Source organism: Staphylococcus simiae (assembly GCF_002902085.1).
Taxonomy (GTDB): domain Bacteria; phylum Bacillota; class Bacilli; order Staphylococcales; family Staphylococcaceae; genus Staphylococcus; species Staphylococcus simiae.
Map to the genome: position 1 here is coordinate 1 of NZ_PPQR01000086.1, position 43,875 is coordinate 43,875.

Consider the following 43,875-nt stretch of genomic DNA (forward strand, 5'->3'; position numbering starts at 1 on the left):
AGATGTGTATAAGAGACAGCTGTTAGATGGTGATGGTTCCAAAGTTCAAACAACCAACTCTAAAGGAGGTAATCAATTAGATAAAGAAAGTGATAAATATGGTTCAGTGCACGACATGATTAAAAATGTATCACCTGCCATAGTAGGTGTAATTAATATGCAAAAGTCATCTAGCATTGATGACTTATTAAAAGGCAAATCATCAAAGCCTGAAGAAGCTGGTGTCGGTTCCGGTGTTATTTATCAAATCAATGGTAACTCTGCTTACATTGTGACAAATAACCACGTTATAGATGGCGCAAATGAAATTAAAGTCCAACTTCATAACTCTAAACAAGTAAAAGCAAAATTAATTGGTAAAGATGCAGTAACTGATATTGCAGTATTAAAAATAAATAATACTAAAGGTATCAAAGCAATTAAATTTGCTAACTCATCTAAGGTACAAACTGGTGACAGTGTATTTGCAATGGGTAATCCACTTGGTTTAGAATTTGCCAATTCTGTAACATCAGGAATTATTTCAGCTAATGAGCGTACAATTGGAGCTGATACTACTGGTGGCGATACAAAAGTTAGTGTCTTACAAACTGATGCTGCTATCAACCCAGGAAACTCTGGTGGTGCTCTTGTCGATATTAATGGTAATTTAGTTGGTATTAATTCTATGAAAATTGCAGCAGCCCAAGTTGAAGGTATTGGTTTTGCTATTCCAAGTAATGAAGTCAAGGTGACAATAGAACAACTCGTTAAACATGGTAAAATAGAACGCCCTTCTATTGGTATCAGTCTCATTAACTTGTCTGATATCCCAGATTTAGATCGTCAAGAATTAGATACAAATAGAGATAGTGGCGTTTATATAGCTAAAGCCCCTAAAGATAGTGATCTAAAAAAAGGTGATATCATTACTAAAATAGATAATACAGAGGTTAAAGATGATGTTGATCTTAGAAGTTATTTATATGAACATAAAAAGCCTGGTGAATTAGTAACGTTATCTATTATCCGAGATGGTAAGAAAAAAGATGTTAAAGTAACTTTAAAAGAACAAAAAAATGTAGCGTCAAAACATCATGACCAAAAGCAACAACTACCAAATGACAATGATAGTGATTTTATTAGATAATTAACTTTAAATCAAAAATTAATAGTTCTCTTCCAAATTCGACTGATATACAATTATTTATTTTTTGTTTATTAGCCTAACATTTAGAGAACCTAAATTAATCCCCACATACGACATTATTAAGTCCTATGTGGGGATAATTTTAATTTAGCGCCTTATTGTTATGTGACGTTAACATGAGTGCAGGAATAATAATTAATAATATTGCTATAACTGCAACTAAGAACCCTGCATGATAAGCAGTTAATGTATGCGAAACCGTTGTATGTGTAGCCGGCATTATAATTGCTATAACTGTAGCAATTATTGCAGTGCCCACACTTGAACCAACATTTTCAATTATATTGATCCCTATACCTGCTTCAGCAAGATTTGATTCAGCAACACCTAAATATGCATCGGTAGTTAATCCTAAATTAATTCCACCAACACTGCATCCTCTGATAAATAAAATAAGTGAAATAATCCAAATACTCGTATGATCCGTTATAAATAACAATGGGATTGAACCAAACATAGCAATAATAATACTGTATATGATAACAGACTTAGCCCCAATTTGATCAATCATTTTACCGATATATGGTCTTGTTAAAAGCATTCCTACACCTTGTGGAATTAATGCAATTGCAGTTTCAATCGTTGAATAGCCTTTAAACACTTGGAAATATAATGGAATAATTAACATAGGTCCCATAATTCCAATATTTGCCAATAATAATCCAATCGATGCTGCACTATAACTCTTACTTTTAAATAGTGTTATAGGTAATATTGTATTGTAATTCATCCTGATATTATAAAGAATATATATTCCAGCAAAAATGATAGCTAAACTTATAAGTACAAGTGACATCATATCAATGGCGTGTGTAGCATTTGATAAACGTGTCACTCCTAAAATAAGCAATGTACTAATTAAGCCAAGTAATACAATACCAATAGCATCTAATTTGCTATTACTGTTAAAAGGTTCAAATTGTGGAATGTATTTCATCATCAATGGAATTGCAATAATTAAAATAATAATATTAATGAAAAATATCCATCTCCAGCTAAGTAAATGAATAATAACACCACCTAATACTGGTCCAAGTATAGGACCAAATATCATTGGTGTACTAACTATAGCCATGACTTTACCAGTATGTTCACGACCAGCAATTTTTACAATTAATGTAAACATCAGTGTTGTGATTAATCCTGCACTAAATCCTTGGGCAACTCTAAATATAATCAATGCTGTCATATTCCAACTGAGACCAGCTAAAAGTGACGTTATACCGAAAAGTAACATAGCATTAATGAATACTTTCTTACCATTGAAGTGATTGATTAACCAGCCGGCTATTGGTACAGCAATTGCTAAAGCTAATACATAACCAGTGATGGTCCACTGAGTTACTTCTATTTGTGAATGAAATGTTTCATTTAATTGTTTTATAGCAATATTAATCATTGTTGCATCAAGCATTGGTGCAATTGCACCTAATGTAATTGCCCATGCTGCAATCATAATATGTTTGGGTACTTTATTCTGTTGACGTTGTGACATAATGCGCTCCTTTTTGTTTCTTTAGAAACAAAATATACACCTTTTATTGTTTCCTTGTCAACAAAAATTTCAAAAAATAAAAAATATCCTGTGCCAAAACATTTCACACTTCAATTCAAGCATTTGGCAGTAATTGTTTGGTTTGTAAAATATTGATAAATCAACGTTTACAAACTTAGTCAGTCTCGCCGGAATGGGATTACGACATAAATTTTATTAAAATTCATTTCTGCATCACTCACTTAATATCTTTTTCAATCCAAGTTAACAATGCTTTTTTACTTTTTGATGTTTTCTTTTTCGATAATTTCTTTGTCTAGATGGTGATTATATTTTTCAATAAATGTCATCATATGTCGATATTCATCCTCTGTCATTTGGTTGAATACGTCACGATCACGTTCTTCAAATTCTTGATGTAACTGTTCGTGTAATTGATAAACATCTTTACCCGCCGGAGTTAATTTAAAGTAAATTTCTTTCTTATTATCTTGAGATTGATAAGTTTCAATTAAACCTTTAGCTATCAAACGCTTCGTTAATTTACTGATTGCGCCTCTAGTCATATATAATGCTCTCGTTAATTTAGTGACATTAGGTGCTTCTATTTCTTCTATTGCCTCTAGACAATGAATTTCACTCGACTTATAACCTTTTAAAGCTTCTTCCATACGGTCTTTATTTAAATAAGCAATTTTATTAAAAATTTCACGTAATTGTGACATTAATTGTTGCTCTTTATTCATCGCTAGACCTCCTGAACCTTTTAAAAAACTTATTAACTATATATAAAGAGGTTGAGACATCAAAAAGCCTCGACCTCTTTGTAAGTAAATCTTCTTATTTATAATTTACCATGAAATATTTTTTCTTACCACGACGAATAATAGTAAATTCATTATCAATTTTATCTTCTGGTGATAATTCATAATTTACATCTTGCTGTCTTTCACCATTAATATAAATAGCACCATTATTGACGTCTTCTCTTGCTTGTCTTTTTGAGGAAGAAATTCCTGTTTCAACTATAACGTCAATGATATTTGATGTTGCATTAGCAACTTCAACTTGAGGTACATCTTTAAATCCTTCTTTTAGCTCTTTAGCAGATAATGATTTTAAATCACCACTAAACAATGCTTGGGAAATACGAATAGCATCATTCAATGCGTCCTCGCCATGAATTAATTTTGTAACATTTTCAGCAAGTGCTTTTTGAGCTTCTCTTAAGTGTGGTGCTTCATTTTTAGATTGCTCTAATTTTTCAATGTCATCTTTATCTAAGAAAGTGAAATATTTTAGGAATTTAATAACATCTTCGTCTGATTGGTTGATCCAGAATTGATAAAATTCATACGGACTTGTCTTGTCGGCATCTAACCATACTGCACCAGATTCTGATTTACCAAATTTCTTACCATCAGATTTAGTAACTAATGGAATCGTTAAACCGTAAGCATCCGTTTGACCATACATACGACGCATTAATTCAATACCACTAGTAATATTACCCCATTGATCAGATCCACCTACTTGAATTTTACAATTAAGCTCTTTGTTTAAATGACCAAAATCAATTGCTTGTAAAATAGTATACGTAAATTCAGTATAAGAAATACCATGTTCTAAACGTGACTGGATAGAATCTTTCCCTAACATATAATTGACGCCAACATGCTTACCATAATCACGTAAAAAACTGATTAATGATATTTGACCTAACCAGTCTTTATTGTTAACTAATATTGCCCCTCTATCATTACCAAATTCAAAGATTTTATGCATTTGTTTACTAATTCCTTGAACATTGTGTTCTACTTGTTCTTCTGTTTGTAGCACTCTTTCTTCAGATTTACCTGATGGGTCTCCAATCATACCAGTTCCTCCACCGATTAATACAATTGGACGATGTCCATGTTGTTGGAAACGTCTTAACGTTAAAAATGGTAGTAAATGTCCAATATGTAAACTATCTGCAGTCGGATCTGCGCCACAATATAATGTCACTTGTTCTTTATTTAGTAATTCTTCAATTCCTTGTTCATCAGTTTGTTGATAAATTAAACCTCTCCATTGTAAATCTTCTAATAGTTGATTTGTCATTATGGTTCCTCCTATAAAATTAAAATATGTAAGTTATATTATAAAGTTGGTTGATAATTATCATAAAAAATAAAAATACACCCTCACAAATAATGTAAGGGTGCATTGCGCACGTTACCACCAAACTCAAACATAACATTAATGTATGTTCACTCTATTAATGATACGTTCATTAATTAAACGTAGGATATCTTATTATGAGAGGTGTATTCGTATGACAAACATTACTAGTTTGCAGCGACCACTAGCTCTCTTTAAATGCAAATCATATTACTTGTCCTCATACCCTATTTCATTATACATTTTCTCTAATTATAATTAAGGCAAATTTAAAAGTCAACTTGTCTGATGTGGTATACTATACCTAATTTAGGAGGTTAAAGATGGTAAAGTCAGATAACAATCATCAATTGAATCATCGTTTATATCGCTTTGAAAAAATATATAAATCAATTAAACATACTTTGGTTATAATTAGTATGATATTAATCGCATTGATATCTATTTTGTTGATTATCATGTCTATTTATTTTCATCATTTAACTAAAATGTCTGATTCATTGTCAGATCATTCTCTCATTAAACAAGTTACCCATTTACCAGGTGATGAAATGATAAATCATCACAATAAAAATATTTTATATGAATACAATCATTCGCAAAACTCATTAATCATTGGTCCTAAAACTTTAAATCATAGTGCTATAAAAGCATTAACTTCATCAGAAGATACTTTATTTTATAAGCATGATGGTATTTTACCTAAAGCTATTTTTAGAGCAATGTTTCAAGATATATTGAATAGTCATCAAAGTTCTGGTGGTAGTACGATTACACAGCAACTCGTAAAAAATCAAGTGTTATCAAATGAAAAAACATATAGTAGAAAAGCGAATGAACTTAGATTAGCCATTCGCTTAGAACATTTAATGTCTAAAGATGAAATTATTTATACTTATTTAAACATTGTCCCTTTCGGAAGAGATTATAACGGTAACAACATTTCAGGAATAGCTTCAGCATCTTATAGTTTGTTTGGTATAGCACCTCAAGATTTAAATATCGCACAATCTGCATACTTAATCGGTTTATTACAAAGTCCTTATGGTTACACACCATACAACGAAGACGGTAGCTTAAAAGCAAACGATGATATTCAGCATAGTATTCATCGACAACATTATGTATTAAAAAGGATGTTAGTAGAACAACAAATTTCACAAAACGAATATAACAGTGCATTAAAGTATGACATAAAGAGTCATTTATTAAGTAAACCGACTAAATAATTATTATGTTAGCTGACTTTGTATTTATGTAAATTACCCATTTTAATCTACTTATAGAGAGATATGAACGTTACCTTTGGTCTAAAATTAAATGCTCTTTTTCTCATTAAATATCATTGCAAAAATAAGAGTGGGACAGATATAAATTTTATTTAAAATTTATGTCGTAATCCCACCCCGGCAAGACTGACTAGGTTTGTAAAACTTTGACTTATCAACATTTCACAAACCAGATGCATACAGTCAATTGCTTGAATTGATTTGTGAAATGTTGTTGTCCATGCTTCACTTTATTTATAACTAAATTTAATATTTACTGTATTATCGTATTTTTTAGAATAAACCAATCGCATGACCATCATCGGTAACATCCATATTTAAAGCTGCTGGTTTTTTCGGTAATCCCGGCATTGTCATTATTGCACCTGTTAATGCAACAATAAATCCTGCACCTGTTTTAGCTTCAAGTTCACGGATTGTGATTTCAAAATCACTTGGTGCACCAAGTAATGTTTGATCATCTGAGAATGAATATTGTGTTTTAGCCATACATATTGGATAATTATCCCAGCCATTATCTTTAAATTGTTTTAATTGCTTTTGAGCTTTACTACTGAATGTAACTTTAGATCCACCATAAATGTCTTTAACAATTGTTTCTATTTTTTCTTCTAACGGTAGTTCTAAATCGTATAATGGTTTAAATGAATTAGGTTGAGCTATAACTTCTAATACTTCTTTAGCTAAATCAACGCCACCTTTACCACCTTTTTCCCATACTTCAGTTAAAGCAATACGTACATTATTTTCTTTAGCCCACTGTTTTACATATTCTACTTCAGCATCAGTATCATGGATGAAAGCATTAATCGCAACGATAGGTTCTACACCAAATTTTTTAATATTTTTTACATGGCGCTCTAGATTAACAATACCAGCTTTAACGGCATCAACATTTTCTTCTTTAAGATTATCTTTAGCAACGCCACCATGCATTTTCAAAGCACGAATCGTAGCTACAACGACTACAGCAGATGGATCAAATCCCGCTTCTCTAGCTTTAATATCCATGAATTTTTCCGCTCCTAAGTCAGAACCAAAACCAGCTTCTGTAACAACGATATCCGCTAACTCACGTGCTGTTTCAGTAGCTAAAATAGAGTTACAACCATGTGCAATATTAGCAAATGGACCACCATGTACTAATGCAGGTGTACCTTCAATTGATTGAACTAAGTTAGGTTTAATAGCATCTTTAAGAATCATTGCCAGAGCACCTTGTACTTTTAAATCTGCAACTGTCACAGGTTTACGATCTCTAGTATAACCAATTGTAATGCGACTAATTTTATCTTTAAGATCACTAATATTACGACTTAAACATAAAATAGCCATTATTTCTGAAGCCACTGTAATATTAAAGCCATCTTCACGAGGAACACCATTTGTCGGTCCACCTAAACCTACATTAACATGACGCAAAGCGCGATCGTTCATATCAAGAACGCGTTTCCATTCAATTCGACGCTGATCAATACCTAATTCATTACCTTGATGGATATGATTATCTATAAATGCAGATAAAGCGTTATTGGCTGTTGTAATCGCATGAAAATCTCCATTAAAGTGTAAATTGATATCTTCCATAGGTAGTACTTGCGCATAGCCACCACCAGTTGCGCCACCTTTAATACCAAATGTAGGTCCCAATGCTGGTTCACGTAAAGCTACCATGACACTTTCACCTAATTCATGAAAGGCATCTGCTAAACCAACTGTTACTGTTGATTTCCCTTCTCCTGCAGGTGTTGGACTCATAGCAGTAACTAAGACAACTTTACCTTTATTATCCTTTTTGTCGATTTTATTAATGTCTATTTTGGCTTTATAATGTCCATATGGTTCCAATGCATCTTCTGAAATACCAACTGTTGCTGCAATATCCTTGATTGGTTGTAATGTAGCTTGATTTGCAATTTCTAAATCTGATAAGTGAGTCAACGTTATTCGCCCCTTTTTGTTTATTAAAATTACTGCAAATAAAATATGTAAGTTGAAACTAAGAAAACTTACCTTATATTCATATAATAACGAACTGTTATCCAGTTGTCGACTATATAGAGTTAGCGCTTTCATTTTTTCAAATATTTATTTTTATTAACTATTGTTATATCAAATAGCTATTAAAGTTGAACTTTTTTACTATTATACAATGATAAAAACAGAAACCGACGAACGATTTCTGCTGTCCTAGAGTTCAATTATTGTAGCTAACTCTATGATATTATCTATATTATTCCATAGTACTTAAATCACCTGCATCTAAATCTAATTCCCAAGCTTTTAATACGCGTCTCATAATTTTACCTGAACGTGTTTTTGGTAATTTATCTTTAAACTCAATTTCTCTTGGTGCTGCATGAGCAGACAAGCCTTCTTTAACAAATTTTCTAATATCTTCTTTCAATTCATCAGTTGGCTCATAACCTTGTCTTAAAGCAACAAAAGCTTTAATAATTTCGCCTCTTACAGGATCTGGTTTGCCAATAATGCCCGCTTCAGCAACAGCTTCATGTTCTACTAATTTTGACTCTACCTCAAATGGACCAACGCGTTCACCTGCTGTCATAATGACATCATCTACACGCCCTTGGAACCAATAGTAGCCGTCTTCATCTTTATAAGCAGAATCACCAGACACATACCAATCACCAATGAAGTAAGATTGATATTTGTCAGGATTATTCCAAATTTCATACATCATTGATGGCCATCCTTTTTTAATAGCTAAATTACCCATACGATTTGCTGGTAATTCATTACCTTCATCATCAATAATAGCTGCTTCTATACCTGGTAGTGGTTTCCCCATTGATCCTAATTTAACATCCATAGCGGGATAATTCACTATCATATGGCCACCAGTTTCAGTCATCCACCAAGTATCTAATACAGTTAAACCGTATACTTGTTTAGCCCATTTAATTACTTCAGGATTGAGTGGCTCACCTACAGATAAAATTGAGCGTAATGAAGATAAATCATATTTTTCAACTATATCGTCACCAGCACTCATTAACATACGTAAGGCAGTTGGTGCTGTATACCAAATCGTTACATCAAATGTTTCGATCATACTATACCATTGTTCTGGTGAAAATCTACCACCTGCAATACAATTTGTGACACCATTTAACCAAGGTGCAAAAATACCATATGACGTTCCAGTCACCCAACCTGGGTCTGCCGTACACCAGTAAATATCATCTTCTTTTAAATCAAGAACATATTTTCCTGAAATATAATGGACTAACATTGCTTGTTGAATATGAAGCACACCTTTAGGTTGTCCAGTTGATCCAGAAGTATAATGTAAAATAAGACCATCATCTGGTTTCAACCATTCGATATCAAAGTCTTCACTAGCTTCTTGTAGGCGTGCATTAAAATCAATAAACTCTTCATCTACCTTATCATCTACAATCACAATTTTTTCAAGATGTGGTAATTTATCTATTGGCACACGTGGTAATAATGCTTTATTTGTAATTAATACTTTAGCTTCACTATTTAGTAAGCGATCTGAAACTGCTTTTTCCATAAATGCTTCAAATAGAGGTCCGACAATTGCACCAATTTTTAAGACACCCATTAATGCAAAATATAGTTCAGGCGTTCTGGACATAAAAATAAATACGCGATCCCCTTTTCGTACATGCGCTTCATTTTTTAGAATATTGGCTGCTTTATTGGAATATTTTTGCATATCACGATAAGTATAAGATTCTTGACGTTTTTCATCTTTATAGTTAAGCGCAATTTTATCTCCTAAACCATTATCAACATGACGATCAATACATTCGTATGCCATATTCATTTTTTCAGAATTATACCAAGAAAACGCTTTTTCTACATCTTTCCAATCAAAGTTGTCGTAAGTAGTGTCATAATCCTTTAAATTATAATCCCCTTGCAGACTTTTATATACTTCAACTTTCATATGTAACTCCCCCTTGACTTGTATGAAATCGCTTTCTTGTTTCTTATTATACATATAATTTCAAATTATTCAAAATTTTTACAATTATCATTATTTGTATATTCATAAATGTAATTTTTCTATATAATGTAACTAATACATTTATTGCGTCATCTAAGGAGCTGAAGATATGAATCATGTTAAGACGTATAAAAAAGAAATTTATGACGTTAATGATCAGCAATTTATTATTGAGGGGCCAGTTTCTAAGACTTATTTAAAATCATTCAATTTTGATTCTAATTTAACTGCTTTCAGAAATGCAGATGATCAATTTGAAGCACTATTAGACATCACGACTTTATCTGAAGGTCGAATCTATATCATTCATATTGATAACTTAATTATTGGCTATGTAACATATCATTACCCTGATGATATTGAACGTTGGTCAACAGGTCATCTCCCATACTTAATTGAGCTAGGTGCAATTGAAGTAAGTATTAATTTTAGACAACGACAACTTGCTGAAAAATTAATCATGCTTAGTTTATCTGCACCAGAATTTGAAGATTATATCGTCATAACAACAGAATATTATTGGCATTGGGATTTGAAAAATTCTAACTTGGACGTATTCGAATATAAAAAAATTATGCAACGTTTAATGGCTACAGGTGGTTTAGAAATATTTGCTACTGACGATCCAGAAATTACTAGTCACCCTGCAAATTGCTTAATGGCAAGAATTGGACAAAACATTACACTAGACCAACAACAAGCGTTTGATGATATACGCTATATGAATAGATTTTTCTTTTGATGACTAGTGGGAAAATGAAGGTGATGATATGACAAATACTAAGCATTTAACAACTGGTTATGTTTATTCTGATAAATTATTAAATTATCGTTTTCATGATAAGCATCCATTTAATCAGATGAGGTTAAAATTGACCACTGAATTGTTATTAGATACAGGTTTATTATTACCCGAACAAATTATTAAACCTAGATTGGCAACCGATGATGAATTACTACTTGTTCATCAATTTGACTATATTCAAGCAATTAAGCATGCGTCTCATGGAATTATCAGTGAAGAAGAGGCTGAAAAATATGGATTAAATCAAGAGGATAATCGTCAATTTAGACATATGCATCAACATAGTGCCAGAATCGTTGGTGGCGCCTTAACATTAGCTGATAAAATAATGTCTGGTGAACTGATTAATGGTTGTCATCTTGGTGGTGGCCTACATCATGCTCAACCTGGGCGCGCTAGTGGCTTTTGTATTTATAACGACATTGCCGTAACTGCACAATACTTAGTCACTAAATATCATCAACGTGTCCTTGTTATTGATACCGATGCCCATCATGGTGACGGCACACAGTGGAGTTTTTATACTGACGAACATGTCTTCACTTATTCTATACATGAAACTGGTAAATTTTTATTCCCCGGTTCTGGTCATTATACTGAACGAGGCGAAAATATTGGATATGGACATACTGTTAATGTACCATTAGAACCATTTACCGAAGATGAGGCATTTATTAAGACATTTAATAAGACAGTAGTACCAGTGGTAAAGGCATTTAAACCAGATATTATTTTAAGTGTTAACGGTGTAGATATTCATTATCGAGATCCGCTAACTCATATGAATTGTACGCTACAATCTCTCTATCAAATTCCATATATTGTTAAATCTTTAGCTGATACATATACAAATGGTAAGTTAATGATGTTTGGTGGAGGTGGGTATAATATTTGGCGCGTGGTACCTAGAGCGTGGAGCCATGTTTACTTTAGTTTAATCGACCAACCGATTCAAAGTGGTTATTTACCTTTACATTGGGTTAATAAATGGAAAAATTATGCGCCAGTTCAGTTACCAAAACGCTGGGAAGATAAACTGAATGATTATACTTATGTTGCGAGAACTAAAGAAATTACTGCTAAAAATTATAAACTAGCACAGTTAATTACTAGTTGGTATGATAATAGAGAAAATTAATAGACACATTATAGCACATTAAACTAACAATTTAAGGTTCTCTATTTTTAGGACTGATAAATAAAAAAAAGAATAATTTAAAACGCAAATTATTTTGAAGCCGAGACTCCTGAGGTAGGGACCCAACATAGAGAAACTGTGCAACAGTTTCAACAAGAAATGCAGGTTGGGCAACAGAGCTAGTCGAAGACCGGGGACCCAACAGAGAGAAACTGATTTAATCAGTTTCTACAAGTATTGCCAGTTGGGGTAGGCTGAGACAGCACCCTAGGAAGGGACCCAACACAGAAAAACTGGTTATCCAGAAATAGGTTTACAGTTTATTAATTCATAATAAACTGCATAAGATTTTCTAGCTATAAAGATAGCAGAAATTCTAACAAGCAATGCAGGGACCCGTCATAGAAAAATTTTATAACTAAAATTTTTACTTTAATGTGCAAGCTGAGGTGCGAGGCTAAAAAAATAATTATGTATCAACCCAATTTAACTTGCGAGTCTCTTACATCGAATAATAAAAAAATGGACTTATGCTCGTTATAAAAAACGTGCATAAGCCCATACTGTTATGAAGAAATATTATCTTTCTTAACATTTACCTTACTTCATTTAATTCATTAAAGGATACAAAGTAAAGTTGATGTTTATTTAGTAGTACCTCTATACTCAATTCTGTGAGGAAGAATAACATTTGGCTCTTCAATTGGTTCATCATTCATATATTTAGTTAATAAACGCATACCTACTGCACCAATATCATAAAGAGGCTGAATTACGCTTGATAATTGTGGTCTAACCATTTCAACTAATCGTGTATTATTAAAGCTAATAATTTGTAGCTGTTCTGGTACTTTTATGCCGGCATCCATAGCACTGTGCATAATTCCAATCGCTTCTTCATCACTAATACATAATACTGCATCAGGTAAATTATCTTTCATCATTTCGAAAGCTTTAACACCTTCTTTATAACTTTCGGTACCAGTTGCATTAAGTGCATCATCTAATTCTAAATTATGTTTATTAAGTACTTTTGTTAATCCACTTAAAACATCTTCTTGAGCTTTTCTAGAATAATGTCCACCAACAAGTGCAAATGATTTAGCTCCATTTTCAATAAGGTGTTGCGTAATTTCTTCTGCCGCTGCTGTGAAATCAATATTAACAGAAGCGATATCTACATCTTTACCATTTGTACCTGATACAACGACAGGAACAGAAGATTGATTAATCATTTCTTTCATGTCATCAGAAATTGTTCCACCTAAGAAGATAATACCATCAACTTGCTTACTTAATAAATTATTGAAAATTTCTTTTTCTTTATTTGGATCATTATCAGAATTGGAAATGATTGAATGATATTTATACATTGTTGCTATATCCTCAAGTCCTCTAGCTAATTGAGAATAATAAATGTTTGAAATATCTGGAATAATTACACCAACAGTTGTTGTTTTCTTACTAGCTAAACCACGTGCCACTGCATTGGGACGATAATTCAAACGTTTGATTACTTCATTTACTTTATTTTTTGTTTCAGCTTTAACATTTTGGTTACCATTTACAACGCGTGATACAGTAGCCATTGAGACTCTTGCTTCTCTAGCTACATCATATATAGTTACAGTCATTATTGTCCTCCTTGTAAACGCTTTATTTATTATAATAACATGTTTTCATATCATTTTCATAGTTTACCACAATTTATAAATCAGTAAAATTAATTTGTTTGGGTTTTTGACTACTTTTCATTAATAAACAATAACGTTTATTTTGTATTGCTTTGTTATTAAAGTTTTATACATATTAATTTTATAATTTTCAGAAAGCCTTTTCAATTAATTTTTGGATTGTGTTGAAAAACAGTCACAAATTTACATTTATATTGTTATTAATTTAGGTTCTTTAACAACTGGCACTGATATGCAATCTTTACTAGCTATAGTCAAATAGGTCCATCTTGCATATTTAGAGCTAAGTAGATTTACAATCTTTACCCGCTTTGTCCATCTTGCACATTTAGAGCTAAGTAGATTTACAATCTTTAGTAGCTTTTGCCCAACCTTGCCCTTCTGGCACATTTAAAGCTACTTAGACTTTAATCTTTACTAGCTCTTGCCCAACCAGCATTGTTTTTTGTAGAAACTGTAAGTACAGTTTCTCTGTGTTGGGTCCCTATGCAGTTGTACGATTAGTGTCAACTGTAATCCTTAAATTTTTCTATGACGGGTCCCTTGCCCAACTTGCATGGCATGAAAAAACTGGATAACCAGTTTTTCTATGTTGGGTCCCTAAATCACTGTTTTGTTTTTAATGTATTTCTATTATTTTTGTTTTCATTCACTTAGTCATTCTATAAAAATAAATGACTTTAATTTGGCGATTATAAACACAATAAACGACAATTCCTATTATTGTTAATAAGAATTGTCGTTATTTAATTCTTTGATACTTTATTTTAAAACAATTGATTACAGTTTATTTTGATTATATAAATCTGCTAATGGTTTGATTTCATCATAGAATGCTTGGAATTCATTTAAATCCATTTGTTGTCCTGCATCACTTAAAGCAACAGAAGGATCTGGATGTACTTCTGCCATTACACCATCTGCTCCAACAGCTAAAGCTGCTTTGGCTGTTGGTAACATGATGTCTTTACGACCTGTACTATGAGTTACATCTACCATTACTGGTAAGTGTGTACCTTGTTTCAAAATAGGTACAGCAGAAATATCTAAAGTATTACGTGTTGCTTTTTCATATGTACGGATTCCACGTTCACATAATATAATATTTTGATTTCCTTGAGCTGCAATATATTCAGCAGCAAAAACAAATTCTTCAATAGTTGCAGATAGTCCTCGTTTTAATAAAATAGGTTTGTTTGTTCTTCCAGCTTCTTTTAATAATTCAAAGTTTTGCATGTTACGTGCACCAATTTGGAACACATCTAAATACTCGTCTGCAATTTCAAAGTCCTTAGGATTAACTATTTCACTAACTACATTTAGATTATATTTATCTTTAACATTTTTTAAAATTTTAAGACCTTCTACACCTAAACCTTGGAAATCATATGGTGATGTACGTGGTTTAAATGCACCACCTCTAATAAACTTCTCACCTTTTGCTTGTAAATTTGCAGCCACAGCATCAACTTGTTCTTGTGATTCTACAGAACATGGACCAAAAACAAATGATTTATTACCATCACCAATAATGCCACCATTATCAAATTTAACAATTGTATCTTCTGGTTTTAATTTACGAGAAACATATAAATGTTTTTCGTTCTCAGATTTTTGTAAATCTGTAGAGGCTTTAAATATTTCTTTAAATAATTGCTTAATAGTATTGTCATTAAATGGACCTTGATTTTTATCAATCAAATCATTTAGCATTTCTTTTTCACGCTGCGGGTCATAAATACGCGTACCTTGTTTCAATTTTTCTTCACCAATTTTTTGAGCTAATTCACCACGTTTAGATAATAAATCTAAAATTTGATGATTTAGCTTAACGACTTCATCTCTGTATCCTTCTAATTTACTAGTCATCCTATTCACCTCTACGAATTATTACTGTTACTTGTACTTTAACGCAATAAAATAATATGTTAAAAAATATTCTAACAATTCTAATACTATTGTTCAACCCTGAATTGACAGAAAATACAAAATCTTCGTACTACTATATTGATTTTAACGTTATCAAACAATTATAAATTATGTAATATTAATCAAATAAGTAAACCATATTATGTTAATAATAAAAATATTTAAAACTTTAGGACAAAATCATTCTATAATTAATATGATGGTATTTGACCATAATCATTTGCATTTTAAATTATTTATTGTTTGTTTATCCGTCCTAAAATATAGAGAACTACAATTAAATAATATATCATAACCAAACATCGTTAAGACTCATCTTTATACTCTTTTAAAACAAATTTAGTATAGAAATATCTAATCTAACAGACATTTCTATACTAAATTCTAAAAACTCACATATGATATTTATTTACATAGTTGCTTTTTTAAATATGATTATTAATCATTAAACGTACGTTTTTCTATTTTACTTTTAGCTGTCTCTACTTTTGTTGAGTCATCTTTGTTTTGTTTTGTTGATGATGTTGTTGCTTTATTATTTGTTTGCTTAGTTTTTTTAGGCTTAGCACTTGCTTTAGTTGTTTTTTCTGTTTCAGCTTTTTTAGAATTTGCTACTTTTGTTGTTTTAGGTTTAGTATTAGTAGACGTTTTTTTAGTTGTTGTCGACTTTTTAGTTGTTGATTTTTGCTTAGTCGTTGATTTCTTGTTAGTCGTATTTTGATTATTTGTTTGTGTTTGCTTTGTTGTTGTAGTATCAGTTGTTACTACACCATTGTCAAATGTTGTTTCTTTTTGTTGTACTTTTTTTTGTGCTTTTGGTGATATAGTTGTTTGCTTACTATTTTTTGATACATTCTTTTTAGTTACTAAATTTGGTACTTCTTTCATTTGTGACTTAGCAACTGGTTGTTCTTTTAATAGTTTGTCAGTTAATTGACTTTCTTTTGAACCTTTCGTTAATTTAGCACGTTTATTTTTTGCTGCATTAGCTAATTTTTCTGCTGAAGAAACTTCAGTTATAGGTTGTTCTTGGTTATTATATTGCTTTTCTTGTGCTTTTTTTGAAGTATCGCTCAAGTTATTTGCTGTTACTTCTTCTTTGATTGCTCGTTGTTGTGCTGCTGTTTCGTCTGTTGTTACTTCTTTTGATGTTGCTTCTTTTTTCGCTTGTTGGATTTCTTGTGCTTGTTCTGAAGTATCGCTCAAGTTATTAGTTGCTACTTCTTCTTTGATTGCTCGTTGTTGTGCTGCTGTTTCGTCTGCAGTTTTATCCTCTTTTGATGTTGCTTCTTTTTTCGCTTGTTGGATTTCTTGTGCTTGTTCTGAAGTGTCGCTCAAGTTATTAGTTGCTACTTCTTCTTTAATTGCTCGTTGTTGTGCTGTCAATTCAGCTTGTTCATTTTGTTTTTTATGTAGAATAGTTTCAAACTTATCTTTTGCAGATTCTACACTACTTTCAAATTGTGTTTTTGTTTCTTTAACTTTTTTTGCAATTTCTTGTTCTTTTGCAATAAGTTCATCTGTTTTTTGATAAACTTTATTTTTATAAAATAAACCTAATGCCGAACCTATAATTGCACCGGTGATAAAGCTTACTACAAAATCTTTTCGATTTGGTAACTGTATATTTTGATAGCCATGTTTATTTTTTAATACTCTGTTATTATACTTCTCTTCAGCCATAATATATCCTCCTACAACAAATGCACTTAAATAAGTAACAACCTTATTTAAGTGCATTTGTTTAATTATTAATTATTTATCTACACGAGTAGTGTAACTATGATCAGCGTCACTAGCTACATTATTTGCTTTGTAGTTTGCACTTCCACGACGGTAGTGTCTGTTTTGCCATTTGTCAGCAATTTCCATTGCTACATTTGACCATTGAACAACTTGTGATATTTTTTCTTCATTTTGAGAGATATTATGTGTAATTGAATTAGTTACACGATCAACTGAGCTGTTTAATGTTTGAACTGAATCACCGATACCTTTAACAGCATCTACAACTGAGTTCAAACGATCAAGTTTACCTTGGATATCTTCAGTTAAACGATTGACTTTATGTAATAAGTCAGTAGTTTCACGAGTAATACCTTGTACTTGTCCTTCAACACCATCAAGTGTTTTTGCAACATAATCTAAGTTTTTCTTAACAGAAATCAATACAACTACGATACCGATACATAAAATTAAGAATGCTATCGCAGCGATAATTCCAGCAATTGGTAAAATCCAATCCATTAAAAACGCCTCCTAATTAACATATAATGAATGTCATTAATTATAAATACCCATGCAAATCTATTATAAACATATTAAAACTCATTTTTCATACCTAATTTATCTAAATATGCTTTTAGTAATTTTTGAATATCACCAGCACCCATAAATAAAATAACGGCATTATCAAATTGTTCTAATACATCAATAGTATTTTCATCAATTAATGAAGATCCTTCAATCTTATTAATTAAATCTTGTATTGTTAAATCACCTGTATTTTCTCTAATTGAACCAAAAATTTCACATAAAAAGACTTGATCTGCTTTACTTAAACTTGAAGCAAATTCATCTAAAAATGCTTGAGTTCTAGAAAAAGTATGAGGTTGGAAAACAGCCACAACTTCTTTTTGTGGATATTTTTTTCTTGCGCTTTCTATTGTAGCACTAATTTCTCTAGGATGGTGTGCATAATCATCAACAATAACTTGATTTAATATTTTTGTTTCATTAAAACGACGTTTAACACCACCAAATGTTTCTAAAGCTTCTTTAATATTTTTAACATCTAATTTTTCAAGATAGCTTATAGCAATTACAGCTAAAGTATTTAAAATTGTATGATCACCAAATTGTGGTGATAAGAAATGATCATAATATTCACCATTAATATACACATCAAATGATGTACCTTTTTCTGTGATTTCTATATTATCAGCATAAATATCATCAGATTTATTAAAGCCGTAATAATAAATTGGAACATCCGCTTGTATTTTTCTTAAATACGCATCATCACCCCAAGCAATAATGCCTTTTTTCACATTATGTGCCATTTCTTGGAAAGCTTCAAAAACATCGTCAATATCTTTGAAATAATCAGGATGATCAAAATCAATATTAGTCATAATCGCATAGTCTGGTTTATAACTTAGGAAATGTCTACGGTATTCACATGCTTCAAATGCAAAATAATCGCTTTCTGGTAAGCCCATTCCAGTACCATCACCGATTAAAAATGATGTTTTTTTGTCTCCATTCATAACATGAGAAAGTAAACCTGTTGTAGATGTTTTACCATGAGCTCCTGTTACTGCAACAGATGTATATTGATCAATAATATGTCCTAAAAAGTCGTTATAGCTAATCACATCTAGTTTTAGTTGATGTGCACGCACTACTTCTTCATGATTATTTGGGAATGCATTCCCTTGGATAACAACCATATCTTCTTTTATATTATCAGCATCAAATGGTAGTATTTTAATCCCTTTATTTTTAAGAGCCACTTCTGTAAAAACATAATTTTCAATGTCTGATCCCTGAACATCGTGCCCTAAATCATGCATAATTTGTGCTAATGAACTCATGCCAGAACCTTTAATTCCGACAAAATGATAATGTGTCATTATATAAAACTCCTTACTAAAATTATTCGTTATTTAAATCTGCTTCTGTAATATAAACATCTCTAGGTTTTGATCCATTAGCGCCTGAAACATAACCAAGCTGTTCTAATTGGTCTATGATTCTTGCTGCTCTGTTATAGCCTATTTGGAAATGTCTTTGAATTAACGATGTTGAAATATGTCCTTCTCTAACTATAAACTCACAAACATCATCAAATAACTCATCTTGTGCTTGTGTTTCTGTTTTTTTCAATAATTCTTTTTCTTCAAATAAATAATCTGGTTCTCTTTGTTGTTTAATAAAGTCAACCACATCATCAATTTCGTCATCAGAAACAAACGTTCCCTGAACTCTAATTGGTTTATTCATACCGCTTCCAAGATATAACATATCACCATATCCTAACAAGCGTTCTGCTCCGCCACTATCTAAAATAGTCCTTGAGTCTACACTAGATGATACCATAAATGCAATTCTAGTAGGAATATTGGCTTTTATCAATCCAGTAATTACATTTACAGATGGTCTTTGTGTTGCAACTAACATATGAATACCACAAGCACGTGCTTTTTGAGCAATTCTTGCAATAGATTGTTCAACTTCTTGTGGTGCCATCATCATTAAATCAGCTAACTCATCAATAACTATAACAATTTTTGGCATTCTTTCATCATATGGCGCTTTCTTATTAAAAGCAGTGATGTTTCTCACATGATAATGTGCAAATAATTTATAACGTCTTTCCATTTCTTCAACTGCCCATTTTAAACTTTGAGTTGCCGCTTTGACATCTGTTATAACTGGAGATACCAAATGAGGCAAACCATTATACGGAGCTAATTCTACCATTTTAGGATCAATCAATAATAAACGTAATTCTTCAGGATGATTTTTATATAATAATGACATCAAAATACTATTTATACACACAGATTTACCTGATCCAGTCGCACCAGCAATGAGTGCATGTGGTGTTTTAGCAATATCCATCAACAATGGCTCATTATTAATTCTATAGCCCATTGCAACTGTCAATTTAGATTCTGCATTTTTAAAACTAGGCGTTTCAATTATTGAACGTAAATTAACTTTAGTTGGATTTTGGTTTGGAACTTCTATACCTACTCTACTTGTACCTGGAATGGGTGCTTCAATACGTATATCTTTAGCAGCTAATGCCATTTTTATATCATCTTGCAATGCTGTAATTCTAGATACTTTCACACCTTTTTCAACTGATAATTCGAAACGCGTAACACTTGGCCCTTCAGTAACTTCTTGTACTTCTGCAGGAACATTAAAATAGTATAAGGCGTCATTTAACTCTTGTTTTTTTTCATCTATCCATGCTTCATTAGGTTCTAATACTTTTGGTTCTTCAAGTAAATCTACACTCGGTAATTTAATATTAGGACCTTTTCGAATCGTTACTTTGTGATCACTTTGATTTGTTTGTTGTGCTGTATTTTGTTGTGATATTGACTGAGTATTAGTATTATTTACTGTCGCGTTGTCAGTAATATTGTCTTCTGTTGTATTATTGTCATCATGTGTTGATGGTGGTCTTTGACTCTCATCATTCATTTTATCGTCACTAGTATGTTGAGTATCAGTAACATTTTCTTGATGCTGTTTTGCCTCCTGTTGTGGATTTACTGACTCTACGTCAGAATGTTCATCTATGTTGTTTTTTTCTAACTCATCGCTTGAATTAGATGTTGTATTAGCTAAAGATTCACTACTATTATTGTCATAAGTCGTTATTGTCATATTACTATCAGCTTGATATTTATCAGTCGATATATCAGCTGACTGTTTATTATTAGAGCGTTGTACCGGCTTTAGTTCTGGTACGCTAACTTGGCTATGTTTCTTTTTATCCATCATACGTTTTTTGTCTGATGGCGTCATAACAACATTAAAAGGTCTTTTAGTCGTTGTGTCTGTTGTTTTTTTAGCATCCTGAGTTGTTTCTTCAGCTAATTGTGATTGATGACCTTCGTTTTGTTGATCACCAATAGTTCGAGATTCACTACTTTCAGATGACACGCTTTGCTGCTTGTTGTTAAATTCAGTAGCCGTGTCTTGCGCAGTGTTACTATTGTCATTAAGCTCATTTGAAGCTGGTTGTTTATGACGTTTAGCGAATTCAATTTCATTATCAATCGTTTTATCAATATTATTGATATTGTCGTGATTATTTAGTTGTTTCGTTGAATGTTCATCTTTGCTATTGCTTTCAACTTTGTTAGTAGTCTTTCTACCTTGATCATGTTGTGTCTCTGTTAGCTGTTCGCCATCAAGTTGTTGATCATTTAATTCATAATAATCTGCATCATCAACATCTTCAGTGTCATGCTCTTCATTGTCGTCTATGACTTTAGAATTATTTTCAGATGTAGTTAAAATGTCATTATGCTTATTAATTTCTGTACTTTGTTGTTCGGTATTCTTTTTAGACGTTGTATCAATATCTTTGACAGTCACATCTTCGTCATTAAGTTGCTGTTTATTATTAAGATCTATATCAGCTAATGAAACTTCTTCATAATCATAATTTGGATTTTCATCTATTTGTTCATTATTATGTTCTATATCGCTATTTGTAGCTAATGCTGTTACTTCATCCGAAGTTTGTTGACTATCATTATCGATAGAAACATCGGTATCTAAAGAGCTTTCTCCAATATATTGTTCAGCTTGTCTTGCATACATCTCATCAATAGCTTTTTGGATGCTATCTTGTTCATCGTCATTATGCTGTTCTCTTTTTTGTTGTAAAGCCTTTTTGAAACGACGCTTTTGTAAAATTTTACGTTCTCTTTCGCGTCTAATTTCTTCTACTATTTGTGATGCATAGATATTTTCAATATTGATAGTGTTATCAACTTTCGAATAATTAGGTGTCTCTTTAGTCGAATTTTCTTTTTTTGGTTGCTCAATGTCAACTTTAAATTTAGCAGCATCGTTACCAAGACTATTATCACTACTTTGATTAGATGACTCCGTTGTCTTTTGTGCTGTTATACTTCGCGCTGCTTTATCTTCTACGTTTGCTGTTTCATTGCTTTGATCTTGATTTTTTGATGTTGGAATTCGACCATTTTCTAACTTTTTAGGTTTCATTGTCCCAAAAATAGCTGATGGCACTTCTGATGTTCTAAAACTTTCTTTATGATAATTTCCAACAGTTGAATCATTCGCTTTCGTAGTCGCTTTAGCGTCATTTTGCTTTTTATTTTCAGAAGTTACACCATCGATAGCTGAAATGTATGTACCTATCTTATTGACAAAATAATAGTCATTATCATGATTTTTTGAATGTTGTTTACTAGTAGACTGTGAATGAGATGTATTTCTATTAACTTCTTTTTTACTACCTTCTCTTCCTTCTCTTAACTGACTTCTTCTTCGACGATGTCTTTTATGATTTTGTGCTACGTCATTATAAAGTTGGTTGTCATTTCGATAATCAGATATACCTTCAGAAATAGTAGTTTCATCATTGTCTTGTTGTTCAAAGTTTGAGTTAACATTCATAGGGAATCTAAACTTCCCTCTTGGACGATTATATATATCGTTATTTTGAGGAAGTAATGAGTCATGATGATTGTCTTTTTGAAGAGATGATTGTCTTTTCTTTTTTCTATGGATTAGATCATCACTTGAATCATTATCTTCACCGAATAACTTATCAAACCAACTCATATTTCCACTACCTTCCTAATTTATTCAAAAAATGGTTGACCAATATCATAACTATCATTAAGTACCATAATGCCTTTTTCTGCTGGTGCATTTGGTAAATCTAGTTCCTTCATTGAACAAATCATACCACTTGATGCTACGCCGCGTAATTCAGCATCTTTGATAACCATACCACTTGGCATTACTGCTCCTACTTTAGCTACTACTACTTTTTGTCCAGCTTCTACATTAGGTGCACCACAAACAATTTGTAACGTATCGTTACCAACATTAACATTTAAAACACTCAACTTATCTGCGTCTGGATGTTTATCTTTTGTTTCTACATATCCAACTACAAATTTAGGAGACAAATCAGCATCTAATGTATAGTCAAAACCAGCTTGATTAATACTTTGTTGTAAAGCTTCAAGTAAACTTTTATCTAATTTAATATGTCCATTACCATTAATTGTTGTTACAGTTGAAATATCAAATATATTGTAACCAACGACTTTATTGTCATTAGTAATTTCTACTACATTTCCTTTTTTGTTATATGCTAATTCTCCGTCTACTGGTTCAATTTGTAAAAATGCAACGTCTCCGACAAATTGTGGATTATAAAATAAATTCATAATGTCTGTACTCCTTATTTAATCTTGTTTGTTATTATTATTAAATTTTTGTCTATTTGCTTCTAATCTTTGTATAACATTAGGATCTCTTTTTTGTTTATTATTCTTACCAAGTATAAATATTGGTTCAAGATGGCCTTGTTGATAGCCAAATGATAACGATGTTATTGGTACTAAACCTTTAGTAAAAAATTCCATAGTTAAATGGGCCATAACATCATAACCTGTTTTATTACGTATATCTGCTACAATTAAGACATCTTGATGTGGGACGGCAACAAGCATTTCACCTTGGCATTGTTCTTCAAAATCATTTAAAAATGTTGTATTTAAAATTCTACTAGCATCATAACCATCATTTGAATTAATGAAATAGAAAAGATTACCTTTAACTTCATCAGTTGAATAGTTATTTGGTAACTTTCTAACATTAAATAATGAAATTTCTTTAACTTGTTGAGCAGTTAAATTTAATTCGTCCAACATACTCTCATCTATTAAACGGTAAGACTTACCTAAATCCACAGCATAATAGATGTTAGTTTCTGCCGTATGTTCATCATAAACGAATGGGTTGCCGTCTTTTGTTTCTTTATCAAAACTTGTCGCTCTGATAACTGGCATAATTTTTGAAGAATCAATTCCCGATAATTGTTGATCTTGCATCTGTGCTATAGCTTCTTCAACATAATAGACAATTTCATCTACAATTTTTTCTTTTTGAACTTCATATTTTGCCACAATAGCATTTAATTTAACTGTAATTCCTTTATTATTGTCAACTCTATAAATACGTAAAGTTTCTTCTTCACGATTAAATTTAAATTCAACATCTAAGTGCTTTAAACGTTGTTTTATTTTATCTCTCATTTGAAAGGTATTCATGTATAACACTCCTAATTTCGCACCTTTTAATAGTTTACAATAAAATAAGTCACAGTAACAGAGAAAAACGAGATTGCTCTCGTTTCTCAACTGTATAATTTATACATATTGTGCTAAAAAGTCATCAATTTGTTCTATGGATTTTCGTTCTTTTCCAATGTAACTACCAACTAATTGTCCATTTTTAAATACTAAGAAACTTGGAATACCCATAATTCCATTATCTATACATATATCCATGAATTGATCTCTATCGACAGCAACAAAATCAAACATAGGATATTTTTGTTCTAATTTAGGTAAATCTGGTTCTATTACTTTACAATCTGGGCACCATCCTGCTGTAAACTCAAATACTGTTGCACCTTGTTTTAACTCTTCAAATTGTTTTTCAGATTCTAATTGTTTCATAGTTAACCTACTCCTCTTATCAATTATATTATTAATATTTATTTATATTGTAATGTATAAATTTGGTCATCATCTAAATTTAAAAGCGCTTGTTGCAATAGTTCACGTGCTGAATAGTAATCTCTGATATCAAAAACTGCATCTGTACTATGGATATATCTTGCACAAACACCAATAACAGCAGTTGGTATACCAATGTTAGCTTTATGAATTTCTCCTCCATCAGTACCACCCGGAGAAATATAATATTGATAATTAATATGATGATGGTCTGCTAACTGTAATAAATAGTCTCTAAATGTCGGTTTCAAAATCATAGTGCCATCTTTGATGCGAATTAACGTACCTTGACCTAGTTGTCCAGCAAATGATTGTGTAGATTTAACATCATTTGCTGGTGAACAATCTACAACAAATGCAATATCAGGATTGATTAATTCAGCTGAAGCTTTTGCACCTCTTAAGCCAACTTCCTCTTGAACATTTGCTCCTACATATAAATCAAAATCTAATTCTTTATCATGTAATAATTCTAGTATTTCAATTGCAATGACACAACCGTAACGATTATCCCAAGCTTTAGCACTGTAACGATTTTCAGACAGTTGTGTGAATGTTGTGTTAGGTACTATGGTATCTCCAATTTCTATTCCCCTATCTCTCACATCTTCCTCTGATTCTGCACCAATATCGAGCGTTAAATCATGTATTTGTGGTGCACCTTCATTACCTGTTCTAAAATGTTTAGGAATGTTAGAAACTACACCTATAATTTGTTCTCCGTGACGATTCTTGACCGCTAATCGTTGTCCTTGCCAAATATCATTAGCAACGCCACCTAAATTAGTAAATTGCAACATACCATTGACGGTTATATTTGTAACCATAAATGCTATTTCGTCCATATGTGCAGCAATCATAACTCGTTTAGCATTTGGATTCTTAGATTTCTTCACTCCAAAAAATCCACCCATACGATTTTCCACAAACTCATCTATATAAGGTTCCATTTGTTGTTTCATATATTCTTTGACATCATTTTCAAAAGCTGGAGCCCCATGCATTTCTGTTAATGACTTAATTCTATCTAGTGTTGTATTTTTATCTATGTTCATAAAACTCACTCCTTAAAAGTTATTATATCATCTTCAATATGGTAAACTAAAAATATGAATTTTTAATTAAGGGAGCATAAGTGATGACAAAAGCAAAATACATAATTCCAACAATAATTACACTATTAGTCGTAATTATTTCAACTGTCTCAATTATACAATTAATCAACCGCAAACGTTATAATCCCGTTAAAGTACTAAACGAAGTGAAATCTTATTTTATGAATGTAACTGGCTCTTATATTGTTTATGAACCATTCGTTCATCCAGAAACTGATAAATATCGTTTAGTGTATCAAGGCGGTATTACAACTATTAAACATGGTAATCCTATTCATTATGATTTTTATGCAGATGCTTATACTGGAGAAGTTATTAATATCGTTGAATGTTAATATTTAATGTTGATGTGTTTAAAGTGTTAAGTTCAACTAAAGAGAAGAAGAATATTTAAAAAGTGTATTTTCAAACCATTCAACAAACGATGACATAAGCTCACAATGATGAAGATAATTATGTAAGATAGTGCTTAATAGGCGTACAATGCTAGGTTTATTTTTATGGTCAATGATGTTCGAAAGTGTAAATTGATTGTCCTTGTCCATTACTTAGTTCATCATGAATGATAAAATATATCTTCTTAAAAAAACTCAAAATTTAAACCGAAGTTTTCACAATCATGTGAAAGCCTCGGTTTTTTAATTTTAATATTTCAAAACTTGTACGCTAAATACTATTTAAATTGGTTCTCTTGTTATATATGATTCAATTGTCTTACCGTCTTGTTCATATTTTACAGCAAAATACTGTTCATCATGATAAAACAAGAACCAATATTGTTGATAAATAAAATATGGCAAAAGTCTTTCTTTTTCACGAATTGATTGCATTGGATAATCATCATATGATGTTACCCATAACGGATTAAGATGCGCATGAGTTGGGAAGATGTCACCCATATGTACTGCTTTTTCTCCCTTACTTTCAATCAAAATAATACTATGACCAAAACTATGACCACCAGTATGTTGTAATTTAATACCTGGTATAGGTTCAAATGTTTTATCAAATAAGATTAAATTATCATCGTAGTCACCAATATTTTTAGGCCAATACGTAGATTTGCTACGTAAATTAGGTGCTAAAAATTCATGCCATTCGTCTTGTTGAATGACATGTTTAGCATTTTTAAAAACAGCTTTACCTTCAGTATCAGTAAGACCTGTGGCATGATCAAAATGCATATGTGTCATCAAAACAAAATCAATATCATCCGTAGTTAAATGATACGACTCTAAATCTTTTTCTATATCACTTTCATAATCAACACCGAAGTTTCTAAGTTCTTTATCTGTTAGTTTATGTTGTCCAATACCAGCATCAATAATAATATTATGCTGTTCAGTCTGAATTAAAATCGGATGCGTAGGTAAATGAATTTGATTACGTTCATTTACTTGATACTTTTTAGACCATAGTGGCTTAGGTACTGGACCAAACATGGCTCCACCGTCTATTTTAGTATTTCCCCCATTTAAATAATGAATTGTAAAATCCCCTATTTTCATCGCATTCACCTAATTTCTATTTTTAGTCGGTATTTATAAAATTGAGAGATATTCGTACATATATAAGTGTAACTTTATAATTAATAACCTATTTCAAATTTTATCTGTAGTTACCTTATTATAAATGAAGTTTCTTATTAAAGTACAATTATACGAGTTATTAGAGCTAGTTAGATTTTTAATCTTTACTAGCTCTTGCCCAGCTTGCACATTATGTAAAAATCCTGTTGATAGAATTTTTCTTTGCTGGGTCCCTTGCCCAACTTGTGTGTTTGAAAAAACTGGCTAACCAGTTTTTCTCTGTTGGATCCCTACTTCAAGATTCTCGGATTTAGAATAATTTTTATTTTAAATTACTCATTTTTTATGTATCAGTCCTAAAAATTAGAGAACTTAAAAAAGCATCTCTATATCATTCATCAATAGAGACACTTTTTCAAATTATTATATTTTATTTTAACTATCATTGATGATGGAATTTAGCTTCCATACGATAAATTCTAGATCCTTTTTGAGAAAACTTTTGCTCATACTCAGTCAAAATATTACTGCCATCGTCTTCTTCATGAAGATTTAAATTTATTTTAGTAAAATACATTCCAAATTGAGACATACTTTCTAAACTGTAAGCGAACAATCCTCTGTTATCTGTTTTGAAATGTATTGCTCCATCTTCTGCTAATATTTGCTTATATAATGCTAAAAATGTTTGATAAGTTAATCGTCTTTTAGTATGACGTTTTTTAGGCCAAGGATCTGAAAAATTTAAGTAAATACGGCAAACTTCTTCGGGTTTAAAGTATTCATTAAGTTCTATTGCATCATTACAAATCATTTTCAAATTTGTTAACTGTAATTCTTTCACTTTATCTAATACTTTATACATGACACTTTTTTCACGTTCAATAGAAACATAATTTATATTTGGATTTTGTTGGGCTAAAGTCGTTATAAATTGTCCCATACCTGAGCCAATTTCAATATGAATGGGTTGTACTTTGTCAAACCAATCAGACATTTTTCCTGCATGTTGACCATCTAAATCTACTAAATCAGGATGATCTTTTAAATAATCTTCGGCCCATGGTTTGTATCGAACTCGCATTGTTAATTCTCCTTAAATAAACATGTTACTTGTCATTACTTCATTTAAGAATTTCAGCCAAGTATTCATATCTTTATATCTCTTCTGCTCTTCATACCATTGAACAAGACCTATTGATTGTATAACCGTATACCATTTCATACGTTTATTCAAATTCAAACTTTCTTCCACACCATAAGTTTCAAACCATGATGACCATTGCTGTTCGGGAACGTAGTTGTATAGCAGCATACCTATATCAATTGCTGGATCTGCAATCATTGCGCCTTCCCAATCTACTAAAAATAATTCATCTCTGTCAGATAATAACCAATTATTATGATTAACATCACCATGAACTACAGTGAAAAATCGTGGATCTAGACTTGGCATATGGTCTTCTAAATATGTTAACGCTTTTCTAACAGTATGATGCGTTAGTACTTCTCTAGACAATGATGCATTAATTTTATTAAGCATAATTTCTGGTGTTATAGGTTCCATTTCCATACGTTTTAACATATTCAATAATGGTCTAGAACTATGAATTTTCTTTAATAAATGTGCCACTCTAGCTTGTTTCATTTCATTTAAGTTTAATTCACGACCATTTTTCCAATGTTGTGCCGTTACAACTTCACCTGTTTCAATACGTTTTGTCCAAACTAATTTTGGGACAATACCTTCAGCAGATAAAGCAGCAATAAATGGATTTGAATTTCGTTTTAGAAATAACTTTTGACCATCTTGTTCAGCCATATACGCTTCACCAGATGCACCACCCGCAGAATCAAGTGTCCATCCTAATTGATAAAACTGCTCCAACTCGTTCACCTCACTTTCAATTAGAAAATGGCTCCAGAAATATGTTTTCAAGAGCCATATATTCTAATTTATAACGCAGTATAACTACTTGTTATACTAGTATTTAGATTTATTTTAGATAAACCTTAACGTTCTTTGTAAAATATGATTAATGGTTACCATATTTATAACTCATAGAAAATTTTATAATTTTTACGTTGATATTTCAACTGAAAATGAGAAACAAAATGTCACTTTTTACTAATAACCATTGGTTAATAAACGTTTTTTAGATTCGATATAAATTATAACATAATTAACTTACGATAGTTGATAAATTTATGAATTTAAGTTGAAAATTTTAATGATTACTAAATTAAATACTACGAGTTGCGATTGCTTTATCAAAACCTTGTTGTAATTTTCGTGTGATAGGTCCAACTTGACCATCATTTACAACTTCTCCATCTAATTTAATAACTGGTGTGACTTCTGCTGACGTACTAGATACAATAATTTCATCTGCATTTTTTAAGAAATCAACAGTAAAAGCCTCTTCTTTAAAAGGAATTTCGTAATCATCAGCAATATCTTTAATTACTCTACGCGTAATACCATTAAGTATAAAATTATTAACTGGATGAGTATAAATTACACCATCTTTAATAGCATAAGCGTTACTAGATGAACCTTCAGTTACAGTTTCACCACGATGTTGAATTGCTTCAACAGCATTATATTTCACTGCATATTCTTTTGCTAAAACATTACCTAGTAAATTTAAACTTTTAATATCACAACGTAACCATCTGATGTCTTCTACAGTTACTGCATTAACTCCATTTTCTAAGTGATCAAATGGACGGTCATAGCTTTTAGTATATGCTACGATAGCTGCATCAACTGCTGGTGTTGGGAAATTATGATTTCTTTCAGCTACACCTCGTGTTGCTTGGATATAAATGGCACCATTGTTAATGTTATTGATGTCGACTAATTTTCTTGATAATTCAATAAGTTGGTCAATATCATAATTTAAATCTAAACCAATTTCTCCAGCACTACGTAAAAATCTTTCATAATGTTCAGTTACAGTGAATAATTTCCCATTATAAACTCTAATATATTCATATATACCATCACCAAACACGTAACCTCTATCGTTGTATGATACTTTTGCATCATCTGCAGCTACAAATTCACCATTAAAAAATACTTTTTCCATATATCATTCCTCCACGCATAAAGCATATATAGCTTCTAAATAAATACTTGTTGCATTAAATAATTGTTTCTTAGTGATATATTCATTTTTCTGATGCATTAAGTCTTCAGAATCACTAAACATGGCACCAAAAGCTACCCCTTTATCTAAATTTCTAGCATATGTACCGCCACCTATAGTATATGGTTCAGTCATATCGTTTGTTTGATTTCTATATGTTTGCACCAATGTTTGAACAAATGGATCATTTTTATCAACATAATGAGGAACTTGAACTTTGCCAATTTCAATTTTGAAACCATCATGATCAATTTCTGATTTAAATCTTTCCATAGCTTTGTCAAAGTCAAATCCTTCAGGATATCTTAAATTAACTCCAAAACGTCCACCTTGTTCGTTATCGTAATTGATAATACCGATGTTTGTTGTAACGTCACCCATGACGTCAGTATGGAATTTCATACCCATCTTTTCACCAAAATTAGAATCATATAAATAACGATTACTGAATGCGACAAATGATTGGGCATTATTATCTAAATTAAGAGAAGATAAGAATTTTAGTAAATGTAAACCAGCATTAACACCAATAGAAGGATCCATACCATGAACAGCTTTTCCTTCAACAGTTAATACTAAAATGCCACTATCTACTAAACTTTCACCTTGTAGTTGATTTTGTTCTAAGAAATATTCGAAATCTTGAATAACATCAGTCATATTTTCTTTAACCAATACTCTTGCTTCAGCATGGTCTGGAACCATATTGTATCTTTCTCCTGATGTAAATGATTGAAGTTCATAATCTGGTTCATCTTTATCATCAACTATTGAATGTTGCACTAAATCAAACGTTGTAATACCTTTTTCACCATGGATTACTGGAAATTCTGCATCAGGAGCAAAACCTAATGCTGGCATTTCTTCAGTTTGGAAATAACGTTCAGTACATTTCCAATCAGATTCTTCATCTGTACCAATAATAATATGTATACGTTTTTTCCAATCAACTTTCATATCTTCTAAAATTTTAATAGCATAATATGCAGCAATCGTTGGCCCTTTGTCATCTAATGTTCCTCTAGCAATAATGGCATTATCAGTTTCAACTGGTTCAAATGGATCACTATCCCAACCTTCGCCTGCTGGCACAACATCGACATGACAAAGAATACCTAATACATCTTCACCTTTACCTGCCTCAATTCTTCCCGCAATATGGTCAACATCATAAGTTGCAAAACCATCTCTTTGTGCAATTTCATACATATAATCTAATGCTTCACGAGGTCCAGGTCCGACTGGTGTTTCTGTTGATGCTTTAGAGTCATCTCTCACACTTTCAATTGATAACAACCCTTTTAAGTCATTAATAATTTGGTCTTCATACTGTTGAACCTTTTCTTTCCACATTCGAAATCGACTTCCTTTATCTATAAGTTAAATACTATTTTACCTGAATTAAGATAAAAACTACAATAAGATGTCAGAAAATAATAAAAATATCTCGCATTTATCGCTAAGCTTAATTAAACATTGTTAAATTTTTAAAATACATACTATTGGTTAGTAAACGTATAACATATATATTTTCATTTAAAATATGAACTATTAATCCTATTGAGAATAGCAAACAGGAATACAAGTTAGTATAAGCTGAAGTGTTAGGTAATTAAAACTGACAGTCCATTTTGCTATCTAATCAAAATAAAAAAGCTAACAAGTAGTATCACTACTCGCCAGCTATAATCTTAAAATATTATTTATTATTCGGTGTTGCGTTTTTATTGTTTTTTAAATCTTCTTCAGTAACAACTCTTAAGTTGTTGTTTGCAGTCGCGCCACCTTCATCATCAAATTTACCTTCTTCAACTCGATCCGCTTCTGGGTTATCTAAATTAGTAAATTTTGATTTTTCTTCTTCTAAAAATGCTTTTGGATCATTTTTTAATCGCTCTGCGTAATCTTTAGGATTATTTTTTACTTCTTTAAGTGTTTCATTAGCAATTGATCCTAATTGACTAGCTTTATCTTTAGCATTATTTTTATATGATTCAGGATTTTGCTTATATTTATTATATTCAGCTTTTAGTTTTTCACGACTATCTTTACGTGATAATAATACTGCAACAGTTGCAGCTCCAATACCTAATACTGCTCTACATAAATTTCCTTTTGCCATAGTAAAATCTCCCTTTTTATAAATTTAACTGTTCAAAATCTGTTTTAGTTAAGAGACGATATTGCCCTAATTCTAAATTACTATCTAATTCTAAGTTAGCAATTTTGATTCTTCTAAGTTCTAATACCTCATTTTCTATACTATGAAACATCCTTTTAACTTGATGATATTTCCCTTCGTATATAGTTACTTTAGACGTAACATCATCAATAATCTCTAATATTGCTGGTTTAACTCGGCCATCAGATAATTCTACACCTTGTTCAAATTTAACAATATCAGAAGACTTTATAGGTTTATCGGAGATTACTTCATATGTCTTAGGTACGTGCTTTTGTGGACTCATTAATTTATGATTAAATTCCCCATCATTCGTTATTAATAAAAGTCCTTCTGTATCTTTGTCTAATCTACCTACTGGAAAAATATTCAGATGTTGATACTCTGGAACTAAGTCAATCACCGTTCTATGCACAGAATCTTCAGTTGCTGAAACATAGTTTTTAGGTTTATTGAGCATAATATAAACATTAGCCACATAGTCGATGACTTGACCATTAACTTTAACTGTATCTTCTTCTGGAATGATATGTGCTTTAGGTAATTTAATTACTTGATCGTTGACCGTTACGTTACCTTTTTTCAATAATTGCTTAACTTCGTTCCTCGTTCCATAGCCCATATTCGCTAAAAATTTATCTATTCTCATCGTAAAAATTTAATCTTTCTTCTTAATTTTTCAGGAATTTCACCTAAAAACTCATCAGCAAAACGTGTCTTGATGGTAATCGTTCCATAAATGATAACACCAACAAACACACCTAGAATAATGATGATTAAATAATTTAATTTAGATGGTTGTAAGAATAAGTTTAAAATATAGAATACTGCTTCTACACCTATCATCATAATAAATGAATATAAGAAAATTTTAGCAAATTGTATCCAACTTTCGGTAAATTTGAATTTCGCATATTTTTTAAGGATGATAAAATTACAACCAATTGCAAATATTAAAGCGATGCTTGTACTTAATACTGCACCTGGTGTGTGGAATAACATAATTAATGGATAGTTTAACGCTAATTTAATTACGACTGACGCTAAAATAACATAAACTGTTAATTTTTGTTTGTCTATGCCTTGTAACATTGATGCTGTAACACTTAATAAAGAAATTAAAATTGCTACAGGAGCGTAGAAGAATAACAAACGACTGCCATCATGGTTAGGATCATGACCTAAGACAATTGGATCATATCCATAGAAAACAGTGAATAGTGGTTGCGCTAACGCCATAATTCCAATACTAGCTGGTACAGTAATAAACATTAAAACACCAATAGACGTTCTAATTTGTCTATGCATTTCATCTAAACGACCTTCTTCATATGTCTTAGTAATAAATGGTATTAAGCTAACTGCAAAACCAGCACTTAATGATGTTGGAATCATAACAATTTTATTTGTTGACATATTTAGCATATTAAAGAAGATATCTTGTAATTGAGATGGCACGCCTACTAACGACAAAGCACCATTATGGGTAAATTGGTCTACTAAATTAAATAATGGATAATTTAAACTAACAATAACAAATGGAATGCTATATGCAATAATCTCTTTATACATTTTGCCATAAGAAACATCTATATCAGTTACATCTGATTTAACCATTCTATCAATGTTGTGTTTCCTCTTTCTCCAGTAATACCATAGAGTAAAAATTCCTCCTATCGCACCGACTGCTGCAGCAAATGTTGCTATACCATTGGCTAATAATATTGAACCATCAAAAACATTTAATACTAGATAACTACCGATAAGTATAAATAGTACACGTGCGATTTGTTCTGTAACTTCAGAAACTGCTGTCGGTCCCATTGATTTATAACCTTGGAATATACCACGCCAAGTTGCTAAGACCGGAATAAATATTACAACCATACTTATAATACGAATAATCCAAGTAATATCTTGTACTGACCAACCATTTTTATCATGAACACTTCTTGATAAAGTTAATTCTGAAATAAATGGCGCTAAAAAGTACAATACTAAAAATCCGAGTACACCTGTAATACTCATCACAATAAAACTTGATTTATAAAATTTCTGACTGACTTTATAAGCTCCAATTGCATTATATTTTGCGACATATTTAGAAGCAGCTAATGGAACTCCCGCTGTAGCTATAGCAATAGCGATATTATATGGCGCATAAGCGTATGTGAAAGGAGCCATATTTTCTTGTCCACCGATTAAATAGTTAAACGGTATAATAAATAGAACTCCTAAGACCTTAGTAATTAATATACTAATCGTAATTAAAAAGGTCCCACGTACCATTTCTTTACTTTCACTCATTACGTATCTCCCTATCTCATATTTATTCAAATTTTATGATAAAATATCTAAATCTTTGTTGTCAGTTGTTTTATTATGGACGAATCATAAAATTTTATATACTTACTCATTATTCAATGCTATATCATAACAATTTCTTTGCTATCTGTCATTGAATTATAAAGTGATCACTTTAATTTAAGCATACTTTTAATGCTATTATACTATTAAAGAATATAATTGTATGCTTTAATCTTATTACTTGAATGAAAAATATTATTATTTTAAAAATGTACTTCATATATTAAGGTATCATTATAGAGATATTGTAATCCTTTGGCATCATTTTAAACAACCAAAGTCATAATAAATTTTAGACAAACACCAAGTCTTTCAAATTCTGGAGGGAATTAATTATGTATCAAACAATCATTATTGGTGGTGGACCTAGTGGGTTAATGGCTGCAGTGGCCGCTAGTAACTCTACTGACAAAGTCTTATTACTTGAAAAGAAAAAAGGTTTAGGGAGAAAACTTAAAATCTCTGGCGGTGGTCGTTGTAATGTTACCAATCGTTTGCCCTATGCTGAAATCATTCAAAACATTCCTGGCAATGGCAAATTTTTATATAGTCCATTTTCAGTTTTTGATAATGAGTCAATTATAAATTTTTTCGAATCAAAAGGTGTCAAATTGAAAGAAGAAGATCATGGTCGTATGTTTCCTGTTTCAAACAAAGCTCAAGACGTCGTTGATACTTTAGTTGAAACAATTAAAAACCAACATGTAACAATCAAAGAAGAAGAAGCTGTTACACAAATCGAAGTCACTCCAAGTCATACTTTTAAAGTTCAAACGCAAAATAATACATATGAATCTCAAAGTTTAGTTATAGCGACTGGTGGTGCAAGTGTGCCACAAACTGGCTCAACAGGTGATGGTTATCAATTTGCTGAATCTTTAGGACATTCTGTTACTGAATTATTCCCTACGGAAGTTCCTATTACTTCTAATGAACCTTTTATAAAATCTAAGGAATTAAAAGGGTTGAGTTTAAAAGATGTCGAGCTATCTGTCTTAAAAAAGAACGGTAAAAAAAGAATTAGTCATCAAATGGATATGATTTTTACTCATTTTGGTATAAGTGGACCTGCAGCTTTAAGATGTAGTCAATTTGTCTACAAAGAACAAAAAAACCAAAAGAAAACGCATATCAAAATGGCAATTGATACATTCCCTGACTATAATCACGAGCAATTAAAACAAACGATACGACAACTACTCACTAAGCAACCAGATAAAGCAATTAAAAATAGTTTACATGGTTTAATTGAAGAACGATATTTACTATTTATGCTTAAACAATCACACATTGATGTCAACATAACGTCACATCATTTATCCAACCAGCAATTAAATACATTAGTAGATAATTTCAAAGGATTTACATTTGAAGTTAACGGCACTTTACCTTTAGATAAAGCATTTGTCACTGGTGGAGGTGTATCTTTAAAAGAACTGCACCCTAAAACAATGATGTCTAAATTAGTTCCAGGATTATTTTTATGTGGTGAAGTATTAGATATACATGGTTATACAGGTGGTTATAATATTACAAGTGCTTTAGTTACTGGTCATGTTGCAGGATTAAATGCTGGAAATTTCGTTTTTCAAACACAATAAATTATCTAAATATAAGTTTGCTAATTAGACTGACAAAATAATATGTTATTAAAAATCTTGGGATAACATATATTTAACACTTAATATGATGCAATGATCAGTAAATGTCTGAACGATAAATTGTTGGTGACTGTTTTACAATCTTAGTCAAGATTTACCATGTTTAGATATTATGCGTCATATGAAAGTTACCTATGATTTTTACATTAATATGCAAGATATAAATTTTCGCAATCAATGGTTAGAAAAGATTTATTTCAACCGTAAACCTTGTCTTTTATTGTTAACTAAAATGTGTAAGCTTACTATACTCTGAAGTATAGCATTCAAGTGTCTACTCAGTTAGTTTACAAATTAAAAAGCTACCTACAAAGTTTCAGTTATTGTTGTTGCTGTTACTTTGTAGGTAGCTTTTTTCTAGTTAGTATTTATTAAAACTAGTTATTGCCTTTTTGCTTTTTAGTTAATTGTCTCGCTATTAAAGCTAAACCGGCCACTAATGACATTTCCATAAATGGTAAGTGAAAATCTTGTCCACCTGTTTTTGGCAATACTTTTGTACTACATTGTGGTGTATCCTTTTTAATCACTTTTGGAGTCTGTGGTGTCACTTTTTTACGTGGCATTATTACTTCTTCTACAGGTTCAACTGGTAATTTAATTGACAGTATTTTAGTAATTGCTTCGTTTGTTTGTTGTTTAATTAGCGCAAGATCAAAGTTTCCATCTATCATGTTGAAACCTTCAGCTTTATAAGCCTCTATTAACTGAATGATATGAGCTAATTGGCTAGCAGTCGCTATAGCTTTAAATTTAGCAATTGTTTGATTTGCTACAATATCAATTTTAATTAGTGATTGTTCTTGTGTTGCAATAACCGTTTCAAGGTCATGTAATTGATGGTTGAAACGTTTTAATACGTCATCAGCTTCTTGATTAGAAATGGCTTTTCTTAAGTCATTGTCCATTGCAGTTTTTAGTTGAGCTATTTTTTGTAAGACATTATTTTTAGTTTTGTCACTTACTTTATTATAGTTCTTAATGATTGTATTTGCTCTAATCACTTCATTATTTATTTCTTGACTAATAGCAGGTTTTTTCATTGGTTTAACATTATTATCCAATAGTAGTTGTTTGTATTTTAATACAGTCTCAGCTACTTGTTGATTTGTATGATCATTGTCTATTGCTGTTAAAGCTTGTTGTTGATAAATGTTTTCTAATACTTTTGTAGCTGCCTCTTTTTCTTCAATCGTTGCTTCTTGATTATGATTAATATCATTAAGCAATTCATCTAATGTTTGTTTAATACTTTCTCTTGCTTCAGGTTTAACTTTTGTTTCTGGTTTGATTTTATCAATTGCTTGGTTACCAAGTTCAACATGATTTTGTACGTCCTGTGTTGAATGATCTTGATTAATATCATTTAGAACATTTGCTGTTGTATCGTGTAAGATATTTATTGCGGCATTTTTTTCTTCGTCTGTTGCATCTGACACTTGATTAATGTCGTTTTCTTGACTATGCGCTTTGTCGTTAATATTTTGACGACCATCCTTTTTAACATGCACATTCGGTAATATATTTTTAATATCCTCAAGACCTTTACTTTCCGTATGATCAATTTGTTGATTCGTTTGGTCTTGTGCAATTTGTTGACCTAGTTGTTGACGTAACGCATTAATTTTATCAATTGCTTCTTGTTTTTCATCATCTGTTGCATCTGGTGTTTGATCTACTGTAGCAATTTGCTCCTCTACGCCTTGATCTAGGGCATCTAATGCCGCACGTCTGCGTCTTACTTTTGGTTTTGTTTTATCTATCATATCATCTGCTTTATTTTTCAATTGTGCTACTTCTTCATTTGTTGTCACTTGTTTAATACGTTGTTTATTTTCATTAACGGTATTATCAATGATTTGATTTGCTTCATTGATTTCATCATGCGTGGCATCAGGTGTCTGTTTATTACGTTGTTTTTGTGTATTCGCTGTATTTTGAATATCATCAATTGCTTCTTGTTTAACAACAACATTCGGTAAAATAGTAGCAATATTGTTGATACCATTTTGTTCAGCTTTGTTTACTTCTGCTGTAGAAGGTAACTGATTAATTTGTTGTAGTATTTGTTGTTTAAGACCAGTTAAATCGTTAAGTGCTTTATTCTTTTCTTCATCTGTAGCATTTGGCGTTGTTAATATACGTTCTTTCTGTTGCTCAAATTTTTGTTCTACAGCATTTCTAGCTTCACTTCTGACATTATGTGCTGGTGTAATTTGAGCTATATTATCAAATGCTTGCGTTTCTGTATCATTGACTTGTTGGTTAGTCTTATCGTTATTAATATCTTGCATGGCTTGCTTAACAATATTATCAAGCTGTTGTAGGGCTACTTGTCGTTCATCTGAAGTTGCTTCTAAGTCTTGATTAATTTGATTTCTTTTTTCATTAGCATGTTGATTAATACGTTCTCTGGCAGCCGGTTTTACTCTAGTTTCTGGAACGATTGTATTGATGTCATTGATTGCATTAGCTTTTAGTTGATTAACTTGGTCATTCGTGTTGGCCTGATCAATACTATTTAAAGCCTGAGTTTTTGCTGTTGCTAAACGTTGTAATGCCGCTTCTTTTTCATTATCTGTTGCATCAACATTATTATTAATCACTTGAGTTTGACTATCGTTCGCTTGACTGATCGCATTTCGAGCTGCTGGCTTAACTTCAGCTTGAGGTATGATTGCATTAATCGTATTAACTCCAGCTGTTGTTGCTTGATCTACGTCACTATTTGTTTGACTTTGATTAATTTGTTGCAATGCATTATTTAATGCTGTTTGCACTTTGTCTTTAGCTTGTTGCTGTTCATCGACAGTTGTATCTGGTATTTGAGCGATATCTGCATCGTGAGAAGTAGCTTGTTGGTTAACGGTATTTCTTGCTTCTTTCTTTTTAACTACATTTGCAGCAACGCCTTCAAGTGTAGTTAAACCATCTGTTTTAGCTTGTTCAACTTGCGTATTTGTCGTTGCTTGATTGATAGCATCTATAGCTTGTTGTTTATCTATGTTTAAAGCATTAATAGCTTCATCTTTTTCTTCTTTAGTAGCATCAGGTGTTTGATTGATATTCGCTACTTTTTCTGTATATTTATCATTAATTGCTTGTATAGCCGTTGGCTTAACAACTTCTTGTGGAAGTACTTGAGCAATTTGAGTTAACCCTTCAGTTGTCGCTAAATCAACTTCGTTATTATGCGTTGCTTGATTGATATTATTTTTAATTTGCGTTACTAAATGTGTTAATTGTTGTAATGCAGCTTGTTTTTCTTCTTCAGTTGCTACTGTATTATTGTTAATCACTTGTTCTTGTTGCTGTTGTTTTTGATCAATTTGATTGATAGCATCTGGTTTCTTTTGAACTATTACTGTATCATTGTCAATATTTTGAATAGCATTATCTTTAATCGTATTGACATCATTCGTCTTTCTTGCATTATTGATTTTATTTAACGCATCTTGTAATTGTTGATCTACTTGATTTTGAGCCACTTCTATTTCTTCTTGTGTGGCATTTGGTGTTTGTGTTAATTGTTGTTTTTTATCATTAGCTTTAGTTGTCACTGCAGCTCTAGCATCTGTCTTAACAGTTGTTTGTGGTTCATCTTGTGTAATGTCATTAATACCATTATTTTTAGCATCTTGAACATCTTGATTTGTCGTCGCGTTATTAATATTTGTCACAGCTTGTGTTTCATCATTGTTAACTTCTTGAATTGCTGCATCTTGTTCTTCATCTGTAGCATCGTTATTTGCTTTAATACGAGCAATTTGTTGTTGAGCTTGATCATGAACTTCATTTCTAGCATCTGTTTTTTCTTTTGTTGCTGGTAAAATATTATTAATGTCAGTTGTCCACGTTTGTTGTAATTGGTCAACTTCAGCATTCGTTGACGCTTGATCAATAGCCTGTTCTGCTTGCGTAACTGCTTGATCTACTAACGATAACGCAGCTTGTTTCTCTTCAATAGTAGAATCATTACTTTGATTAATGACTGTTTTATGAGCAATTGCTGCTTGATTAATCGCACTTTTGGCATCAGGCTTTTTCGCAATAACCGGTTGAATACCATCTATCGTTTGTAATCCAGTGGCCTTAACTTGATTAACTTGGTTATTTGTAGTTGCTTGATTAATATTATTTAGTATAGTAGTAACTTCTTGGTCTAAGTTCGCAATTGCTGCATCTTTTTCTTCTTTAGTTGCTGCTTGAATATTTAATAATTGTTGTCGTTTAGTTGCTGCTAATTGATTTATGTCATTGCGTGCAGCTGGTTTAACTATAGGTTCTACCACATCCGTACTAATATTTGCTATAGCTGCATCTTTTGCTTGTGCAACTTGATCATTCGTAGTGGCATTATCTATCGCTGTATCTCCTTCAGTAACATGAGTATCAATTTTTTGATTGGCTGCTGCAATTTCTTCTGCTGTTGCATCACTATTATTATTATTTAATTGTTTTTGCTCAGCTGCCTTATCACTCACAGCCTTTTTAGCTGCTGGTTTGACTATTGGTACACCGACATCAGCATTTAATAATTGAATTCCTGCATTTGTTGCATTTGTAACACCTTGGTCAGTAGTTTGGTTATCAATGTCATTTAAAGCTTGGTTTTTATGATTATCTATTTGCTCTTCAATGGCTGTTTTTTCTTCATCTGTTAAGTCATTATTATTTTCAGCTAAATTAACCATTTGTTGTGCTTTTTGAGTAATTTGTTGGTTGGCATTCACACTACTAACTAATGTGTGCGACATTTGATCCACTAATTGATCTATTTGTTGTTGCGTAGCGCGTTGGTCCACTGGTACATTTTGATTTTGTTCATTAAGAATGTTATTCGCTCTAACTTTCAATTTATTATATTCTAAAATAGATGCATACGTATAATTCACTTGTTGTGGTATAAAATCATACTGTGTTTGTAAAGCATCTTTATTCATAATGATACTTAATGGCGATGACGTCGTTGCTGTTGTATATGGCGGATTAGCATTATTCATAGTTAATTCAGTGTATGTTTTATATGTGATATTACTTTCTAAATTAACGGTTTTAGGTGTATTTATTCTATTAATATGCACTTTAAATTTTAAGTTGATTTCTTTTAATGGTAATAACATCGGTGTATTAGGTGCACCATTTTTCGCAGTTAAACCATTACTTGAAAATGTCACTGTATTCGCTGTTCTGTCATACGCTACAGTAAATGGATTAACATCTGTATTCGCCACATTGCCAATAGGTGTGCTCGTTACTAATGAATTATCCACATATGTCACATCATCCGGTAATTTAACTTTATACACTAAAGCACCATTATCTAATGACGCACCAAAATTCCCATCATTAGAAATCGTTGCATCGATGGCTAAATCGCTATCTGTCTTAATAGTATTATTATAATTAATATTTTTGATATAGGCATGAGAACCTGATTTTACGCCGATTGTATCAACGAGTGAAAAGTACTTATAGCCATCTTGGTTTTTAGTCACCCTTCTAAAATTTCCATGCACACTAGCATCTGGTAACAATTGAATTTTAAGATCAGTAACATTTGCTGGTATTGTTGCTAATCTTAAAGTAGAACCTCCATCTACTGTTGCTCTAGCAATTTCAGAATCGTCAGCTGCATTTTTCAATACTAAAATTGTTGCCCCATTACCATCTGCACTTGCCATCGTATTAAATTGAAAGACGACTTCTGAATTAGGATGTACTGAGACAATTTTTTCAATACCGTTAAAATCTCCTGTATCACTAGTATTAGTTGCTAATACTCTACCTAATGCAATGACATTATCTGATGCTTGATCATTCTTTGGATCACCTTGATTGAAGACACTAGTTCTTACTAATGAAGCACTTAAGACACCGACTTTACCATTATTAATCATCGTAAAGCCTGGTAAATTACTGACAACAGTAACTGCTGGTCTTAATTTATCTGGACTTGGATTAATACCATTATTATCAAATGTAAATACTTCGTTAATACTACCAACATTATTTGTACCTGGGTCTGTATTAGCAGCATTATTAGCTAGAGCTGCTGGTGCAGGTCCTGGCGCTTGTCGTCTTGTTCTTTTCTTAGGTTTATTTGAAGTCGCTTCTGTAACTGCAACGACATTTGTTTTGTCATTTGAATGTCTTAATTGTTCTTGAATCTCTTTTAATGAAATATGATGATCTACTGTTGATGTATTTTCAGGCACAATTAATGCGTTATGATTTGCTATCATTGCATCGTTAGATACTTTAGGAGCATCATTGACCGGTTGATTGTTATTATTTTTATTTGTAGTGTCAGCTTGTTTAGCATTCACATTATTAGCATCAGTCGCTTTCTGATGATTAGAATTAATTAAATCAGATGATTGATTTATATTATTATTAACAGTTGAAGTTGTAGTTAATTTATTATTTGGATTATTAGCAGTGTTTGCTTGAGTGGCAGTCTGTTGATTGGCTAGTTGTTGATTTGTAGGCTGAACCATATTTGAAGCTGTATTTGATACTGTTTGATCTGCTGCATATGCCTCTGAATGATTGGGGTTAGCTAATATTAAGACAGATCCTATTACTGTTGACAATATACCTACTTTATATTTTCTGATACTGTATTTATTATTTTTTTCTACATTCATTGTGTCGTCCTCCTGGTTGTTAATTCTATGATGTTTGATACGAACGCTTTGGTAAATTGATTTGTATTCAAATATTATTTTGCACAATAAAATTATTCTAATTAAGTTTATCATCATAATTATATAAAATAAAGTTATATTTTATTACAATTTAATTTCTACTTTTAACTGCTCTGTAATAATTAATGTTACATACTCTG

30 protein-coding genes are annotated in these 43,875 nt (G+C 31.5%); 6 read left to right on the top strand and 24 right to left on the bottom strand.

Annotated elements, in window-relative coordinates; all coding sequences use genetic code 11:
• Positions 1-1,129 (top strand): S1C family serine protease (locus tag CD113_RS10070; protein WP_103262353.1); only part of this gene is annotated, 1,129 nt, incomplete at its 5' end.
• Positions 1,130-1,271: 142 nt separating this feature from the next.
• Here the strand turns inward: CD113_RS10070 and CD113_RS10075 are convergent.
• The 3 genes from CD113_RS10075 to tyrS all read right to left on the bottom strand — a co-directional run bounded on the left by CD113_RS10075 (position 1,272) and on the right by tyrS (position 4,787).
• Entirely contained in the window at positions 1,272-2,684 is a 1,413-nt protein-coding gene (locus CD113_RS10075) for a DHA2 family efflux MFS transporter permease subunit (RefSeq protein ID WP_002461862.1), read from the bottom strand.
• 278 nt (positions 2,685-2,962) lie between these two features.
• Entirely contained in the window at positions 2,963-3,430 is a 468-nt protein-coding gene (locus CD113_RS10080) for a MarR family winged helix-turn-helix transcriptional regulator (protein WP_002461863.1), read from the bottom strand.
• A gap of 94 nt (positions 3,431-3,524) precedes the next feature.
• Positions 3,525-4,787, bottom strand: coding sequence for a tyrosine--tRNA ligase (gene tyrS, locus CD113_RS10085; protein WP_002461864.1), 1,263 nt, complete (start codon positions 4,785-4,787; stop codon positions 3,525-3,527).
• Between the two features lie 383 nt (positions 4,788-5,170).
• Here tyrS and CD113_RS10090 point away from each other — a divergent pair, with 383 nt between their 5' ends.
• A complete protein-coding gene (locus CD113_RS10090) occupies positions 5,171-6,076 on the top strand; it encodes a transglycosylase domain-containing protein (protein WP_002461865.1) in 906 nt (301 codons plus the stop codon).
• A gap of 333 nt (positions 6,077-6,409) precedes the next feature.
• Here CD113_RS10090 and CD113_RS10095 read toward each other — a convergent pair whose 3' ends face one another.
• Both CD113_RS10095 and acsA read right to left on the bottom strand, forming a co-directional pair.
• Positions 6,410-8,077 (bottom strand): formate--tetrahydrofolate ligase, encoded by a 1,668-nt coding sequence (locus CD113_RS10095; protein ID WP_002461866.1) that lies wholly within the window; start codon positions 8,075-8,077, stop codon positions 6,410-6,412.
• A gap of 292 nt (positions 8,078-8,369) precedes the next feature.
• Positions 8,370-10,076: an acetate--CoA ligase gene (gene acsA, locus CD113_RS10100; protein WP_002461867.1), complete on the bottom strand. Its 1,707-nt coding sequence runs from the start codon at positions 10,074-10,076 to the stop codon at positions 8,370-8,372.
• Positions 10,077-10,245: 169 nt separating this feature from the next.
• Here acsA and CD113_RS10105 point away from each other — a divergent pair, with 169 nt between their 5' ends.
• Together CD113_RS10105 and CD113_RS10110 are read left to right on the top strand one after the other, a co-directional pair.
• The gene (locus CD113_RS10105) at positions 10,246-10,878 is read left to right on the top strand and encodes a hypothetical protein (RefSeq protein WP_002461869.1); all 633 of its coding nucleotides are present in this window, start codon (positions 10,246-10,248) and stop codon (positions 10,876-10,878) included.
• Positions 10,879-10,906: 28 nt separating this feature from the next.
• Positions 10,907-12,079, top strand: a complete 1,173-nt coding sequence (locus CD113_RS10110) for an acetoin utilization protein AcuC (protein ID WP_002461870.1) — start codon at positions 10,907-10,909, stop codon at positions 12,077-12,079.
• A gap of 644 nt (positions 12,080-12,723) precedes the next feature.
• On the opposite strand, the gene ccpA is transcribed toward CD113_RS10110, so the two are convergent.
• From ccpA to CD113_RS10160, 10 genes are all read right to left on the bottom strand, one after another.
• Complete coding sequence (gene ccpA / locus CD113_RS10115; protein ID WP_002462946.1) at positions 12,724-13,713, bottom strand: catabolite control protein A; 990 nt, start codon at positions 13,711-13,713, stop codon at positions 12,724-12,726.
• Positions 13,714-14,553: 840 nt separating this feature from the next.
• Positions 14,554-15,642 carry a bifunctional 3-deoxy-7-phosphoheptulonate synthase/chorismate mutase gene (locus CD113_RS10120; RefSeq protein WP_002463097.1) on the bottom strand — a complete coding sequence of 363 codons (1,089 nt, stop codon included), beginning with the start codon at positions 15,640-15,642 and terminating at the stop codon, positions 14,554-14,556.
• A gap of 498 nt (positions 15,643-16,140) precedes the next feature.
• Positions 16,141-17,385, bottom strand: a complete 1,245-nt coding sequence (locus tag CD113_RS10125) for a coiled-coil domain-containing protein (RefSeq protein ID WP_002463096.1) — start codon at positions 17,383-17,385, stop codon at positions 16,141-16,143.
• Between the two features lie 72 nt (positions 17,386-17,457).
• Positions 17,458-17,949, bottom strand: a complete 492-nt coding sequence (locus CD113_RS10130) for a DUF948 domain-containing protein (RefSeq protein WP_002463095.1) — start codon at positions 17,947-17,949, stop codon at positions 17,458-17,460.
• 74 nt (positions 17,950-18,023) lie between these two features.
• Complete coding sequence (gene murC / locus CD113_RS10135; protein WP_002463094.1) at positions 18,024-19,337, bottom strand: UDP-N-acetylmuramate--L-alanine ligase; 1,314 nt, start codon at positions 19,335-19,337, stop codon at positions 18,024-18,026.
• A 22-nt stretch (positions 19,338-19,359) separates the two neighbouring features.
• A complete protein-coding gene (locus CD113_RS10140; protein ID WP_095092758.1) occupies positions 19,360-23,046 on the bottom strand; it encodes a DNA translocase FtsK in 3,687 nt (1,228 codons plus the stop codon).
• A gap of 20 nt (positions 23,047-23,066) precedes the next feature.
• Entirely contained in the window at positions 23,067-23,663 is a 597-nt protein-coding gene (gene ytpR / locus CD113_RS10145; protein WP_002463092.1) for a YtpR family tRNA-binding protein, read from the bottom strand.
• Positions 23,664-23,681: 18 nt separating this feature from the next.
• Entirely contained in the window at positions 23,682-24,548 is an 867-nt protein-coding gene (locus CD113_RS10150) for a DUF1444 domain-containing protein (RefSeq protein WP_002463091.1), read from the bottom strand.
• 99 nt (positions 24,549-24,647) lie between these two features.
• Positions 24,648-24,959 carry a thioredoxin family protein gene (locus CD113_RS10155; RefSeq protein ID WP_002463090.1) on the bottom strand — a complete coding sequence of 104 codons (312 nt, stop codon included), beginning with the start codon at positions 24,957-24,959 and terminating at the stop codon, positions 24,648-24,650.
• A gap of 38 nt (positions 24,960-24,997) precedes the next feature.
• The gene (locus CD113_RS10160; RefSeq protein ID WP_002463088.1) at positions 24,998-26,074 is read right to left on the bottom strand and encodes a M42 family metallopeptidase; all 1,077 of its coding nucleotides are present in this window, start codon (positions 26,072-26,074) and stop codon (positions 24,998-25,000) included.
• Positions 26,075-26,157: 83 nt separating this feature from the next.
• On the opposite strand from CD113_RS10160, the gene CD113_RS10165 reads away from it, so the two are divergent.
• Positions 26,158-26,469: a PepSY domain-containing protein gene (locus tag CD113_RS10165; RefSeq protein WP_002463086.1), complete on the top strand. Its 312-nt coding sequence runs from the start codon at positions 26,158-26,160 to the stop codon at positions 26,467-26,469.
• A gap of 342 nt (positions 26,470-26,811) precedes the next feature.
• Here CD113_RS10165 and CD113_RS10170 read toward each other — a convergent pair whose 3' ends face one another.
• The 8 genes from CD113_RS10170 to CD113_RS10205 form a co-directional block, all read right to left on the bottom strand.
• Positions 26,812-27,642 carry a YtnP family quorum-quenching lactonase gene (locus tag CD113_RS10170; protein ID WP_002463084.1) on the bottom strand — a complete coding sequence of 277 codons (831 nt, stop codon included), beginning with the start codon at positions 27,640-27,642 and terminating at the stop codon, positions 26,812-26,814.
• A gap of 463 nt (positions 27,643-28,105) precedes the next feature.
• Positions 28,106-28,747 carry a tRNA (guanosine(46)-N7)-methyltransferase TrmB gene (trmB, locus tag CD113_RS10175; protein ID WP_002464305.1) on the bottom strand — a complete coding sequence of 214 codons (642 nt, stop codon included), beginning with the start codon at positions 28,745-28,747 and terminating at the stop codon, positions 28,106-28,108.
• A 12-nt stretch (positions 28,748-28,759) separates the two neighbouring features.
• Positions 28,760-29,551, bottom strand: coding sequence for a phosphotransferase family protein (locus CD113_RS10180; RefSeq protein WP_002464304.1), 792 nt, complete (start codon positions 29,549-29,551; stop codon positions 28,760-28,762).
• A 355-nt stretch (positions 29,552-29,906) separates the two neighbouring features.
• Entirely contained in the window at positions 29,907-30,755 is an 849-nt protein-coding gene (gene dat, locus CD113_RS10185) for a D-amino-acid transaminase (RefSeq protein ID WP_002464303.1), read from the bottom strand.
• Positions 30,756-30,758: 3 nt separating this feature from the next.
• Positions 30,759-32,168 (bottom strand): dipeptidase PepV, encoded by a 1,410-nt coding sequence (gene pepV / locus CD113_RS10190; protein WP_002464302.1) that lies wholly within the window; start codon positions 32,166-32,168, stop codon positions 30,759-30,761.
• Positions 32,169-32,514: 346 nt separating this feature from the next.
• Positions 32,515-32,937, bottom strand: coding sequence for a YtxH domain-containing protein (locus tag CD113_RS10195; protein WP_002464301.1), 423 nt, complete (start codon positions 32,935-32,937; stop codon positions 32,515-32,517).
• 16 nt (positions 32,938-32,953) lie between these two features.
• Positions 32,954-33,646 carry a pseudouridine synthase gene (locus CD113_RS10200; protein WP_002464300.1) on the bottom strand — a complete coding sequence of 231 codons (693 nt, stop codon included), beginning with the start codon at positions 33,644-33,646 and terminating at the stop codon, positions 32,954-32,956.
• Positions 33,643-35,304 carry a putative polysaccharide biosynthesis protein gene (locus CD113_RS10205; RefSeq protein WP_002464299.1) on the bottom strand — a complete coding sequence of 554 codons (1,662 nt, stop codon included), beginning with the start codon at positions 35,302-35,304 and terminating at the stop codon, positions 33,643-33,645. The genes CD113_RS10200 and CD113_RS10205 overlap by 4 nt, the downstream gene beginning before the upstream one ends.
• A gap of 395 nt (positions 35,305-35,699) precedes the next feature.
• Between CD113_RS10205 and CD113_RS10210 the strand changes: the two genes are divergently transcribed.
• Positions 35,700-36,965 (top strand): BaiN/RdsA family NAD(P)/FAD-dependent oxidoreductase, encoded by a 1,266-nt coding sequence (locus tag CD113_RS10210; RefSeq protein WP_002464298.1) that lies wholly within the window; start codon positions 35,700-35,702, stop codon positions 36,963-36,965.
• A gap of 437 nt (positions 36,966-37,402) precedes the next feature.
• Here CD113_RS10210 and CD113_RS10215 read toward each other — a convergent pair whose 3' ends face one another.
• Positions 37,403-43,675, bottom strand: a complete 6,273-nt coding sequence (locus tag CD113_RS10215; protein WP_002464297.1) for a SasC/FmtB family protein — start codon at positions 43,673-43,675, stop codon at positions 37,403-37,405.
• Positions 43,676-43,875: the final 200 nt, after the last annotated feature.

Excerpts from the sequence above, each read along its gene's own strand:
- CD113_RS10140 (WP_095092758.1), bottom strand. The coding sequence starts at position 23,046 with ATGAGTTGGTTTGATAAGTTATTCGGTGAAGATAATGATTCAAGTGAT.
- CD113_RS10170 (WP_002463084.1), bottom strand. The coding sequence starts at position 27,642 with ATGAAAATAGGGGATTTTACAATTCATTATTTAAATGGGGGAAATACT.
- CD113_RS10205 (WP_002464299.1), bottom strand. The coding sequence starts at position 35,304 with ATGAGTGAAAGTAAAGAAATGGTACGTGGGACCTTTTTAATTACGATT.
- CD113_RS10110 (WP_002461870.1), top strand. The coding sequence starts at position 10,907 with ATGACAAATACTAAGCATTTAACAACTGGTTATGTTTATTCTGATAAA.
- CD113_RS10130 (WP_002463095.1), bottom strand. The coding sequence starts at position 17,949 with ATGGATTGGATTTTACCAATTGCTGGAATTATCGCTGCGATAGCATTC.
- CD113_RS10080 (WP_002461863.1), bottom strand. The coding sequence starts at position 3,430 with ATGAATAAAGAGCAACAATTAATGTCACAATTACGTGAAATTTTTAAT.
- CD113_RS10165 (WP_002463086.1), top strand. The coding sequence starts at position 26,158 with ATGACAAAAGCAAAATACATAATTCCAACAATAATTACACTATTAGTC.
- CD113_RS10195 (WP_002464301.1), bottom strand. The coding sequence starts at position 32,937 with ATGGCAAAAGGAAATTTATGTAGAGCAGTATTAGGTATTGGAGCTGCA.
- CD113_RS10160 (WP_002463088.1), bottom strand. The coding sequence starts at position 26,074 with ATGAACATAGATAAAAATACAACACTAGATAGAATTAAGTCATTAACA.
- murC (WP_002463094.1), bottom strand. The coding sequence starts at position 19,337 with ATGACACATTATCATTTTGTCGGAATTAAAGGTTCTGGCATGAGTTCA.
- CD113_RS10200 (WP_002464300.1), bottom strand. The coding sequence starts at position 33,646 with ATGAGAATAGATAAATTTTTAGCGAATATGGGCTATGGAACGAGGAAC.
- tyrS (WP_002461864.1), bottom strand. The coding sequence starts at position 4,787 with ATGACAAATCAACTATTAGAAGATTTACAATGGAGAGGTTTAATTTAT.
- CD113_RS10105 (WP_002461869.1), top strand. The coding sequence starts at position 10,246 with ATGAATCATGTTAAGACGTATAAAAAAGAAATTTATGACGTTAATGAT.
- CD113_RS10075 (WP_002461862.1), bottom strand. The coding sequence starts at position 2,684 with ATGTCACAACGTCAACAGAATAAAGTACCCAAACATATTATGATTGCA.
- dat (WP_002464303.1), bottom strand. The coding sequence starts at position 30,755 with ATGGAAAAAGTATTTTTTAATGGTGAATTTGTAGCTGCAGATGATGCA.
- CD113_RS10215 (WP_002464297.1), bottom strand. The coding sequence starts at position 43,675 with ATGAATGTAGAAAAAAATAATAAATACAGTATCAGAAAATATAAAGTA.
- pepV (WP_002464302.1), bottom strand. The coding sequence starts at position 32,168 with ATGTGGAAAGAAAAGGTTCAACAGTATGAAGACCAAATTATTAATGAC.
- CD113_RS10090 (WP_002461865.1), top strand. The coding sequence starts at position 5,171 with ATGGTAAAGTCAGATAACAATCATCAATTGAATCATCGTTTATATCGC.
- trmB (WP_002464305.1), bottom strand. The coding sequence starts at position 28,747 with ATGCGAGTTCGATACAAACCATGGGCCGAAGATTATTTAAAAGATCAT.
- CD113_RS10155 (WP_002463090.1), bottom strand. The coding sequence starts at position 24,959 with ATGAAACAATTAGAATCTGAAAAACAATTTGAAGAGTTAAAACAAGGT.
- ccpA (WP_002462946.1), bottom strand. The coding sequence starts at position 13,713 with ATGACTGTAACTATATATGATGTAGCTAGAGAAGCAAGAGTCTCAATG.
- CD113_RS10150 (WP_002463091.1), bottom strand. The coding sequence starts at position 24,548 with ATGAATACCTTTCAAATGAGAGATAAAATAAAACAACGTTTAAAGCAC.
- CD113_RS10125 (WP_002463096.1), bottom strand. The coding sequence starts at position 17,385 with ATGGCTGAAGAGAAGTATAATAACAGAGTATTAAAAAATAAACATGGC.
- CD113_RS10210 (WP_002464298.1), top strand. The coding sequence starts at position 35,700 with ATGTATCAAACAATCATTATTGGTGGTGGACCTAGTGGGTTAATGGCT.
- acsA (WP_002461867.1), bottom strand. The coding sequence starts at position 10,076 with ATGAAAGTTGAAGTATATAAAAGTCTGCAAGGGGATTATAATTTAAAG.
- CD113_RS10120 (WP_002463097.1), bottom strand. The coding sequence starts at position 15,642 with ATGACTAGTAAATTAGAAGGATACAGAGATGAAGTCGTTAAGCTAAAT.
- ytpR (WP_002463092.1), bottom strand. The coding sequence starts at position 23,663 with ATGAATTTATTTTATAATCCACAATTTGTCGGAGACGTTGCATTTTTA.